Origin of the sequence: Xanthomonas sp. WHRI 6108, from assembly GCF_040202385.2 — a bacterium.
Classification (GTDB): Bacteria; Pseudomonadota; Gammaproteobacteria; order Xanthomonadales; family Xanthomonadaceae; genus Xanthomonas; species Xanthomonas arboricola.
In genome coordinates, this window is the sequence record NZ_CP168198.1 from 2627367 (window position 1) to 2684256 (window position 56890).

48 protein-coding genes and 1 tRNA gene (1 of these 49 running past the window's edge) are annotated in these 56890 nt (G+C 67.5%); 22 read left to right on the plus strand and 27 right to left on the minus strand.

Annotated elements, in window-relative coordinates:
• The first annotated feature begins 429 nt into the window (after positions 1-429).
• Positions 430-1569, plus strand: coding sequence for a putative acyl-CoA thioester hydrolase (locus ABQ039_RS11030; protein WP_184519191.1), 1140 nt, complete (start codon positions 430-432; stop codon positions 1567-1569).
• A 174-nt stretch (positions 1570-1743) separates the two neighbouring features.
• Here ABQ039_RS11030 and ABQ039_RS11035 read toward each other — a convergent pair whose 3' ends face one another.
• The 6 genes from ABQ039_RS11035 to efp all read right to left on the minus strand — a co-directional run bounded on the left by ABQ039_RS11035 (position 1744) and on the right by efp (position 6767).
• Entirely contained in the window at positions 1744-2433 is a 690-nt protein-coding gene (locus tag ABQ039_RS11035; protein WP_104607973.1) for a phytoene/squalene synthase family protein, read from the minus strand.
• A 28-nt stretch (positions 2434-2461) separates the two neighbouring features.
• Positions 2462-3127: a phosphoglycolate phosphatase gene (locus ABQ039_RS11040; RefSeq protein WP_184431270.1), complete on the minus strand. Its 666-nt coding sequence runs from the start codon at positions 3125-3127 to the stop codon at positions 2462-2464.
• Between the two features lie 115 nt (positions 3128-3242).
• Positions 3243-3962 carry a bifunctional 2-polyprenyl-6-hydroxyphenol methylase/3-demethylubiquinol 3-O-methyltransferase UbiG gene (gene ubiG, locus ABQ039_RS11045; protein ID WP_024940414.1) on the minus strand — a complete coding sequence of 240 codons (720 nt, stop codon included), beginning with the start codon at positions 3960-3962 and terminating at the stop codon, positions 3243-3245.
• A gap of 29 nt (positions 3963-3991) precedes the next feature.
• Positions 3992-5329, minus strand: coding sequence for a TRZ/ATZ family hydrolase (locus ABQ039_RS11050; protein WP_024940415.1), 1338 nt, complete (start codon positions 5327-5329; stop codon positions 3992-3994).
• A gap of 18 nt (positions 5330-5347) precedes the next feature.
• Entirely contained in the window at positions 5348-6196 is an 849-nt protein-coding gene (locus ABQ039_RS11055) for a hypothetical protein (RefSeq protein ID WP_184456090.1), read from the minus strand.
• A 4-nt stretch (positions 6197-6200) separates the two neighbouring features.
• Positions 6201-6767, minus strand: a complete 567-nt coding sequence (gene efp / locus ABQ039_RS11060; protein ID WP_007962665.1) for an elongation factor P — start codon at positions 6765-6767, stop codon at positions 6201-6203.
• 103 nt (positions 6768-6870) lie between these two features.
• Between efp and epmB the strand changes: the two genes are divergently transcribed.
• Positions 6871-7899, plus strand: a complete 1029-nt coding sequence (gene epmB, locus ABQ039_RS11065; protein WP_184456092.1) for an EF-P beta-lysylation protein EpmB — start codon at positions 6871-6873, stop codon at positions 7897-7899.
• A gap of 96 nt (positions 7900-7995) precedes the next feature.
• On the opposite strand, the gene ABQ039_RS11070 is transcribed toward epmB, so the two are convergent.
• The 3 genes from ABQ039_RS11070 to ABQ039_RS11080 are packed head-to-tail and all read right to left on the minus strand — an operon-like array spanning position 7996 to position 11858.
• Positions 7996-10113, minus strand: a complete 2118-nt coding sequence (locus tag ABQ039_RS11070; RefSeq protein WP_024940418.1) for a bifunctional diguanylate cyclase/phosphodiesterase — start codon at positions 10111-10113, stop codon at positions 7996-7998.
• On the minus strand, positions 10110-11039 hold the full coding sequence (locus ABQ039_RS11075) for a phosphate/phosphite/phosphonate ABC transporter substrate-binding protein (RefSeq protein ID WP_024940419.1): 930 nt from the start codon (positions 11037-11039) through the stop codon (positions 10110-10112). Before ABQ039_RS11075 ends, ABQ039_RS11070 begins: the two co-directional genes overlap by 4 nt.
• Positions 11040-11090: 51 nt before the next feature.
• Positions 11091-11858, minus strand: a complete 768-nt coding sequence (locus tag ABQ039_RS11080; protein WP_126966073.1) for an RNA methyltransferase — start codon at positions 11856-11858, stop codon at positions 11091-11093.
• A 116-nt stretch (positions 11859-11974) separates the two neighbouring features.
• Between ABQ039_RS11080 and ABQ039_RS11085 the strand changes: the two genes are divergently transcribed.
• Positions 11975-12808, plus strand: coding sequence for an inositol monophosphatase family protein (locus ABQ039_RS11085; protein WP_039521909.1), 834 nt, complete (start codon positions 11975-11977; stop codon positions 12806-12808).
• Between the two features lie 671 nt (positions 12809-13479).
• Here ABQ039_RS11085 and ABQ039_RS11090 read toward each other — a convergent pair.
• On the minus strand, positions 13480-14091 hold the full coding sequence (locus ABQ039_RS11090; RefSeq protein ID WP_016904847.1) for a superoxide dismutase: 612 nt from the start codon (positions 14089-14091) through the stop codon (positions 13480-13482).
• Between the two features lie 257 nt (positions 14092-14348).
• On the opposite strand from ABQ039_RS11090, the gene ABQ039_RS11095 reads away from it, so the two are divergent.
• Both ABQ039_RS11095 and ABQ039_RS11100 read left to right on the plus strand, forming a co-directional pair.
• Positions 14349-14798, plus strand: a complete 450-nt coding sequence (locus ABQ039_RS11095) for a ribonuclease domain-containing protein (RefSeq protein ID WP_016904848.1) — start codon at positions 14349-14351, stop codon at positions 14796-14798.
• Positions 14795-15220 carry a barstar family protein gene (locus ABQ039_RS11100; RefSeq protein WP_024940420.1) on the plus strand — a complete coding sequence of 142 codons (426 nt, stop codon included), beginning with the start codon at positions 14795-14797 and terminating at the stop codon, positions 15218-15220. Before ABQ039_RS11095 ends, ABQ039_RS11100 begins: the two co-directional genes overlap by 4 nt.
• Positions 15221-15428: 208 nt before the next feature.
• Here the strand turns inward: ABQ039_RS11100 and ABQ039_RS11105 are convergent, their stop codons facing one another.
• Positions 15429-17321 (minus strand): ATP-binding cassette domain-containing protein, encoded by a 1893-nt coding sequence (locus ABQ039_RS11105; protein ID WP_349777752.1) that lies wholly within the window; start codon positions 17319-17321, stop codon positions 15429-15431.
• Between the two features lie 109 nt (positions 17322-17430).
• Here ABQ039_RS11105 and dbpA point away from each other — a divergent pair, with 109 nt between their 5' ends.
• Positions 17431-18807, plus strand: a complete 1377-nt coding sequence (gene dbpA, locus ABQ039_RS11110) for an ATP-dependent RNA helicase DbpA (RefSeq protein WP_039516141.1) — start codon at positions 17431-17433, stop codon at positions 18805-18807.
• A 146-nt stretch (positions 18808-18953) separates the two neighbouring features.
• On the opposite strand, the gene ABQ039_RS11115 is transcribed toward dbpA, so the two are convergent.
• Both ABQ039_RS11115 and ABQ039_RS11120 read right to left on the minus strand, forming a co-directional pair.
• A complete protein-coding gene (locus ABQ039_RS11115; RefSeq protein WP_024939306.1) occupies positions 18954-19514 on the minus strand; it encodes an adenine phosphoribosyltransferase in 561 nt (186 codons plus the stop codon).
• Between the two features lie 94 nt (positions 19515-19608).
• Positions 19609-21165 (minus strand): protein adenylyltransferase SelO, encoded by a 1557-nt coding sequence (locus ABQ039_RS11120; protein ID WP_349777751.1) that lies wholly within the window; start codon positions 21163-21165, stop codon positions 19609-19611.
• 169 nt (positions 21166-21334) lie between these two features.
• Here ABQ039_RS11120 and ABQ039_RS11125 point away from each other — a divergent pair, with 169 nt between their 5' ends.
• A complete protein-coding gene (locus ABQ039_RS11125) occupies positions 21335-22210 on the plus strand; it encodes an alpha/beta hydrolase (protein WP_104568351.1) in 876 nt (291 codons plus the stop codon).
• A 97-nt stretch (positions 22211-22307) separates the two neighbouring features.
• Here the strand turns inward: ABQ039_RS11125 and ABQ039_RS11130 are convergent, their stop codons facing one another.
• Both ABQ039_RS11130 and ABQ039_RS11135 read right to left on the minus strand, forming a co-directional pair.
• The gene (locus ABQ039_RS11130) at positions 22308-23006 is read right to left on the minus strand and encodes a glutathione S-transferase (RefSeq protein WP_184378309.1); all 699 of its coding nucleotides are present in this window, start codon (positions 23004-23006) and stop codon (positions 22308-22310) included.
• A 175-nt stretch (positions 23007-23181) separates the two neighbouring features.
• On the minus strand, positions 23182-23391 hold the full coding sequence (locus ABQ039_RS11135; protein WP_006451993.1) for a cold-shock protein: 210 nt from the start codon (positions 23389-23391) through the stop codon (positions 23182-23184).
• Positions 23392-23658: 267 nt separating this feature from the next.
• Between ABQ039_RS11135 and ABQ039_RS11140 the strand changes: the two genes are divergently transcribed.
• From ABQ039_RS11140 to ABQ039_RS11155, 4 genes are all read left to right on the plus strand, one after another.
• On the plus strand, positions 23659-24138 hold the full coding sequence (locus ABQ039_RS11140; protein WP_184551120.1) for a YaiI/YqxD family protein: 480 nt from the start codon (positions 23659-23661) through the stop codon (positions 24136-24138).
• A gap of 62 nt (positions 24139-24200) precedes the next feature.
• Positions 24201-24749 (plus strand): YaeQ family protein, encoded by a 549-nt coding sequence (locus ABQ039_RS11145; protein ID WP_024939301.1) that lies wholly within the window; start codon positions 24201-24203, stop codon positions 24747-24749.
• Entirely contained in the window at positions 24746-25927 is a 1182-nt protein-coding gene (locus ABQ039_RS11150; RefSeq protein ID WP_349777750.1) for an NAD(P)/FAD-dependent oxidoreductase, read from the plus strand. Before ABQ039_RS11145 ends, ABQ039_RS11150 begins: the two co-directional genes overlap by 4 nt.
• A gap of 118 nt (positions 25928-26045) precedes the next feature.
• Entirely contained in the window at positions 26046-28115 is a 2070-nt protein-coding gene (locus tag ABQ039_RS11155) for an EAL domain-containing protein (RefSeq protein WP_349777749.1), read from the plus strand.
• A 105-nt stretch (positions 28116-28220) separates the two neighbouring features.
• On the opposite strand, the gene htpX is transcribed toward ABQ039_RS11155, so the two are convergent.
• The gene (gene htpX, locus ABQ039_RS11160; RefSeq protein ID WP_039516150.1) at positions 28221-29099 is read right to left on the minus strand and encodes a protease HtpX; all 879 of its coding nucleotides are present in this window, start codon (positions 29097-29099) and stop codon (positions 28221-28223) included.
• A 97-nt stretch (positions 29100-29196) separates the two neighbouring features.
• On the opposite strand from htpX, the gene gluQRS reads away from it, so the two are divergent.
• The 3 genes from gluQRS to phaR all read left to right on the plus strand — a co-directional run bounded on the left by gluQRS (position 29197) and on the right by phaR (position 31643).
• Positions 29197-30096, plus strand: a complete 900-nt coding sequence (gene gluQRS / locus ABQ039_RS11165) for a tRNA glutamyl-Q(34) synthetase GluQRS (RefSeq protein WP_104568348.1) — start codon at positions 29197-29199, stop codon at positions 30094-30096.
• 84 nt (positions 30097-30180) lie between these two features.
• Entirely contained in the window at positions 30181-30921 is a 741-nt protein-coding gene (locus tag ABQ039_RS11170) for a beta-ketoacyl-ACP reductase (protein ID WP_024939297.1), read from the plus strand.
• A gap of 158 nt (positions 30922-31079) precedes the next feature.
• On the plus strand, positions 31080-31643 hold the full coding sequence (gene phaR, locus ABQ039_RS11175; protein ID WP_024939296.1) for a polyhydroxyalkanoate synthesis repressor PhaR: 564 nt from the start codon (positions 31080-31082) through the stop codon (positions 31641-31643).
• A 47-nt stretch (positions 31644-31690) separates the two neighbouring features.
• On the opposite strand, the gene ABQ039_RS11180 is transcribed toward phaR, so the two are convergent.
• The 6 genes from ABQ039_RS11180 to ABQ039_RS11205 form a co-directional block, all read right to left on the minus strand.
• Complete coding sequence (locus tag ABQ039_RS11180; RefSeq protein ID WP_349777748.1) at positions 31691-32641, minus strand: TraB/GumN family protein; 951 nt, start codon at positions 32639-32641, stop codon at positions 31691-31693.
• Between the two features lie 28 nt (positions 32642-32669).
• Positions 32670-33608, minus strand: coding sequence for a DUF1684 domain-containing protein (locus ABQ039_RS11185; RefSeq protein WP_349777747.1), 939 nt, complete (start codon positions 33606-33608; stop codon positions 32670-32672).
• Positions 33608-35473 carry a DNA mismatch repair endonuclease MutL gene (mutL, locus tag ABQ039_RS11190; protein ID WP_349777746.1) on the minus strand — a complete coding sequence of 622 codons (1866 nt, stop codon included), beginning with the start codon at positions 35471-35473 and terminating at the stop codon, positions 33608-33610. The genes ABQ039_RS11185 and mutL overlap by 1 nt, the downstream gene beginning before the upstream one ends.
• Before the next feature lie 137 nt (positions 35474-35610).
• Entirely contained in the window at positions 35611-37311 is a 1701-nt protein-coding gene (locus tag ABQ039_RS11195) for an N-acetylmuramoyl-L-alanine amidase (protein ID WP_104593289.1), read from the minus strand.
• A 70-nt stretch (positions 37312-37381) separates the two neighbouring features.
• Positions 37382-37882 (minus strand): tRNA (adenosine(37)-N6)-threonylcarbamoyltransferase complex ATPase subunit type 1 TsaE, encoded by a 501-nt coding sequence (gene tsaE / locus ABQ039_RS11200; RefSeq protein WP_349777745.1) that lies wholly within the window; start codon positions 37880-37882, stop codon positions 37382-37384.
• Entirely contained in the window at positions 37879-39366 is a 1488-nt protein-coding gene (locus ABQ039_RS11205; protein WP_349777744.1) for an NAD(P)H-hydrate dehydratase, read from the minus strand. Before ABQ039_RS11205 ends, tsaE begins: the two co-directional genes overlap by 4 nt.
• A gap of 24 nt (positions 39367-39390) precedes the next feature.
• Here ABQ039_RS11205 and queG point away from each other — a divergent pair, with 24 nt between their 5' ends.
• Together queG and xseA are read left to right on the plus strand one after the other, a co-directional pair.
• On the plus strand, positions 39391-40458 hold the full coding sequence (queG, locus tag ABQ039_RS11210; RefSeq protein ID WP_126966064.1) for a tRNA epoxyqueuosine(34) reductase QueG: 1068 nt from the start codon (positions 39391-39393) through the stop codon (positions 40456-40458).
• Between the two features lie 54 nt (positions 40459-40512).
• Positions 40513-41853, plus strand: a complete 1341-nt coding sequence (xseA, locus tag ABQ039_RS11215) for an exodeoxyribonuclease VII large subunit (protein ID WP_349777743.1) — start codon at positions 40513-40515, stop codon at positions 41851-41853.
• A 234-nt stretch (positions 41854-42087) separates the two neighbouring features.
• Here xseA and ABQ039_RS11220 read toward each other — a convergent pair whose 3' ends face one another.
• Positions 42088-43335 (minus strand): virulence factor, encoded by a 1248-nt coding sequence (locus tag ABQ039_RS11220; protein ID WP_349777742.1) that lies wholly within the window; start codon positions 43333-43335, stop codon positions 42088-42090.
• A 251-nt stretch (positions 43336-43586) separates the two neighbouring features.
• Positions 43587-45452, minus strand: coding sequence for a formylglycine-generating enzyme family protein (locus tag ABQ039_RS11225; protein WP_226427675.1), 1866 nt, complete (start codon positions 45450-45452; stop codon positions 43587-43589).
• Between the two features lie 97 nt (positions 45453-45549).
• Between ABQ039_RS11225 and rnd the strand changes: the two genes are divergently transcribed.
• The 5 genes from rnd to ABQ039_RS11250 all read left to right on the plus strand — a co-directional run bounded on the left by rnd (position 45550) and on the right by ABQ039_RS11250 (position 49312).
• Positions 45550-46644: a ribonuclease D gene (rnd, locus tag ABQ039_RS11230; protein WP_184609340.1), complete on the plus strand. Its 1095-nt coding sequence runs from the start codon at positions 45550-45552 to the stop codon at positions 46642-46644.
• Positions 46645-47114: 470 nt separating this feature from the next.
• A complete protein-coding gene (locus ABQ039_RS11235) occupies positions 47115-47516 on the plus strand; it encodes an H-NS family nucleoid-associated regulatory protein (protein WP_024939285.1) in 402 nt (133 codons plus the stop codon).
• A gap of 88 nt (positions 47517-47604) precedes the next feature.
• A tRNA-Ala gene (locus ABQ039_RS11240) sits at positions 47605-47680 on the plus strand.
• A 172-nt stretch (positions 47681-47852) separates the two neighbouring features.
• The gene (locus ABQ039_RS11245; RefSeq protein ID WP_162839012.1) at positions 47853-48029 is read left to right on the plus strand and encodes a hypothetical protein; all 177 of its coding nucleotides are present in this window, start codon (positions 47853-47855) and stop codon (positions 48027-48029) included.
• 203 nt (positions 48030-48232) lie between these two features.
• The gene (locus tag ABQ039_RS11250; protein ID WP_349777741.1) at positions 48233-49312 is read left to right on the plus strand and encodes a diguanylate cyclase domain-containing protein; all 1080 of its coding nucleotides are present in this window, start codon (positions 48233-48235) and stop codon (positions 49310-49312) included.
• Positions 49313-49534: 222 nt separating this feature from the next.
• Here the strand turns inward: ABQ039_RS11250 and ABQ039_RS11255 are convergent, their stop codons facing one another.
• Both ABQ039_RS11255 and ABQ039_RS11260 read right to left on the minus strand, forming a co-directional pair.
• Complete coding sequence (locus ABQ039_RS11255) at positions 49535-50044, minus strand: chemotaxis protein CheW (RefSeq protein WP_024939283.1); 510 nt, start codon at positions 50042-50044, stop codon at positions 49535-49537.
• Positions 50045-50055: 11 nt separating this feature from the next.
• On the minus strand, positions 50056-51714 hold the full coding sequence (locus ABQ039_RS11260) for a methyl-accepting chemotaxis protein (protein ID WP_184609335.1): 1659 nt from the start codon (positions 51712-51714) through the stop codon (positions 50056-50058).
• A 300-nt stretch (positions 51715-52014) separates the two neighbouring features.
• On the opposite strand from ABQ039_RS11260, the gene ABQ039_RS11265 reads away from it, so the two are divergent.
• On the plus strand, positions 52015-52635 hold the full coding sequence (locus ABQ039_RS11265; RefSeq protein ID WP_184609334.1) for a DNA-3-methyladenine glycosylase: 621 nt from the start codon (positions 52015-52017) through the stop codon (positions 52633-52635).
• Here ABQ039_RS11265 and ABQ039_RS11270 read toward each other — a convergent pair.
• Positions 52575-56890 carry the 3' portion of a DEAD/DEAH box helicase gene (locus ABQ039_RS11270; protein WP_349777740.1) on the minus strand. Its footprint extends 79 nt past the window's final position, so 4316 of the gene's 4395 nt are visible here — the last part of the coding sequence; the start codon falls outside the window, past its right edge — the gene reads right to left on this strand; it ends in the stop codon at positions 52575-52577. The two genes, ABQ039_RS11265 and ABQ039_RS11270, sit on opposite strands and share 61 nt — an antisense overlap.

Genomic DNA, 56890 nt, shown 5'->3' on the forward strand with positions numbered 1-56890 from the left:
GCGGGTGACTCAGTCTGGAAGTCTCCCCGCCCACGGCATGTGACGATGTGCACTCCTGCCTGCACATGGCGGCAACGCGATCGCCTCCGGTGAAATGGTGCACCTGCATAAATCACGCAAGCCAATGGCACCTGTTTGCGACGCAGTCACGTTGCAGAGCGTGATGCCACTAAAGCTCTTGAACATTGCATCTGAACGCCAGACCGCTATAGCGACCACGTCAGTAAGATCGCCCCGCCGATTGCTCCGCCATCCAGGAACACCCGGACGCGGTGACCGGCATCCGCCGATCGCGTGCTGCGCCATGGTTGCGGCACATGCACGCGACGTGCGGCGGCTGAAGCGTATCCATCAATCGCCTGCGTCCCTTCCGAGAGAGCGCCACTCATGTCTGCATCGCCCTTGCGCACGACCTGTACCGCCGCCGTCCTGCTGAGCCTTGTCAGCGCCGATGCCACCGCCTTGACCGGCACGGCCAGCCGCCCACAACTCACCAGTAGCGAGGCGAGCACGTACACCATCTCCAAGGCCCTGGCCAAGGCCGGCCCGATCACCGCCCTGGTCACCGACAACTGGAATCCCACTGCGGGGGTCGCGCTGCTCAGTGCAGACTTCGCCGTGGCCGCCGATGGCTCCACGCGCTATCGCACCGTGCAGTCGGCAATCGATGCCGCTGTCGCTGCCGGCGGCAGCACCCGTCGCTACATCAGCATCAAGGCCGGCACTTACACCGAACTGGTCTGCGTGCCGACCAACGCGCCACCGCTGACCGTGTTCGGCCTGGGCACCAACACCGCCGACACCGTCATCCGCTTCAACAACGCCAACCCCACGCCCAAGCCGGCCGGCACCGCAAGTCACCCCTGTGCCAGCAATGCAGCGGCAACCACGGTGGGCACCTCCAACAGCGCGACACTGACCGTGCGCGCCGCCGGCTTCCAGGCGCGTCACCTGCGCGTGGACAACAACTATGTCGAAGGCACTTACCAGGACAACAACCAGTCGGCAGTCGCGCTGGCGGTGCGTGGCGACCAGGCCAGCTTCGAAGACGTACTGGTGACCGGCAATCAGGACACCTTGCTGATCAGTGCGACCAATGCCGCCAATGTGATCCGCGCCTATTTCAAGAACAGCACGATCGAAGGCGATGTCGACTTCATCTTCGGCTCGGGTGTGGGCGTGTTCGACAACGCCACCATCCGCTCGGCCGGTGCGCGCCTGGGCAGCAGCCGCGGCGGCTACATCTTTGCGCCAAGCACACGTCCGGGCAGTGCCTATGGGTTCCTGGCGATCAATAGCCGCTTCGTCGCCGGCTCCGGATCACCCGACAACCAGACCTACCTGGGGCGCGCCTGGGACGAAGGCATCAGCAGCCTGTCCGCCTACGTCAACGGCACCTCACCCAATGGTCAGGTCACGGTGCGCAATTCCAGCCTGGGCAGCCACATCCGCAAGACCGCACCATGGAATGCCTCCACCGTCAGCCGCCCGTACTGCAGCAGCAACTGCGCCAATTCGGCCAACCGGTTCTACGAATACGGCAATAGCGGTGCCGGCAGCGCGGACTGATGGCTCGCCACGCCAGGTCGCCCTGAAGCACCACGTCGCAACGCGTTGACGTTGCCACCCTCGCCTGTCGGCAAGCCGTGTGATGCGGTACGCCGACAGGCGTTGTCGTTTCCTACGATTGCGGCACCTTCGTCACGTCGTTGGTCGTGCACTGACGGAACCAGATCCGCGCGCTCAGTCCGCGCCGCTGGCAGCACGCCAGCTATGCCACAACTGCTGCACGGGCGGTGGATAGGCTGCCTTGCCGGCAAGCTCGCGCTGCAGGCGCAGGCGTGCCAGCCGCGACCATACCCGGTGCGGGCGCGCCAACGCCGGTTTGCGCGGCCAGGCGCGCAGCAATTGCGTGCGCCATGCGGCCAGCGTCATGTCGCCGGGTGCGGCGCTGTCGCCGGCCACACGCTGGCGTGCATCCAGCCATTGCAGCGCCACCGCGGTGGCATCGCCAGGCTGGGTGCGCGCAAACAGCGCGGCTTCCACGCCGACCACGGCCTCGGCGAAGGCACGCAATCTCGCCAACGCCTGCTGCAACGCTTGCGGCTGCGCACGGGCGTCCTGCATGGCCGGCAAGGTGTCGGCCAACTGCGCCCATGGCGCAGGCACCGGCTCCAGCACGCGCCCCAGCGGATGGCGCGAACGCTGCTGCGACCAGTCGCGCAGCTCCTGCTGCCACCATGCCAGCTTGGCGTCGGCCGGCAACGGGTCGCCGGCGATGTTCATGATGTCTTCCCATTCCTGCAGCAGCGCAAACCAGGCCGCCGTGAGGCGTCGCTGCGGCTCGGGAATGAAGGGCTCGGCAACCGACCATTCCGGCCAGCGCGTGCGCCACTTGTCGAGAAAACTGTCGAGAGCGCTGGATTGGCTCATGGCGGGTCCGGAAGAAAACGAAAGAAGATCAGGTCTGCGGCCACGCGACGGCATCCCACAGCGTCTGCGGCTGCGCGACGAGGACGTCGGCCTGCCAGCGCGACGGCTCGTCGTCATGCAGGCGATAGCCCCACAACACCGCCACCGACGGCATCGCCGCCGCGCGCGCGGCCAGGATGTCGCGCTCGTCGTCGCCGACGTAGACGCAGTGCGCCGGCGCAACGCCGATACGCTCGGCCGCGGTCAGCAAGGGCAGCGGATGCGGCTTGCGCTCGGCCAGCGTATCGCCGCCGATCAGCACCGCGCAGCGCTGCTCCCATCCCAGTTGCGGCAGGATCAGCCGGGCCAGATATTCGGGCTTGTTGGTGACCACGCCCCAGATGCAACCGGCACGCTCCAGCCGCAGCAGCAGTTCTTCGACACCGTCGAACAGCTGCGACTGCGTGCCGATCAAGGCCTCGTAACGACGCAGGAATTCCGGCACGAAGGCATCGCGCTCGACCGCATCGAGGTCGGCAAACGCCACCGCCAGCATCGCGCGCGCGCCCTTGGACACCACCGGACGCAACTGCGCCAAGGCGATTGGCGCACGCCCACGCGCATCCAGCATCGCGTTGACGGTCGCCAGCATGTCCGGCGCGCTATCCAGCAACGTGCCATCCAGATCGAACAACACCGCACGCGGAAACTTCATCGCCGCCCCGCTACTCTGCGCTGGCCCGCGGTTATCGGTAAATTGCGATTCGGCCGACATCAAACACGCACGTGCCGTTGCGAATCCCGAATCTCCACTGCCCAATCCCCGCCCGTCACGGCTTCACCGCATAAGCCAGGTAATTGACCTCGGTCCGCGACGACAGGCGCGCACGATTGCGCCACGGCTCGTACACCATGCCGCTGACGTCTTCCAGCTGCAGTTCGGCACTGCGCAACCACGCCGCAAGCTCTGCCGGCTTGATGAAATCCTTGTAGTGATGCGTGCCCCTGGGCAGCAGCCGCGCGATGTACTCGGCGCCGACCACCGCCAGCGCGAACGCGGCCGGGGTGCGGTTGAGCGTGGACAAAAACAGCTTGCCGCCCGGCTTGAGCAGGCTGGCGCAGGCGCGGATGATCGCGGTGGGGTCCGGCACGTGTTCGAGCATTTCCATGCAGGTCACCGCATCGAAACTGCCCGGCTGTTCGGCGGCCAGGTCTTCCACCGACTGCACGCGGTAATCCACCTGCACGCCCGATTCCAGGCTGTGCAGGCGCGCCACCTTGACCAGCTCCGGCGCCAGGTCGATCGCCGTGACCTGGGCGCCCAGGCGCGCCATCGACTCGCTGAGCAGACCGCCGCCGCAGCCGACATCGAGCACGCGCGCGCCGGCCAGGCCCAGCCGCGCGGAGACATAGTCCAGACGCACCGGATTGAGCGCATGCAGCGGCTTCTGCGGGCCGTCGGCATCCCACCAGCGGTTGGCCAGCGCCGCGAACTTGTCCAGCTCGCTCTGATGGAAGTTGCTGGAATTGGATTGGGGATTCGGATTCATGCGGAGCTCCGTGATGGGGTGACGCGCGCTCAGGCGCGGACGGTGCGGATGCGCTCGCGCCACTGCCGCGCATTGGCGACCAGGGCAGCGGTGTCCATGTCGATGAGCTCACGCTGCACCAGTTTGGGCTTGCCGGCGATCCACACATCGGTGACCTGATGACGGCCGGCAGCGTAGATCAGTTGCGACAGCACATGATGCAGCGGCTGGGTCTCCAGTGCGGACAGATCCACGCAGACCAGATCGGCCTGCTTGCCGATTTCGATCGAGCCGATCCTGTCGCCGAAGCCCAACGCGCGCGCGCCGCCCAGTGTGGCCGCACGCAGCGTGGTGGCCGCGTCCAGTGCGGTGGCATCGTTGGCCACTGCCTTGGCCAGGATCGCCGCCGTGCGGTTCTCGCTGAACATGTCCAGGTCGTTGTTGCTGGCGCAGCCGTCGGTGCCGATCGCCAAGTTGACGCCGGCACGTTGCAGCGCGCAGGCCGGGCAAAAGCCCGAAGCGAGCTTGAGGTTGGACTCCGGGCAATGCACCACGCTGACGCCGCGCTCGGCGCACAGGTGGATTTCCGCCTCGGTGAGCTGGGTCATGTGCACGGCGATCAGGCGGTCGTTGACCAGCCCCAGGCGGTCCAGCCGCGCCAGCGGGCGCTGCCCGTACTGGGCAACCGAATCGGCCACTTCCTGCGCGGTTTCGTGCGTGTGCAGATGCACCGGCAGATCCAGCTGGTCGGCCAGCATGCGCACGCGTTCGAAGTTGGCGTCGTTGACCGTGTACGGCGCATGCGGCGCGAAGGCGGTGCTGATCAGCGGATCGTCGCGCCACTGGTCGTGCAGTTCGCCGGCCCGTGCGAAGTATTCGTCGTCCGACGATGCCCAGGCGGTGGGGAAATCGATGATCACCGCGCCGACCAGCGCACGGAACCCGTGCTGCTTGTACACGGCCGCCTGCACATCGGCGAAGAAGTAGTTCTCGTTGACGCAGGTGGTGCCGCCACGCAGCATTTCGGCGATCGCCAGCGTGGTGCCGTCGGCGACGAATTCCGGCCCGATCACCGCCGCCTCCACCGGCCAGATGTGCTGCTGCAGCCACACCATCAGCGGCAGATCGTCGGCAACGCCACGCAGCAGCGTCATCGGGTTGTGCGTATGCGCATTGACCAGGCCCGGGATCAAGGCCGCCTCCGGGCGCGAGACGGTCTGCGTCGGCGCAAACCGCAGGCGCGCCTCGGCGGTCGGCAGGATGGCCACGATGACGCCGTTGTGCACCGCCACCGCGTGATCGTCGAGCACCACCGCATGCGGCTCGATCGGCACGACGTAGCCGGCTTCGATCAACAGGTCGCAGACTTCGGGAGGGGCATTGGTCATGAGCGGATCCATAAAAGGTTAATTGTCGAACGGCCAGCTGGGATCGCCACCGGCCACAGGCACATAGCGCTGGCCGTCGTAGCGCAGCACCTGGCGCGCGCGACGGGTGTGTTCGGTATCGGTGTCGCTGCCAGCGGCGCTCTCCACGGTAGCCACGTTGGCTGTCAGCACGATGTCCGCATAGCCAGCGTGTACCTGCGGCGCCATGCTCACGCTCAGATTGGCCACTTCGGTGATCACATCGCCCTTGCCGAAACTGCACGGCTCGCCTTTCACACGTTGCCACGCATAGAGATCGCGTTGCAGCACCGGGCGCAGGCTGCGCCCCTCGCGCACCAGCAGTGTCAATGCCTGATTGCTGTAAAAATCCGGGCAGCTGGGCCCGCGCGCGGCACTGCGCACCACCACGCCGATCGCACGCACGCCCTTGGCCAGGTCGTAGCGCGCGGTGTCCAGGCGCAGGCTGTCGGCAGCCAGTTCGAAGGCGGCGTCCTCGCCCATTGCCTGCGCGTAGAACGCCAGCACCTTGCCGCTGGCGGCATCGAGCATGGCCACGCGCAACTCGAGGTCGCGCTCGCCAGGCACGGTTTCCGCATCGCCGGCAAATGCGATTGCCGCCAGCCGGATCGCCGCATCGTTCGGCCACGGCTTGCAGCTCTGGGCCACCAGACGGTCGGCCGGCACCGTGGCAGCAGCGCCGCCCACGACGCCGGAGGTTGCAATGGCCGCAACGGCGGCCACGTCATCGGCATCGCAGGTTGCGGCAGCCGATTGCGCAAACGCCGGGCACGCGAGCAGCGCACCCCACAGCCCCAACACGACACTGGCACCGCGTCCCGCTCGATCAGGCCAGTGTCCCAGACGCATCGTCTTACTTGACGCGCGCCGAGTATTCGCCAGAGCGGGTGTCGACCTTGATGATTTCGTCCTGGTTGACGAACAGCGGCACGCGCACCACCGCGCCGGTTTCCAGCGTCGCCGGCTTGCCGCCGCCGCCGGAGGTATCGCCGCGCACGCCCGGATCGGTCTCGGTGATCTTCAGCTCGACGAAGTTCGGCGGCTGCACCCAGATCGGCGTGCCGTTCCACAGCGTCACGATGCAGTCTTCCTCGCCCTTGAGCCACTTGTCGGCGCCACCCATGCCGGCCTTGTCGGTCTGCACCTGCTCGAAGGTTTCCGGGTCCATGAAGTGCCAGTACTCGCCGTCGCTGTACAGGTAGCGCATGTCGGTATCGACCACGTCGGCCACTTCCACGTCGTCGGTCGCCTTCATGGTCATTTCGACCACGCGGCCGGACTTGATGAAGCGGTACTTCATGCGGGTGAAGGCCTGGCCCTTGCCCGGCTTGACGTATTCGGTCTCGGTGATGACCGCCGGCTCGTTGTTGACCAGGATCTTCATGCCGTTCTTGACGTCGTTCATGCCAACAGTGGCCATGGTGCAGCTCCTCGATAAGACCACGACCTGCCACAGGCCGTGGCAGGTCGGATTAGAATGGGGCGCCCGCCGCAACCGGCGGGCATTGGTTTTGTGACCGCACATGATACCCGCAGCCCCCCTCGCCTTGCAGCCATCTCCGCCGCCCACCCTGCAACCGCCGCGCTGGCAGCAGCAGTGGCGCGACGCCGTGCGCGACCCGCGCGCGCTGCTGGCGCTGCTGGGCCTGGAGGCGCAGGCGGCCGGGATCAGCGACGCGGCCGCCGCGCAGTTCCCGCTGCGGGTGCCGCAGGCATTCGTGGCGCGCATGCGCCGTGGCGACCTGCACGACCCGCTGCTGCGCCAGGTGCTGCCGCTGGACGATGAAATGCGGCCGGTGCCCGGCTTCGGCCTGGATGCGGTCGGCGATGGCGCCGCCAAGACCGCCGAAGGGGTGATCCAGAAATACCGCGGCCGCGCGCTGCTGATCGCCACCGGCAGCTGCGCGGTGCACTGCCGCTACTGCTTCCGCCGCCACTTCCCGTATGCCGAGGAAACCGCCGCGCGCGACGGATGGCGCGACGCGGTCGCCACGATCGCGGCCGACCCCGGCATCGACGAAGTGCTGCTGTCCGGCGGCGACCCACTGTCGCTGGCCACCGGCAAGCTGGCCGAACTCACCGATGCGCTGGCTGCCATCGGCCACATCAAGCGCCTGCGCATCCACAGCCGGCTGCCGATCGTGCTGCCCGAGCGTGTCGACGCGCCGCTGCTGGCCTGGCTGCGCAGCCTGCCGTGGCCGGTGGCCTTCGTGGTGCATGCCAACCATGCCAACGAATTCGATACCGCCGTGGACGATGCCATGCGCGCCCTGCGCGAGGCCGGCGCGCAGTTGCTCAACCAGGCCGTGCTGCTGCGCGGCGTCAACGACAGCGTGGACGCGCTGGCGGCCCTGAGCGAACGCAGCTTCGCCGCCGGCGTGCTGCCGTATTACCTGCATCAGCTCGACCGGGTGGCCGGCGTGGCGCATTTCGAAGTGGACGATGCGCGCGCGCGCGCCCTGCACACCGAGCTGGCCGCGCGCCTGTCCGGCTACCTGGTGCCGCGCCTGGTGCGCGAAATTCCCGGCGACACCGGCAAACGGCCGCTGTAACCACCAGCTCGAACACACCGGATCGTAGGAGCGCACCCGGGCGCGACGAAGCACGACCGGTAACGCCCGTCGCGCCCGGGTGCGCTCCTACGCTGATCAGCCCGCGGCGATCAGCTTGACCATGTCGGCCGGGCTCAGCGGGCGGCTGAACCAGTAGCCCTGGCCCAGGTCGCAGCCACGCTCGCGCAGCAGGTTGAACTGCGCTTCCTGCTCGATCCCCTCGGCCACCACCGTGATGCCCAGCGAATGTGCCATGCCGATGATGGCTGTGGTCAGCGCCAGATCGTCCGGGTCGCGCTGCAGGTCGGCGATGAAACTCTTGTCGATCTTGACCCCGTCCACCGGCACCTGGCGCAGATGGCTCAAGCCGGAGAAACCGGTGCCGAAGTCGTCCAGCCACACCTTCACGCCGGTACGGTGCAATTGATCGAGCAGGCTGGCGGCCATCATTTCGTCGCCGATCACCGCCGTTTCGGTCAGCTCCAGGTGCAAGCGCGCGGCCGGCAGGCCGGACTCGGCCAGGCACTCGGCCACGGTGTCGATCAGGTCGCCACTGCGCAGTTGACGCGGCGAGACGTTGACCGAGATGAACAAGCCCTCGCCCACCACCGGCCATTGCGCCGCTTCCAGGCAGGCCGCGCGCAGCACCTTGGGGCCGATCACCTCGATCAGGCCGCTCTGCTCGGCGATGTCGATAAAGGTGGACGGCGCAATCGTGCCCAGCGCCGGGTGCTGCCAGCGCAACAGCACTTCCACCCCCACCAACACCCGGTCGCTGGTGCGGTAGATCGGCTGATAGACCAGCCGCAGCTCGTCGCGCTCCCAGGCCCCGCGCAGCTCGTGCTCCATGTGCACGCGCCGCTCCACCGCATGATCGGCGGCACGGCTGTAGAAGCGATGGCAGTTCTTGCCGGCGACCTTGGCCTGGTACATCGCGATGTCGCCGTTCTTCAGCAACGCGGTGGCATTGCTGGCATCGTCCGGGAACAGCGTGATGCCGATCGAGGTGCCCAGGAACACCTCCCGGCCCTGCACGTTCAAGGGGCGGCTCAATTCGTGCACCAGCCGGTCCGCCAGCTGGGCGGCAAGCAGGCTGACATCGCCGTTCTGCAGCAGGATCACGAACTCGTCGCCGCCAAAGCGCGCCAGGATCGCGTCGTCGCCGCCCAACGCACCGACCGCGCGGCTGATGCGGCTGGCGAACTGCAGCAGCGCTTCGTCGCCGGCTTCGTGGCCCAGCGTGTCGTTGACGCGCTTGAAGTCGTCGATATCGGCGAACAGCAGCGCCAGCTTGCTGTCGGTGCTGCGGGCGGTGTTGAGCAGATGGTCCAGGCCCTCGCGGAACCCCAGCCGGTTGGTCAGCCCGGTCAGCGCGTCGGTGTAGGCCATGTGGCGCACCTCGCGATCGTGCCGGGCGATGCTCTCGCTCATGCGGCCGAAGGCGGAAATCAACTCGCCGATCTCGTCGTTGCGCGGATGCGGCGGCAGCTGCACCGCATAGTCGCCACGCTCGATCTGGCGCGCGGCCGCCGCCAGCAGCCGCACCGGTGCCACCAGGGTGCGCTGCACGTAGATGGCCAACAGCACCCCCAGCGCCACCAGCGCGGCCAGCAGCACCAGCAGCCAGCCCAGATCGCGTTTGCCGATCGCGTTGAGGTTCTGCACCAGGGTCAGGTTGGCGCCGGATTCGACCCTGCGCACCCGCTCGCGCGACATGCCCACCCGCACCCCGCCGATGCGCTGGTCGCCGATCTTGATCGGCATCGTCACGTCCAGCACTTCCGGCGAGGACTGCGACAGCATGGCGCGCGCGGTCACCGCCCTGGCCGCGAGCGGGTCGGTCATGGGCTGGCCGTAATGCTGCAGATCGGGCGAGCCATCGTGCACCAGCCGGCCGCGTCGATCGAACACCAGCACGTAGCTCACCACCTGCTGCCGCGAGGCGTTGCGCACCAGCGCACCCACTGTGCCTAGGTCGGAGTAGTACAGCGGATTGGCCAGGCCGTTCGCCAGTTCGGTGGCCAGGGTCTCGCCACGCGTGCGCAGGCTGCGATCGAACAGCTCGTGCAGGATCTGCGCGCTGAGCCCGCGCACCTCGCGTTGCATCGCGCTCTGGCGCTGCAGCAGCGACGCCAGGATCGCACCGACCAGCAGCAGCGTCAGCGCCATCACCAATAGGAAGCGTGCCTGCAACCCGAAGCGCACCTGAGTCATTCCACTTGGTCCCTGACACGGTGCAAGCCGGCGCTCAGCGCATCCAGGCGCCGGCGGCTGGCAGCATCCAGCGGGTGGAAGGCGGTGGTGCCGAAGAAGCGTTTCAGGGCCGGCCCGGCCTTGGGGTCGGAGGCCGCCTGCAGCAGCACCACGCGCAGCCGCCGTTCCACCGCCGGATCCATGCCGGTGCGCACCATCTCCACCGCGCGCGGCACCGGCGCACTGCGATGGACGATACGGAAATCACGCTTGAACACCTGCGGCAGGTGGCGTTCGTCATCCCAGTCGGCGTTGCTGAAGGCGCCCGCATCGATCAGGTGCTGATGCACGAAGGCGGAGATATTCAGTTTCGACCCGACCATCAGGTAACCCACCGAGCCCGGTACCTGGCTGTCGTCCGGCGACAGCAGCACATCGCAGGCGATGCCGTTGCGCACCAGCTCCAGCATCGGCAGCAGGTAGCCGCTGGTGGAGGAGGCGTTCTGCAACGCCAGGGTGTGCCCGCGCAACTGCTTGAGCGACTGGATCGGGCTGTCGCGGCGGACGAAGAACACCGTGTGGAACTCGCGCAGGCCGCCGCGCTCGGTCATCACCAGCGGGTGCGCACTGCCGCGCTGTTCCAGCAGCATTGCCGCACCGGTGGTTTCGCTGACCCAGTCGACGCGGCCACGCCGCAGGTAACTGGACATCTGCCGCGCATCCGGCGCCATCAGGATTTCGCCACGGCGGATCCCGACCTCGCGCATGCGCGGCACCACGTAATCCAGCAGGGGCTTGAGTTGCGCGTAATGGGTGGCGGGATCGTCGCTGATCCGTCCAAGCACCAATACCGGGGAAGGCGCCGCTGTCGCCGTCGCGGCCAAGCCTGCCCCGGCCAACAGCCCGCAGGCAATCAGACACCATCGTAGACCGCGCAAAACGGACACTCCCCTAGAGCCGCCGACAGCCTAGCCGAATCTTTCCAGATGTGACAGACGTCAGCTTCCGTTGCGCTTTGCCAGCATGGCCATGCGCTGCGCATCGGACAGAATGCCGCGCAGCAGACGCACTTCCTGCTCGCTCATGTCCGCGCGCAACAGCAGCCGCCGCAGCTTGCGCATCGCCGACTCCGGCGCCCGCCCCTTGTGGAAGTCGATCTCGTCCAGGGTCTGGCCCAACTGGCCGAACATGCCTTCCAGCTGGGCATGGCTGGCCGGGCCCTCGCGCAGCGCGCCGGCCGCCGCGGCGGGCGCAACCTCCGCTTCGCCAGCCGCCAGCTGCGCCAGCCGCACCTCGTACGCCACGACCTGTACCGCCGCCGCCAGGTTGAGCGAGCTGAACGCCGGATCGGAGGGGATATGCAGCGCCGCATGGCAGAGCTGCAGTTCGTCGTTGGTCAGGCCGGTGCGCTCGCGACCGAACACGATCGCCACCTCGGCCGGTTCGCCGGCCTTGGCCCAGGCACGGCGCGCGCCCTCGTCCGGCGGCAGCTCTTCCAGCGCGACCCGGCGCGCACGCGCGGTGCAGCCGATCACCAGGGTGCAATCGGCCACCGCCTCGGCCAGGGTGGCGAAGATCGGCGCCTCGCCGAGCACGTCCTCGGCACCGGCCGAACGCCGATAGGCGTCTTCGTCGAGCGCACGCTCCGGCGCCACCAGCACCAGGCGCGACACGCCCATCGTCTTCATCGCGCGCGCGGCGGCGCCGATGTTGCCTGGATGCTGGGTGCCGACAAGAACGAAACGGATGCGCTGGCTGACGGACATGAACGGAGATTGGGGAGCGATTCGGTCGTAGATGGTAAACTGCGCGGCCGGCTTTGGTGCCGGACCGCTCTTTTACCTTCGCCATTTTCGATTCTGCCTTCACGGGAGCTTTAACCATGCAGAAACCCGCCGTCACCGTCATGGTCAAAGCCGCCCGCCTCGCCGGCAATGTGCTGTTGCGCGGTATCAACAAGCTCGATGCGCTCAACGTGGTGCAGAAAGGCCGCATGGACTACGCCAGCGAAGTCGATGCCGATGCCGAGAAGGTCATCATCAAGGAACTCAAGCGCGGCTACCCCGAGTACGCCGTGTTCGGCGAAGAAGGCGGCGTGCAAGGTGGCAAGAGTGGCCGCTACACCTGGGTCATCGACCCGCTGGACGGCACCAGCAACTATCTGCGCGGCTTCCCGCATTACTGCGTGTCGATCGCGCTGGTGGAAAACGGCGAGCCCACCGACGCGGTGATCTTCGACCCGCTGCGCAACGAGCTGTTCACCGCCAGCCGCGGCGCCGGCGCGGTGCTCAACGACCGCCGCATCCGCATCGCCGAACGCAAGGACCTGGAAGGCGCGATGGTCCACACCGGCTTCCCGCCGCGCGAGCGCGCACGCACCAGTGCGCAGCTGAAGTGCGTCGATGCGTTGCTGGTGCAGGCAGAGGATGTGCGTCGTACCGGTTCTGCCGCGCTGGACCTGGCCTACGTGGCCTGCGGCCGCGCCGATGCGTATTTCGAGGCCGGCGTCAAAGCGTGGGACATCGCGGCCGGCGTGCTGCTGGTGCGCGAAGCCGGTGGTCGCGTCTGCGACTACAAGGGTGCCACCCCGCCGCGCATGGACAACATGGGACCGGAAACGCAGCAAATCGTGGCCGGCAACATCAAGATCAGCGACGCGCTGCAGAAGGTCATCGTCAACACCGGCTACGCCCGCGAGTTCGACGCCAAGTTCTGATCGCTGCCCGAGCGCAAGTTCTGACCGACGCCCGCACACCGTAGGAGCGCGCCCGAGCGCGACGGGGCTTTCCCAGCAAAGCCCTCGCGACCAGGGTCGCTCCTACAACAGCGCTCAGCAAAACACACAAGGCCGGGATCGCTCCCGGCCTTGTGCGTTTCAGCGCGACGCCAAGCCATTCGGCGCCACACATCGTAGGAGCGCGCCAGAGCGCGACGGAGCTTTCCCAGCAAAGCCCTCGCGACCAGGGTCGCTCCTACGACAGCGCGCAGCAAAACGCACAAGGCCGGGATCGCTCCCGGCCTTGTGCGTTCCAGCTCGATGCAAAACCCATCGGCGCCGCACAACGTAGGAGCGCGCCCGAGCGCAACGGGGCTTTCCCGGCAAAGCCCTCGCGACCAGGGTCGCTCCTACGACAGCGCGCAGCAAAACACACAAGGCCGGGATCGCTCCCGGCCTTGTGCGTTTCAGCTCGACGCCAAGCCCATAGGCGCCGCACACCGTAGGAGCGCGCCAGAGCGCGACGGGGCTTTCCCACCAAAGCCCCTCGCGACCAGGGTCGCTCCTACAACAGCGCGCAACAAAACGCACAAGGCCGGGATCGCTCCCGGCCCTGTGTGTTGGGTGCCGCTGTCGCAGCGCTACTTGGAACCTAGCGCTGATGCACGACTTCAGGCGATCGCAGCGTGGTAGCGGCGCTCGACTTCTTCCCAGTTCACCGCGTTGTAGAACGCGCCGATGTATTCCGGACGACGGTTCTGGTACTTCAGGTAGTACGCGTGTTCCCACACGTCCAGACCCAGGATCGGGGTGTTGCCTTCGAACAGCGGGCTGTCCTGGTTGGCGGTGCTTTCCACCACCAGCTTCTTGTCCGGGGTCACGCTCAACCAGGCCCAGCCCGAGCCGAAACGGCTGACGGCGGCCTTGGTGAAGGCTTCCTTGAACTTCTCGAAACCACCGATGTCCTTGTCGATCGCCTTGGCGACCTCGCCCTTGGGCTCACCGCCGCCATTGGGCGACAGCACGGTCCAGAACAGCGAATGGTTGGCGTGGCCACCACCGTTGTTGCGCACCGGGCCCTGCAGGTTTTCCGGCAGGCTCTTCAGCTTGGACACCAGCTCTTCCACCGGCAGGTCGGCGTACTCGGTCCCTTCCAGCGCCGCGTTGACGTTGTTGATATAGGTCTGGTGATGCTTGGTGTGATGGATTTCCATCGTCTGCGCATCGATGTTGGGTTCCAGCGCGTCGTAGGCGTAGGGCAACTGCGGGAGGGTGTAAGCCATGCGTGTCTCCTGGACTTGCCGCCCGGCGAAGACCGGGCGTTGCGGGGTAGATGGTAAGGACGGCGGCGGCGCTTACCAAGGGTATTGGCAGGGAAACTTCATCCCATCGCATGCCGCGTCGTGTTCGCTGCATACCTTGCACCATGCCCCGGTTACTCGGGCGTGAACCGTCCCGCCGCCCGGCGCGTTCAAAGTCGACACAGTCGCGCAGCGGCATACTTGCTCTGCCGTCCCAACACCCTGTTTCCGGAACCGTCATGCGCAAGCCCGCTTTGCTGATCGTCGCCATCGTGCTGCTCGTCGCCGGGTTATGGGGCATGCGTGCGATGCAGACACCCAAGCCGCACTTCGCGCCGCAACTCAGCGCGCCGATCGCCGCCGCAGCACCGGTCGAACGCTCACCGCAGCAGCAAGCGTTGCCGGGGTTTCTGCCGACCGAGGCCATGGCCACGATCGTGCTGATCCAGCGCGGCGGGCCATTCCCGCATCCGCAGGACGGCAGCGTGTTCGGCAATCGTGAGCAGCGCCTGCCCGAGCGTCCGCGCGGCTACTACCACGAATACACCGTGGAAACCCCAGGCAGTCCCGATCGCGGTGCGCGCCGCATCGTCACCGGCGGTACGCCACCGCAGGCGTGGTATTACAGCGACGATCATTACCAGAGTTTCAGATCGTTCCAGGGCCCGGCTCCGGAGCAGGCGCCATGAGCGCAGGCGACTTCGCACTGGACCTGTCCGACCCGCAGCAATCGGGCGTCTACCAAGCCGAGACCGACGATCTGGACACCATGGCCGCGCTTGCCCGCGATGCCGGCCTGCACATCCTGCGCGTGGACCTGGCCAGCTGCAGCGACAAGCACAGGCTGCTGATGCGTCTGGCCACCCAACTGGACTTCCCTGCCGGCTTCGGCCGCAACTGGGACGCGCTCTCCGATGCCTTGCGCGATCTGGCATGGCTGCCGGCGTCGCATGGCTATGCGCTGCTGATCGACGGCGCCGATGCGCTGGCCCGCACTGCGCCGAACGACCGCGACACCTTGCTGGACATCCTCGACGAAGCGGCTACCGCCTGGGCCGCGCGCGGGCTCACGTTTGCGGCATTCGTGGCGCCTGCGAGCGCCTGCGACTAGGCGCTGCCTGCAAGACGCATCCCGCACTCGCCGGACACAGCACGATCAACACGGCGTGGTGGTGGTCGGTGATCACCGGTGCGTGTCCAGCGCGTGTTTCACGCAACGCGCTGCCCCACGGCTGCCACCCCTGTAGTGGGAGGCGTGGTGCCAGTTATCGCTCCACACATCCACAAGGCCGGCACGCAGTCGGGCACCGGCCCGACCATCAACTATCCAGTTCGCTCCAGCGCGCGAACGCCGCATCCAGCCGAGCCTGCGCATCGCCCAATGCGGCCGTATGCGCGGTCATCGCCGCACTGTCGCGCTGGTAGAAGGCCGGGTCGTTCATCGCCTCGGTCAATGCCGCGACCTGTTGCTCCAGGGTTTCGATCAAGGCCGGCAATTGCTCCAGCTCACGCGCGTCCTTGTAGCTGAGCTTGCGCCTGGGCGCGGCATCGGCCGGCAGCGCAGCCGCCACCGGCGTGGTTGCCGCCGCCGTCGCCGATGCCTTGGCAACCGCCATCGCATTGGGCGCCGGGGTGCGACGCTGACGCAGCGAATCGCTGTACCCGCCGACGTAATCGCCGATCAGGCCCTCGCCCTCCATCACCAGGGTGGAGGTCACCACGTTGTCGAGGAAGTCGCGGTCATGGCTGACCAGCAACAAGGTGCCGGTGTACTCGCCCAGCAGCTCTTCCAGCAGCTCCAGCGTTTCCACGTCCAGATCGTTGGTCGGTTCGTCCATCACCAGCAGGTTGGACGGCTGCGCGAACAGGCGGGCCAGCAGCAGCCGATTGCGCTCGCCGCCGGACAGCCGGGTGATCGGCGCACGTGCGCGCTCGGGGGTGAACAAAAAGTCCTGCAGATACGCATGCACATGCTTGCGCTTGCCGTTGATCTCGATGAAGTCACGGCCTTCGGCCACGTTCTCGATCGCGCTCCAGTCCTCGCGCAGCGTGGAACGGTACTGATCGAAGTAGGCGATCTGCAGATTGGTGCCAATGCGGATCTCGCCCTGCTGCGCCTGCAGATCGCCCAGCAGCAACTTCAGCAAGGTGGTCTTGCCGCTGCCGTTGGGGCCGATCAGCCCGATGCGGTCGCCGCGCTGGATGATGGTCGAAAAATCCTTGACCATCGTGCGCGCGCCGAATGAGAAACCGACTTCCTTGGCCTCGATCACCTTCTTGCCGGAGGACTCGCCCTGCGAGACTTCCATGCGCACGTTGCCGGTCAGGTCGCGGCGCTGCACGCGTTCGTTGCGCATCGATTCCAGACGCCGTACGCGGCCTTCGTCGCGGGTACGCCGCGCCTTGATGCCCTGACGGATCCAGATTTCTTCCTGCGCCAGCATCTTGTCGAAGCGCGCGTTTTCCTGCGCCTGCGCATTGAGCCGCTCTTCGCGGCGACGCTCGTAATTGGCCCAGTCGCCCGGCCAGCTGGTGACCTGACCACGATCGATCTCGACGATGCGAGTGGCCAACGCACGCAGGAAGCGCCGGTCATGGGTGACGAACAACACGCTGCCGTTCCAGTTCTTCAGGAACGACTCCAGCCAGTCGATGGCTTCGATGTCCAGGTGGTTGGTTGGCTCGTCCAGCAGCAGCACATCCGGCGAGGACACCAGCGAGCGCGCCAGCAGCACGCGCCGCTTCATGCCGCCGGACAACCGCGCAAACTCCGCATCGCCGTCCAGTTCCAGCTTGGTCAGCGTCTCGCTGACGCGCTGATCCAGCGCCCAGCCGTCGGCCGCGTCGATCTTGGCCTGCACCTTGCCGAACGCGTCGGCATCGAACACCTCGGCATGGCTGAGTTGATGGAACTCGGCCAGCCAATGACCCAGCTCGCCCAGGCCGTCGGCCACTACATCGAACACGCTGCCGCCGGTACCCTGCGGCACTTCCTGCTCCAGCCGCGCGATGCGCACGCCCTGTTGCACGCGCACTTCGCCGTCGTCGGGCTTGAGCTCGCCGGCAATCAGTTTCATCAAGGTCGATTTGCCGGCGCCGTTGCGGCCGATCAGGGCGATACGCTCGCCCGGCTCGATCGTGAGGTCGGTTTTTTCCAGCAACAAGGGGCCGCCGACGCTGTAGTCGACGCTTTGCAGAGTGATTAAAGGCATGGCGTAATTGTACGGGATTGGGGATTGGGGATTCGGGATTGGCACAAGCGCACGCTGTCGCGGTGACGAATCCCGAATCCCTACTCCCCAATCCCGGCTAAAATGCGCCATGAACGAATTCTCCGCGCTGCCGCTGTCGCCGGCCCTGGCCCCCGGCATCGACGCCCTTGGCTACACCGTCCTCACTCCCATCCAGGCACAGAGCCTGCCGCCGATCCTGCAGGGGCTGGACGTCATCGCCCAGGCGCCGACCGGCAGCGGCAAGACCGCCGCCTTCGGGCTGGGCCTGCTACAGAAGCTCGACCCGGCGCTGACCCGCGCGCAGGCGCTGGTGCTGTGCCCCACCCGCGAACTGGCCGACCAGGTCGGCAAGCAGTTGCGCAAGCTGGCTACCGGCATCCCCAACATGAAGCTGGTGGTGCTCACCGGCGGCATGCCGCTCGGCCCGCAACTGGCCTCGCTGGAAGCGCATGACCCGCAAGTGGTGGTCGGCACGCCCGGCCGCATCCAGGAACTGGCCCGCAAGCGCGCCCTGCATCTGGGCGGGGTGCGCACGCTGGTGCTGGACGAGGCCGACCGCATGCTCGACATGGGCTTCGAAGAACCCATCCGCGAGATCGCCAGCCGCTGCGACAAGCACCGCCAGAGCCTGCTGTTCTCGGCCACCTTCCCGGACATCATCCGCACGCTGGCGCGCGAGATCCTCAAGGACCCGGTCGAAATCACCGTCGAGGGCGCCGACAACGCGCCGGAAATCGACCAGCAATTCTTCGAGGTCGACCCGACCTACCGGCAGAAGGCCGTCGCCGGCCTGCTGCTGCGCTTCAATCCCGAATCCAGCGTGGTGTTCTGCAATACCCGCAAGGAAGTGGACGAGGTGGCCGGTTCGCTGCAGGAGTTCGGCTTCTCCGCGCTCGCCCTGCACGGCGACATGGAACAGCGCGACCGCGACGAAGTGCTGGTGCGCTTCGTCAACCGCAGCTGCAACGTGCTGGTGGCCAGCGATGTGGCCGCACGCGGGCTGGACGTGGAAGACCTGTCGGCAGTGGTCAATTACGAGCTGCCTACCGATACCGAAACCTACCGCCACCGCATCGGCCGCACCGCGCGCGCCGGCAAGCGTGGATTGGCGCTCAGCCTGGTGGCCTCGCGCGAGAGCGGCCGCGCGCAGGCGCTGGAAGCCGAACAGGGCCAGCCGCTGAAGTGGTCGCGCGCGCCCCTGGCCACGGCCCGCCCGGCGCAGCTGCCGCAGGCGGCCATGACCACGCTACGCATCGACGGCGGCAAGACCGACAAGCTGCGTGCCGGCGACATCCTCGGCGCGCTGACCGGCGAAGCCGGACTGTCGGGCGCGGCGATCGGCAAGATCGCGATCTACCCCACCCGCTCCTATGTCGCCATCGCCCGCGCGCAGGTCGCCAAGGCGCTGGCGCATCTGCACGCGGGCAAGATCAAGGGACGCCGGTTCCGGGTCAGCAAGCTGTAATCAACGCGCGGCAGCGACCCTGCCGACCAACCGATCGAGCGGCTGCGATAGCGCCTGCCGCACGATCCAAAGGGATGCGCACGCTTGCGCATTCCTGTTTTCAGAAGACCTGATCGGCGAGCTGCTCGATCGGCAAGATGCCTGGATCAATAGCTCAAGGTAGCCAGCAACGGCACGTCATTGGCCCACTTCTCACGGCCCTGCAGCGCCAGCAGCTCGACCAGCACCGCCGCGCCGACCACTTCTAGCTCCAGCTGTGCGGCCAGACTCAGAGCCGCGCGCAGCGTACCGCCGGTGGCAAGCACGTCGTCGACGATCAACACACGCGCACCGCGTGGCAACGCGTCCTCGTGCATTTCGATGCGGTCGGTACCGTATTCCAGCGCATATTCCTGGACCAGCGTACGCCCGGGCAGTTTGCCGGGCTTGCGCACCGGCACAAAGCCGGTGCGCAGCTCGCGCGCCAGCGCCGACCCCAGGATGAAACCGCGCGCCTCGATGCCCAGCACCGCATCCAGCGGTGTGGTGCGCCAGGGCTGCGCCATCTCGTCCAACGCCGAGGCGAAGTCCGGGCCATCGGACAGCAGCGGTGTGATGTCCTTGAAGACGATGCCCGGCTTGGGAAAATCGGCGATGTCGCGGATTCGCTCGGACCATTGATTGGGTCCGGAAGAATTGGTGCCGGCGCAGCGGGTGCAGTCAGTCATGGTGGTGGTGGCGTCTAGGCCGGTGGGGACCACCCTATTCTAGGCTGCGCGGACTTGCGGTGCCGCGTTTACGACATACCTGCATCTGAGCGCGTCAGGAACTGCAGGACAGCATCGAGCAGCCGGCGCGGTCGCGCGCCCAGTCCGGTCGCCGTGCGGCAAACGCCTCGCGGCCCGGCTGCTCGTCGTATGGGTGACGCATGACCTCCAGCAACTCCTGCACGCCGGATGGATCGCCCTGCTCGGCCAGATCGATCGCCTGCTGCGCCAGATAATTGCGCAGCACGTAACGCGGGTTGGCCAGGCGCATGCGTTCGCGCCGCGCATCCGGCGACAGCGTGTCCTGCTGCAGCCGCTCAGCGTAGCGCTGCAGCCATTCCTGCAGCTGCGCGGCATGCGCGAGGCGCTTGTCCTGGTCGTAGAACGCCTCACGCAACAGTTCAGGATCCGGATGCTCCGGCGCAAATGCGATCAGGCTGCGGAAGGTCAGCGTCATGTCCATTTCCGCGTTGTGCATCAGCGCGCGCAGCGCATCGATCAGTTGCAGATCCTCGTCGCGGCAGTCAGCCAGACCCAACTTGGCGGCGGTGTCGTGGCGGTCGCAGGCCAGGTAGGTATCGCGGAAGCGGTCCAGTCCCTGCTGCAGCTGCGCCTGGTCGGCGAACAGCGGCGCCAGCGCCTGTGCCAGGCGCCCGAGGTTCCAATACGCGACCTGGGGCTGGGTGCCGAAGCGGTAGCGACGGCCCTGCGCATCGGTGGTGTTCGGCGTCCAATCCGGGTCGTAGTCGTCGACCCAGCCGTAGGGGCCGTAGTCGATGGTCAGGCCCAGGATCGACATGTTGTCGGTGTTCATCACCCCATGCACGAAGCCCACCCGCATCCAGTGCGCCACCATCACCGCGGTGCGCTCGCAGACCTGTGCGAACCAGGCTGCGTACAGCGCCTCGCCAGCACCTTCCAGCTGCGGGAAGTCGCGCGCGATGGTGAAGTCCACCCATTGCCGCAGCAGCGCCAGATCGCCGCGCGCACCGGGCAGCTCGAAGTTGCCGAAGCGGATGAACGACGGCGCCACCCGGCACACGATCGCGCCCGGCTCGCGCTGCGGCCGGCCGTCGTAGAACATGTCGCGCACCACCGCATCGCCGGTGGTGACCAGGCTCAGCGCGCGCGTGGTCGGCACGCCCAGGTGATGCATCGCTTCGCTGCACAGGAATTCGCGGATCGACGAGCGCAATACCGCCCGGCCATCGGCACCGCGCGAATAAGGTGTCGGGCCGGCGCCCTTGAGCTGCAACTCGTAGCGACCGCCATCGACCCCGATTGCCTCGCCGAGCGAGATCGCCCGGCCATCACCCAACTGGCCGGCCCAATGTCCGAACTGGTGCCCGCCATAATTGACCGCCCACGGCTGCATGCCCGGGTACAGCGCATTGCCGGCGAATACCTCGGCAAACTGCGCGCTGCCGATCTCGGCCTCATCCAGCCCCAGCCGTTGGGCGACATCGGTCGAATACGCCAGCAGACGCGGCGCGGCTACCGGCGTCGGCATCACCGTCGACCATGCCGCGCGTACCTCGCGGCGGCGTGGACCTTGTTCGGAATCACCGGGCAGCTGCTGGCGCAGGCGGTTGTCAAACTGCAGAGTCGTCATGCGTGCCAGCGTAGGCCAACGACAGTGAACTTCGCATGGGCAACCACGCATCCGGCGTTGCGCACGTACCGTATCTTCGAGCAGCTGGCCGCCGGCGAACGGGCTCGTCCTGCACACGTTGGCGACAGCCTTAGCGTTATTCCTCCCCGCCCCTCACATGACATCGCCCATGCCCTCGCGCACTTCCCGCTGGTTTCGCCCCGCCCTGCTGCTGCTCGGCTCACTGACACTGACCGCCTGCAGCAGCGTGTTCTTTGGTGGCATCAATGCCGCCTCCAGCCGCGACGGCATTGTCGAGCACCGCGACCAGGTGTTCGATCCGGCACATGGTCTGGCCCTGGACGTCTACCAGCCGCGCGGCGCGGTGGATGCACCGGTGGTGGTGTTCTTCTATGGCGGCACCTGGAAGCACGGAACGCGCGCCAATTATCGTTGGGTCGGACGCGCGCTCGCGCGCCAGGGCGTGGTGGCAATGGTGGCCGACTACCGCAAGTATCCGCAGGTCGGCCTGCAGGGCTTCATGTCCGACGCTGCCGGCGCCACCGCCTGGAGCTATCGGCATGCGCACGACTATGGTGGCGACCCGACGCGCCTGGCGGTGATGGGCCACTCTGCAGGCGCGCATATGGCCGCGCTGCTGGGTACCGACGCACGCTGGCTGCAGGTGCAAGGCCTGCAACCCCGGCAACTGTGCGGGGTGGTGGGTCTGGCCGGGCCCTACGACTTCCTGCCGCTGACCGACCCGGAGCTGATCGAGATCTTCGGCAAGGCACCGGCCGCACAGCAACAATCGCAGCCGGTGCACTACGTCGGCGGCGACGAACCGCCAATGCTGCTGCTGCACGGCGATGCCGATCGCGTGGTCGAGCTGCAGAACAGCACCTCGTTGCAGCACGCCCTGCAACGCAAGGGCGGCACGGCCGAGTTGAAGGTCTACCCGGGCATGGGCCATCTCGGCATCGTGCTGGCGCTGCGCAAACCGCCTGAGCGCTCGCCCGTGCTGCGCGACACGCTGCAGTTCCTGCGGCAATGTCGGGCGCCTTGATGGGTCTGCGCGGTACGGGATTGGGGATTCGCCAAACCCTGGCAGGACACCGTCAAGGCACGGTGACCTGCGGCTTCCCTGCGCGCATACCGCAACGTCACTCGGCGGGCTTGCGTCCCATCAGCTCGAACGGGCCGCCCTTCTTCAGCGCGGCCTGGTACGCCGGGCGCGCTTCGATGCGCGCAAGAAACGCGCGCAGACGCGGATAGCTGTCCAGCCCGCCGCCACGTGCAGCAGCCGCCTGTACCGGGAAGCTCATCTGGATGTCGGCTGCAGTGAAGCGCTCACCGGCGAACCATTCGCTTGCCTGCAGCGACTGCTCCATCCAGTCCAGATGCAGCTTGAGCTGCGGACCGACGAAGCCGGACATGGCCTTGTCCACGATCGCACGTGCGATCGGCTTGGCGAAGAACGGCATCGGCGCACTGCGAATCCGCCCGAAGATCAGTGTCATCAGCAGCGGCGGCATTGCCGAGCCTTCGGCGTAATGCATCCAGTACCGGAACTTCAGGCGCTCCGGCGACTCCAGCGGACGCGGCGGCGGCGACAGCGCGCATTCGGTGTCGTAGCGTTCGGTCAGAAACTCCAGGATCGCGCCGGACTCGGCCACGGTCAGCTCGCCGTCGACAACCACCGGCGACTTGCCGAGCGGATGGATGGCACGCAATGCCGCCGGCGCCAGCATGGTCTTGGGATCGCGCTCGTGCCGCACGATCTGGTATGGCAGCGCCAGTTCCTCCAGCAGCCACAGCACGCGCTGGGAACGGGAATTGTTGAGATGGTGGACAGTGATCATGGAAGAGGCTGCACGCGGAAAGCGCACATGCTACCGATTGGCGTGTCGTCGCTGCGCTCACCTGAGCGGGCCGAACCGCCCGCACTCTCTATTGCACTGATCAAACCGCGCCCAATAAAAAACGCCGGTCGCTTGCGCGACCGGCGTTTTTGGCAACCTTACGGTTGCAGACGGATTAGACCGCCTGCACCTGGTCAGCCTGCATGCCCTTCTGGCCCTGCACGGCGACGAAGGTCACTTTCTGGCCTTCCTGCAGCGACTTGAAGCCGGTGCCCTGGATGGCACGGAAGTGCACGAACAGGTCCGGGCCGCTTTCCGGGGTGATGAAGCCGAAGCCCTTGGCATCGTTGAACCACTTCACGGTACCGCTCTGACGATCTGACATTTACAAACTCCTGAACTATAGATGGATAAATCGCAGCGTCCGAAAAGCCGGAGCTGAGACTGAGTTGCAGGCGTTGGTAAAGCGGAACGATGAAGCGAGATCTGTAACGATCCGGCTGCATCAGGCCACGATTCACGGTGACCCTTGCAAACACAGTGCGTGCACAGTACTCGCGTTCCCAGCAAAAAGCGACACCTTGCGTCAAATTTTTTACTGTCAGGCCGAATCCGACCACCTGTCAGGCCCCTTCCCTGTCGATTTCAGCACATGAATACGCCTCCCCTGCCGTCCCGCCCGCATATCTGGGTCGATGCCGATGCCTGCCCCGCAGTCATCCGCGACATCCTTTTCCGCGCCGCCGCACGTACCGGCACGGCGGTAACGCTGGTCGCCAATCATTTCCTGGCCACCCCTCGCCTGGCCCACGTGCGAGCGCTGCAGGTGCCTGGAGGCGCGGACGCGGCCGACGATGCCATTGCCGCACGGGTGGCCGCAGGCGACCTGGTCGTCACCCAGGACATTCCGCTGGCCGCTCGCGTACTGGAGGCGGGAGCGGCCGCCGTCAGCCCCCGTGGCGAACCGTTTACCCGCGACAGCATCAACGAGCGCCTGTCGGTCCGCGGCTTTCTGGAAGAACTGCGCGGTGCCGGCGTGGTCACCGGTGGACCGGCGGCCCTGCACCCGCGCGACCGCCAGGCATTTGCCGCCCAGCTGGACCGCTGGCTGGCCGAGATGGCGCGGCGCTGACCGCAACACGCCGGCATTGCAACGGGGGCGTATCATAAGTGCCCTTTGCAACCGGCATCCTGATGGCCCTTACCGCCACCGTCCGCAGGGCGGAACTCCAGATCAGCGACATGGACCGTGGCTACTACGCCAACCATTCGTTGACCCTGGCCCAGCACCCCTCCGAAACCGACGAGCGCCTCATGGTGCGGCTGCTGGCGTTCGCGCTGTTCGCCGACGACCGCCTGGAATTCGGTCGCGGCCTCAGCAACGAGGACGAACCCGACCTGTGGCGGCGCGACTACACCGGCGACCCGGACCTGTGGATCGACCTTGGCCAGCCGGACGAAAGCCGGGTGCGCAAGGCCTGCAATCGGTCGCGCGAGGCGGTGGTGATCGGCTATGGCGGCCAGGCCACCGAAACCTGGTGGAAGAAGCAGGCCAACGCGCTTAGCCGCCAGCGCAACCTGCGCGTGATCGAGCTGGACTCGCAGGCCACCGAGGCGCTGGGCGCGCTGATCCAGCGCGGCATGCGCTTCGACGTGATCATCCAGGACGGCGAGGTGCAGATGCTGGCCGACCACGGCAGCGTCACCCTGACCCCGATGGTGCGGCAAGCCCCGGCCGAATGAGCATGCGTTGCGACGTGCTGGTCATCGGTGCCGGCGCGGCCGGACTGATGAGCGCCTTCACCGCAGGCCGGCGCGGCCGCCAGGTGCTGGTGATCGACCATGCCAACAAGGTCGGCAAGAAGATCCTGATGTCCGGTGGCGGCCGCTGCAACTTCACCAATACCGGCACCACGCCGGGCAACTTCCTCTCGGCCAACCGCCACTTCTGCAAGTCCGCCCTCGCCCGCTACAGCCCGCTGGATTTCGTGGAGATGGTCGAGCGCCACGGCATTGCCTATCACGAGAAAGAGCTGGGCCAGCTGTTCTGCGACATCTCGTCCAAGCAGATCGTGCGCATGCTGCTGGACGAGTGCGAGGCGGCGGGCGTGCAGGTGCGTACCGACTGCAAGGTGCAATCGGTGCAGCGCGGCAGCGACGGCTTCAGCGTGGAGACCAGCCAGGGACGCGTGCAGGCGCAGTCGCTGATCGTGGCAACCGGCGGGCTGTCGATTCCGAGCATGGGCGCCAGCGGCTTCGGCTATGCCCTGGCCCAGCAGTTCGGCCACACGCTGTTGCCGACGCGTGCCGGGCTGGTGCCGCTGACCCTGAGCGGCAAGCACCAGGAACGGCTGCAGGACCTGTCCGGGCTGGCGCTACCGGTCCAGGCGCAGTGCAACGGGGTCAGCTTCCGCAACTTCATGCTGGTCACCCACCGCGGCGTCAGCGGCCCGGCCATCCTGCAGATCTCCTCGTATTGGCAGCCCGGCGACGACCTGCGCCTGGACCTGCTGCCCGGCCAGGATGCGGCGGCGTGGCTGCGCGACCAGAAAAATCAGCGCGGCGCCACCGAACTGCGCAACGTGCTGGCCGACGTGCTGCCGCGGCGGTTCGCCCAGCGCCTGTGCGAAGTGTGGTTGCCGGACAAGCCGGTCCGCCAGCTCGACCCACCGCAGTTGCAGGCCGCAGCGGACCTGCTGGCCGGCTTCCCGCTGATCGCCAGTGGAACCGAAGGCTATCGCACCGCTGAAGTAACGCTGGGAGGTGTCGATACCAACCAGGTCTCCAGTGCGAGCATGGAGTCGCGCCTGGTGGCCGGCCTGTACTTCGTCGGCGAGGTGCTGGACGTGACCGGCTGGCTGGGTGGCTACAACTTTCAATGGGCGTGGGCGTCCGGCCATGCCGCCGGAAGCGTCGCCTGAGGTCGGCTTCGACATATGGAAACGTGGCCTGAGTCTCACCCCGGATGCGGCCGTGTCCACAGACATGGACGCAGCCGAGTTCCTTCGTGTATTAAAACCCGTCGTTAGGGAAACGCGCATGCAAAAAGGCAAAGATCTCACCCTCCGCCTGATGATCGTCGACGACAGTGTCGAAAGCGCGGAGGCGATCGTGACCGCGCTGCGCAACGGCGGCATCGCAGTGCGTCCGTCGCGTCCGCAGACACCGGAAGAGCTCGCCAGCATGCTGTCGGGACAGATCGACCTGGCCCTGCACGGGCAGGCGCTGCAGATCCCGATGAGCGCGTTGCGGCAGCAGATCGCCGGCAGCGGCAAGGATATTCCGATCATCCTGCTGGCCGAGCGGATCGAGGAAAACGCGCTGGTCGAGGCGGCAGCGCATGGCATTCGCGCCATCGCGCTGCGTCATCGCCCCGAACACCTGCTGTCGCTGGTGCGCTCGGAATGGGCCGACCTGCAGGCACGCCGTGGCCTGCGCCGCATCGAGGCACAGATGCGCGAGACCGAGCGGCGCTGCGACGCCCTGATCGCCTCCTCGCGCGACCCGATCGCCTACGTGCACGAAGGCATGCACATCCGCGCCAACGAGGCGTATCTGGACATGTTCGGCTTCGAGTCGTTCGACGATGTCGAGGGCGTGTCGCTGCTGGACATGATCGCCGCCCAGTACGTCGACGATTTCAAGCAGCTGCTCAAGGCCATGTCCAAGGGTGAGCCGCCGCCGGCGCAGTACAAGGTCGACGCGCGCCGGCTCGAAGGCGACACCTTCCCGGCGACGATGGAGTTCGCCACCGCGACCTACGAAGGCGAGCCGTGCATCCAGGTGGTGTTCCGCCGTCGCGAGGAATTCGACCCGGAGCTGGCGCGCGAGGTCGAGGACCTGCGCCAGCGCGACCAGGTCACCGGCCTGCTCAACCGCCCCACCTTCATGGTGGCGCTGGAACAGGCGGTGGCGCGCGCCGGCCGCAGCGAAGGCCAGTCCGGCTTCCTGTTGATCGAGCCCGACCACTACGCGCGCCTGCTGCCCGAGATCGGCCTGGATTCGGCCGATGCGCTGATCGCCGCGCTGGCTGCGCACGTGGCCAGCGTGAGCGATGACAGCGTGGTCGCCGCACGTTTCGGCGAGCACAGCTTTGCGTTGTTGATGGACGGCAATTACGCGCGCACGCATGCACTGGCGGAGATGGTACGCGACGCCTTTGCGCAGCACGTCTTCAGCGTCGGCGCGCGTTCGGCCACGGTAACGGTGAGCATCGGCGGCGTGCAGATCGGCGAGAAGATCGCCAGCATCGGCCAGGTGCTCAACCGCGGCACCGAGGCAGTGCGCACCACCGCCGAGCTCGGCGGCAATGCGGTCAGCATCTACGACCCGGCAGCAGCCGACCGGGCTGAAGAGGAACGCATCGAGCGCTGGGTGCAGCAACTGCGCGAGGCGCTGGTCGGCGACGGCTTCCTGCTGCATTACCAGCCGGTGCTCAACCTGCAGGGCGAGCCGCTGGAGCTGTACCAGGCCTTCCTGCGGCTGGAGCGCAACGGCGAGATGATGTCGCCGAACGCCTTCATGGCGATCGCCGAAGAACATGATCTGATCACCGAGATCGACCGTTGGGTGGTGGCACGCGCGATCCGCCAGCTCGGCGAGCGGCAACGCGCGGGACACAGGACGCACCTGCTGGTACGCATCGGGCCCAACTCGTTCTCCGATCCGCAGATGATCGACATCATCCGCGAGCAGCTGGCCGTGTACGGCGTGCCGGGCGAACGGCTGTGGCTGCAGACGCCGGAATCGAAGGTGTTCACCCATCTGCGCAATGCCCAGCAGTTCCTGGCGGCGGTGTCGGCGATGGGCTGCAAGGTCGGGTTGGAACAGTTCGGCTCGGGCCTGGACTCGTTCCAGCTGCTGGCACACTTCCAGCCGGCCTTCCTCAAGCTCGATCGCGGCATCACCGGCGAGGTGGCCTCGGCGCGCGAAAGCCAGGAGAAGATCCGCGAGATCACCTCGCGCGCGCAGCCGGCCGGCATCCTCACCGTGGCCGAGTTCGTGGCCGATGCGCAGTCGATGAGCACCTTCTTCAGCGCCGGGGTGGACTATGTGCAAGGCGATTTCGTCGCCCCGACCGGGCCGTTGATGAACTACGAGTTCGGCTGAGACCTGCAGCCGTAGCGCATCACTGCCGCCGCGCTCCAGCCAACAAAAAACCCGCAGGACGCGGGTCTTTTGTTGGACGGCACCGCATCGGTGGGCGCTACCGTCTTACATCGCCGCACCATTTGCGGCGCGCAGCGCGGCGATACGCTCGGACAGCGGCGGGTGGCTCAGAAACAGCCGGCGCAACCCATCGCCACCGCCGCCGGAAATGCCGAACGCCTGCACCTGCGAAGGCAGGCTGTTCTGGCCATGGTTGAGCGACAGGCGTTCCAATGCGGCGATCATCTTGCCGCGGCCCGCCAGTTGCGCGCCACCGGCATCGGCACGGAATTCGCGGCGCCGCGAGAACCACATCGCGATCATCGTCGCGAACAGGCCAAACACCATCTCCAGCACGAACACGATGATGTAGTAGGCAAAGCCGCGGCCACCGTCGCGGTTGCCCGACATGGCGCTGTCGATGACGCCGCCGACCACGCGCGCCAGCACGATCACGAAGGTATTGAGCACGCCCTGCAGCAAGGCCATGGTGACCATGTCGCCATTGGCGACATGCGCAATTTCATGGCCCAGCACCGCCTCGGCCTCGTCCTGGCTCATGTTCTGCAGCAGCCCGGTGGACACCGCCACCAGCGCGTTGTTGCGGTTGGCGCCGGTGGCGAAGGCATTGATCTCCGGGCCGTCGTAGACCGCCACTTCCGGCATGCCGATGCCGGCCGCCTCGGCCTGGCGCCGCACCGTCGCCAGCAGCCAGCGCTCGGTCGGCGTGCGCGGCTCGCTGATCACCTGCGCGCCGGTGCTGCGCTTGGCCATGAACTTGGACAGCAGCAACGAGATGAACGAGCCGCCGAACCCGAACACGGCCGCCATCACCAGCAGGCCGCTCATCTGCGCGGGATTGACGCCCAGCACCGACATCACGATGCCGGCCAGCATCAGCACCGCAAAATTGGTCAGCAGGAACAGGAAAATGCGGTTGAACATGGTGCGACGACTCCACGCGAGCAGGATGGACTGCAGCGGATCTGCGGTCGTCAGCGCTTGAAATCAAGCGATCACCTGACCGACGATTCAGCCGATCATGCCAGCTCTCCCCTACCGCGGCCGCTTCGCACCCTCCCCGACCGGCCCGCTGCACTTCGGCTCCCTGCTGGCGGCATTCGGCAGCTGGCTGCTGGCGCGGCATGCCGGCGGTCAGTGGTGTGTGCGCATCGAAGACATCGATCCACCGCGTGCCGAACCCGGCGCCTCCGCACGCCAACTGCGCACGCTGGCCGCCTTCGGCCTGCACTCGGACTTGCCGGTGCTGTATCAATCCGGGCGCCACGCACAGTACGACGCCGCCGTCACCACCTTGCTGGAGGCGGGACTGGCGTTCGAATGCAGCTGCAGCCGGGCCGACCTTGCCGGCATGGGCGGCATCCACCACGCCTGCGTGGCGCCGCTGGGCGCCCGCCGCGCGGTGCGCCTGCGGGTGCCGCCACAGCCGCCGGTCGGTTTCGACGACGCGCTGCAGGGCCATGTGGTGCAGGACGTGCATGCCGAGGTCGGCGACGTGGTGCTGCGCCGCGCCGATGGCTACTGGGCGTACCAGCTGGCGGTGGTGGTCGACGATGCCGCGCAGGCCATCACCGATGTCGTGCGCGGCGCCGACCTGCTGGACTCCACCCCGCGCCAGTTGTTGCTGCAGCGCGCACTGGGCCTGCCGCAACCGCGCTACCTGCACCTGCCGCTGATCCTGGATCACACCGGCCGCAAGCTGTCCAAGTCGCACGCTGCGCCCGCGCTGGACGATGCCGATCCGCAACCGGCCCTGCACGCCGCCTGGGCCGTGCTGGGACAGCAGCCGGCAGCCTTGCCGCGCCGGGCGGCGCTGGACACCTTGCTGCAGCATGCGGTGCAGCATTTTTCGCCACAGCGGTTGCCCCGGCACCTGCATCTGGACGCGGACGGACGCGCATCGCAGCCCCGGCGTGACTAGAATTGCGCCCCGGCACCGGCGTCGGGCCAGGCAGCGCGCCTGTGCCCCGCCCGCCCCCAGTCTTACCTGTCCATTGGAGTCGTCATGACATCTCGCGTCGTATTGGTCACCGGCGGCACCGGCGGTATCGGCACCGCCATCTGCAAGCGCCTGGCCGACCAGGGCCACCGGGTGGCCAGCAACTTCCGCAATGCCGAAAAAGCCCAGGCGTGGCAGCAGCGCATGCAGACCCAGGGCTACGACATCGCCCTGTTCCGCGGCGATGTGGCGTCCTCCGAACATGCGCGCAGCCTGGTCGAAGACGTCCAGGCAGCGCTGGGGCCGATCGAAATACTGGTCAACAACGCCGGCATCACCCGCGACACCACCTTCCATCGCATGACTGCCGAGCAATGGCATGACGTCATCAACACCAATCTCAACTCGGTGTTCAACGTCACCCGCCCGGTGATCGAAGGCATGCGCCAGCGCGGCTGGGGACGGGTGATCCAGATCAGTTCGATCAATGGCCTGAAGGGCCAGTACGGGCAGGCCAATTACGCGGCCGCCAAGGCTGGCATGCATGGCTTCACCATTTCGCTGGCACGCGAAAATGCCGCGTTCGGAGTGACAGTCAATACCGTGTCGCCGGGGTATGTGGCCACCGACATGGTGATGGCGGTCCCGGAAGAGGTGCGCGCCAAGATCGTTGCCGACATCCCCACCGGCCGCCTGGGCCGGCCGGAAGAAATCGCCTATGCGGTGGCATTCCTGGTCGCGGAAGAGGCCGCCTGGATCACCGGCTCCAACCTGGATATCAACGGCGGCCACCACATGGGCTGGTGAGCTTTGCTGCAACTTTGCGATGCAGCATAAAAACCCTTGAAAATCATGCTGCGCAACATTTTTTATGTGTCTACTTAAGAAAATAAGGCCTTGTGGCGGTTGCAAGGGCTGCTGCGGTGCGCCATCCTGCGCGCACTATCGTTGTGAGTGAACGTTCCATGGCCGGACTTCGCATCATCAAGAAGTATCCCAATCGCCGTCTCTACGACACGGAAATTTCCAGCTACATCACCATCGAGGATGTGCGTCAGCTCATCATCGACGGCGAAGAATTCGAGGTACGCGACGCCAAGAGCGGCGAAGACCTCAGCCGCGCGGTCTTGCTGCAGATCATTGCCGACCGTGAACAGGACGGCGAGCCGATGCTGTCGACCCAGTTGCTGAGTCAGATCATCCGTTTCTACGGCGACTCGCTGCAGGGCTTCATGGGCAACTACCTGGAGCGCAGCATGCAGGTGTTCCTGGATCAGCAGCAGCAGTTCCGCCAACAGATGGGCAACCTGCTCGGGCAGACCCCGTGGGCGATGATGAACCAGCTGACCGAGCGCAACCTGGAGTTGTGGCAGGAGTTCCAGCGCAACTTTGGCGCCGGCTTCGGCCGTCCGGGCGGCCCCGGCACGCCGCCGACCCCGCCGGGTGCCAGCGGCATGGGCAGCGGCCCGATGGGCACCGGCACGCACGGCACTGCCGGCAGCGCCGGCAAGGCCCGCAACCGCGGGTAACCCACGCGCGGCGCCGGGAGCCGTGACACGCTCCGCGGCGCCACCGATCAGCGGCTTGCCTGCCCCGCGCAGGCCGAGCAGATCCGCTCCACGTGATAGCCCCGTGCGCGCAGACGCTCCACCACGCCATTGCTTCCCAGCAGGTGCAGCGCACCGACCACCACTAGCGTGGTCCCGCTGCCTTTGCCGAGCCGCTGCTCCAGCCGCGGCACCCAGCGCGCATTGCGCTCGACATTGATGTCCTGGTACAGCGCCGGGTAGTGCTGCCGCATTTCTTCGGCCATCTGCGTGGACAGGGTACGCACATCGCCACTGCGCCAGGCCGCGTGCAGCTCACGTAGCTGATCGTTGGCGCCGGCATCGTCCAGCGATTCCTCCAGCAGCTGATGCTGTTCGGTGGGCGACATGCCATCGAGCAAGGCAATCTGCTCTTCGGCACGCTCCAGCCCATCGGCCGGTTTGCCACCGGCCTGTGCCTGCGCCATCAGGTAATGGTCCAGACCGGCGTTCGGATCCATTCCTTGCCGGCTCATCTCCGCCAGACTGATCGTCAGCGCCACGAACCAGGGTTCCAGGGTCTGCAGGCTGTCCACCGGCATCCCGTGTTTGCGGGCGTAGGTGGTCAGCGCCTGCCAGGTCTTCGGATCCAGTGCGTCCTGGAGGCGACGCCCGTCGCTGCGCCGCGCCGCCTGCAGCATGCGGCCGGCCAGTTCGGGCGATTGCGCATCGGAGGGCGGCAGTTCGAACACCAGCCGGTCGGCCTTGGCAAAGGCCTGCATCACATCCGGCGACAACGGGTAATCGCTGGGCTTGAGCACATGAAACGAACCCAGCAGATACAGCGTGCCGCCCTTGCCATCCACCTTCCACAACAGCGGCACCGGCGGACCGGCCGGCGCATCGCTGCCGGCGCGCGCCCAGGTCGGCGCGACCGCTCCGCTCCATAACGCCAGAGCGATGACCGCACTGCTGGACCAGGCTATCAACCGGGCGCGCATGCTTGCCTTCACCACGTTGGTCTCCACGTCAGTGCGGCACCTTGTAGGTCTTCTCGCCGGCCGACACCGCCAGGTCGATGCGGTTTTCCGGCGGCGGCAGCGGACAGGTCGCAAACGGGGTGAACGCGCACGGCGGGTTGTAGGCACGGTTGAAATCGACGACCACATGCCCGGAGGCGTCGGGCACGTCCAGGTCGAGAAAGCGCCCGGCCGGATAGCTGCCGTGCCCACTGGTGCGGTCGGCGAACACCACGAACATCGGCCGCCCGGGTTCGCCGATGGTCTCCAGCCGGTACGCCTTGCCATCGCGCTCGAAGGTGATTGCCCCGGCGTTGGGTTGTTCGCTGCTGATGCCGACGATGTCCACGATCGGAATGGTCTTGCCGACATCGTTGGGCACATAGCGCGCGCTAATGCGCCAGGACGGATTGACCGGCCAGTAGTCCAGACCGGCGAAGTGGCTGCGCGATGGCGCGTCGGCATGCTTGACCCGCAGCGCGTTGCGGTCGCCGCGATGGATCAGGCTCAACACGCCCTTGCCGTCATCGAAATGGATGAAGGTCGGCTGCGGGTCGCGATCGGACTGGAAGCGGATCCTGCCGGTCAGCGGCTTGCCATCGACGGTCAATGCTGCGCCGCGCTCGGGCACGAACCAGACCGTATCGGCCTCGGTCGCGACCATGCCCATCTTGGGTGGCCCGACCGCCAGCCTGATGCCGCTGTCGGCACTGCTGCCGATGTAATGCGCCTTCAGCGACAGCCAGTGCAGGCCGACCAGGCTGGTCCAGCCATCGGGCGCGCGCAACTCGGTCAGTCGCGCTTCGCGCCAGGCCGCGTTGTCGGCCAGGAAGGCCTTGTCGAGTGCGGCCGGTGCTGCCGGTGGCGGTGCATCCTTGCCGCAGCCGGCCAGCGCCGCACACACCAGCATGCCGAGCAGCCAGCGGTTCCCCATGTGCAATACAGCCATCAGCGCCCCCTCAGGAACCAGCGATCGATTTCGCCCAGCGTAAACCGTGCCCAGGTCGGTCGGCCATGGTTGCATTGGCCCGAGCGCTCGGTGACTTCCATATCGCGCAGCAATGCGTTCATTTCCGGCACGGTCAGGCGCCGGTTCGCGCGCACCGCGCCGTGGCACGCCATCGTGGAGAGCAGTTCGTCGCGCGCACCGGCAATGCGCCGGCTCTGGCCATGCTCGCGCAGATCGCCGAGCACATCGCGCAACAACGCCTCCGGATCGGCATTGGCAAGCAGCGCGGGAATGCTGCGCACATGCAGCGACTGCGGGCCGGCGCGGGTGATCTCGAAGCCCAGGCTGGCCAGCGTGTCGGCCTCGCGCTCGGCGGTGTCGGCCTCGCGCTCGCCCACCGCCAGCGTCATCGGCACCAGCAGCGGTTGTGCGTGCAGGCCGATACTGTCGTGCGCGTTCTTGAGCCGCTCGTAGCCGATACGTTCGTGCGCGGCATGCATGTCCACCACGATCAGGCCTTCGGCGTTCTCGGCCAGGATGTAGATGCCGTGCAACTGCGCGACGGCATACCCCAGCGGCGGCACGCCACTGTCCGCGGCAGTCGCCGGCAGGCCCATCCCGCTGCCCTCCGGCAAGGCGGCAGACTGCTGCTGCGCGCCACTGGACGGCGGCGCATACAGCGCGCTGTAGGCCGCACGCGCCTCGTCCACGCGCAGGCCCAGTGGAGTCTGCGATGGCGTCCACTGACCATAGCCGGCACCGCCGCCTCCGCCTCCGCCTCCGCCACCGTAGTTTGGTCGGTCGAGCATGCCGCCCGGCGCCGCAACCGTGTCGCTGGCGCCCTCGGTGCCGAGGCTGTTGGGCATCGCACCGGCACGCGTATGCGCCAGCGCGTCCTGCAAGGTGCGGTAGACGAAGTCGTGGATCAGCCGCGCCTCACGGAAACGCACCTCGTGCTTGGCCGGATGCACGTTGACGTCCACGCGCGCCGGATCCAGTTCCAGGAACAGTACGTAGGCCGGCTGGCGCCCATGGAACAGCACATCGCCATAGGCCATCTTGACCGCGTGCGCGACGCTGCGATCGCGCACCGAGCGGCCATTGACGTAGAGATACTGCTGGTCGGTACTGGCGCGCGAGTAATGCGGCTGCGCGACCCAGCCATGCAGCCGCAGGCCGGCGCCACTGTGATCGACGCGCAAGGCCTGCCGCGCGAAATCCTCGCCCAGGGTTTCGCCCAGCCGCGCATCCGAATACAGATCGCCCGGCTTGTAGCGACGCGACGGTTTGCCGTTGTGCGAGACCCGCAATTCCACGTCCGGGCGCGCCAACGCCAACGAGCGCAGCCATTCTTCGATATGCCCCAGCTCGGTGCGCTCGGCACGCAGGAACTTGCGCCGCGCCGGCACGTTGAAGAACAGCTCGCGCACTTCGACCGTGGTGCCGGGCGCATGCGCGCGTGGCATCACCTCGCTCAGGCGCCCGCCATCGATCTCCAGTGCGGAGCCATGTTCGGCATCGTGGCGCCGCGAGATCAGCGTGAAACGGCTGACCGAGGCGATCGACGGCAGGGCTTCGCCGCGGAATCCGAGCGTGGCCACGGTCTCCAGATCGTCCAGCGATGCGATCTTGCTGGTGGCATGCCGCGACACCGCCAGCGGCAGTTCGTCGGGGGCAATGCCGCCACCGTTGTCGCGGATACGGATCAGCCGCACGCCGCCCTCTTCCAGCTCGATATCCACGCGGGTGGCGCCAGCATCGAGTGCGTTTTCGACCAGTTCCTTGACCACCGACGCAGGCCGCTCGACGACTTCGCCGGCAGCAATCTGGTTGATCAGGATCTCGGGGAGCTGACGGATCGCCATCAGCACAGGCGCTCGCACTGGACGCAGACTGCAGAGCGCATCGGGGGTGTCACAGGCAAGACAGAGGTCGGCACGGCAATCCGGCGGCGCGCAGGCGCCGTCATCAAGGAATCAGTGCGGAATGATAGCCGAGCGGCTCAGCGGCTGCCGCCGGCCACGGTGCCAGCGCTGGCATCGGCTTCGGCTTGTGCGCGCGCGGCAAACAGGGTGCCCGGCGGCGGCTGGCGGGTGAAGAAGGTATCGATGCCATCCAGCACGGCCGAGGCGATCTTGCGCTGGTAGGCCGGGTCGATCAGCCGGCGCTCTTCGTCCGGATTGGAAATGAAGGCGGTTTCCACCAGCATCGCCGGCATGTCGGAGGTACGCAGCACCGCAAAGTTGGCGCGCTCCAGCTGCGGCTTGTGATTGTTGCCGATCCGCTTGAGGCCGCCGAGCACGTGCCCTGCCGCATCTTCGGAGGCCTTCATGTGGCCACTCTGCGCCAGGTCCAGCAACACGTTGGCCAGCGTGCTTTCGGTCTGCTGCAGACGCACGCCGCCGACCAGGTCGGCGGCATTTTCCTTGTCGGCCAGCCAGCGCGCGCGCTGCGAGGAGGCGCCCTTGGTCGACAGTACATAGACCGACGAGCCGGTCGCACTGCGGTTTTCGGCAGCGTCGGCGTGTATGGAGATGAAGATGTCGGCCTTGGCGGCGCGTGCCTTCTGCGCGCGCATCGGCAGCGGAATGAACACGTCGGTATCGCGCGTCAGGTAGGCCTTCATGCCGGGCGTGGCATTGATCTGGCGCGCCAGTTCGCGGCCGACTGCCAGGGTGACGTCTTTTTCGCGCTTGCCGGTGGGGCCCATGGCGCCAGGATCCTGGCCGCCGTGTCCCGGATCGATGGCCACGATCAGCGGCCGCATGCCCGGTGCCATCTTGATCCGCGAGGCCTCGCTGGGCAGCACCGGACGCGGCGGCAGGTCATCGCTGTCCGCCGAGGCCATACTGCCGGCAGCCGCATTCGGCATGGCAGCCATGGCATTGGCGGATGCAGCACCCAGCGGCGCGCTGCCGCCATTCAAGATCGCAGCCGGCGATGCGGCGTTGCCTGGCAGTGCCGAGCCGGGCGCGGCACCGGCGGTGGAGACGGTGACGCGGTTCGGGGTGCCGGCGGTGCTTGCGGGCGTGGCCGTGCTGGTCGTCACCGCGGTCGTGGCGGTGCCTGGACGCGGTGTCGGCACGCCGGTGGCGACCGTGGTCGGTACCGGTGCCGGAGTCACGCTGGGCATGGCCGAGGCAGGCACGTACGGTGCGGGCGCCGGAGCAGGCGGCACCACCGACGCACGCTGCGCGGACGCCGCCAACGCAGCGGTTGCGCGGGCGGCTTCCGATTGTGCATTGGCCGGGCGCGGCGGCGGCGCGGCAGGCGCGGCGGTGGTGGCCACCGTGCCGGCAGCCGGCGGATCGCCCGGCCACTCGATCACCAGGGTGGATGCACTACCCAGCGTCTGCATCTGCGGCTTCAACGGCGTCACCGGCGTTGCCAGCTCGAATACCACCCGAAAGGTGCCCGGCACCGGTTGACCGGTACGCACCGACGTCACCAGGCCGGCAGCCGGCGGCAGCTTGAGGCCACGCACACCCGAGGAATCAGGAAAGTCCACCACCAGCCGATTGGGGTTGGCCAGCGACAGCGTCTTGAATCCGCCGCTACCGGCGAGCTGGATCTCCGCGCGCGTGCCGGTGGCACCGGTGCTGACGCCTACGCCCTTGATTTCGCCGGCCCACGCAGCAAAAACCGCCAGGCTGAGGCTGGCGGTCACGGTGGAAACACAGAACTGGCGGAACCCCGGTGTCATGGCGCTGGATTCAATCACCCAAACGTGGGAATTGCAAGGTGATTTCCCTTAATAATCCACAACCTGGCGTTCATTCTTCCTGTGAGCTGGCACAAAGGGACTGCAACTGAGGCAAGTCCGACAGCCGCCTCAGCCAGTCGCGGCCGGTTTCGCTGCGGCCCAGCAACATCACGCTGCGCCCCTCGCCGTCGACTGCCAGTTCCACGTCCAGATCCACCGGCGGCAATGCACCAGCGCCGCGTTCCGGCCATTCGACCAGCCACAGGCTGGCGCTGCCTTCGTCGAGCCCGAGAAAATCCAGTTCCCCGGCCTGCCCGATGCGGTACAGATCCAGGTGCCAGGCCTCGTCGCCAGTGCCGAGCGGATAGCGCTCGACCAGCGTGTAGGTGGGGCTGCGAATCGGCCCGGTGACGCCGAGTGCGCGCAGCAGGGCGCGCGCCAGCGTGGACTTGCCGGCGCCGAGATCGCCGTGCAGTTGCACCATCGCGCGGGTGGGCCGCACCGCGGCCAGGGCATGCCCCAGGGTTTCGGTGGCCTGCGCATCGACCAGGTGTGCGCTGAGTTGGCTCATGCAATGGCTCCGGCATTGGCGAGGCGGCGCAGTTCGGGCAGCAGATCGGTCGGCAGCAGGCCGCGCTCGCCCGCGCGCGCAGCTGCATCGCCGGCACAGGCATGCAACAAGGCGCCCAAGCTGGCGGCATCGAAGGGCGACCAGCCCTGGGCCAGCAAGGCCGCGATCACGCCAGTCAGCAGGTCGCCCATGCCGCCGACCGCCATGCCCGGATTGCCGGCATCGATGATGCGCGGCACTGCGTGCGGCGCGGCGATCACGCTGCCGGCGCCCTTGAGCACCACCACTGCATCGAAACGTTTGGCCAAGGCGTCTGCGGCAGCCAGTCGATCCTGCTGAACCTGCCTGGTCGACATCCCCAGCAGACGTCCAGCCTCGCCGGGATGCGGGGTCATCACGCGCGGGCCGCGCGCCGGCATCGGGTTGGCAGCCAGCAGATTCAGGCCATCTGCATCGATGACGAGAGCGCTGTCCAAGGCCAGCACCGCGCGCCACAACTGCTGCGCCCAGGCGTCCTGCCCCAGGCCCGGACCCAGCGCGACGACGTCGGCGGCGTCAGCCAACGCGGCGATGTCCTCGTCAGCCGGCACCGCACGCACCATCGCTTCCGGGCAACGCGCCAGCAGCGGCGCGACGTGCTCGGCGCGGGTGGCGACCTGCACCAGCCCTGCCCCGCTGCGCAGGGCCGCTTCGGCGGTGAGCATGATCGCGCCGCCGCTGCCGAGGTTGCCGCCGACGCATAGCACGCGACCGGACTCGCCCTTGTGCGTATTGCGTCGCCGCGGGCGCAACTGCGCGGCCAGGGCGTCGATGTCCCAGCTGTGCGCGGCCGGCGCCAGGCCGTCGAATGCGGCATCCGGCACGTCCAGCGACGCGGTTGCGCGCGTGCCGGCATGCTCCAGCGCATCGCCGGTATAGAGCCCCAGGTGCGGCACGATGAACTGCAAAGTAGCCTCTGCGCGCACCGCGGCACCGAAGGACACGCCATGATCGGCATCGATGCCGCTGGGCACATCCAGTGCGAGCACCGGCACACCGGCGGCGTTGATGGCGTCGATCAAGGCGGTGGTCTCGGCGTCGGGCGCGCGGTTGAGGCCGATGCCGAACAGCGCATCGACGATCACATCGGCCTGCGCCAGCGGCGAGGGAAACAGCTCGATCGCGCCGCCCACGCCCAGATAGTCGGTACAGGCGCGCTGCGCCAGCGGCGATGCCGGGCCGTGCTCGGCAAGATGCACCACCTGCACCTGGCGCCCGGCCCGCTGCGCCAGGCGTGCCAGCACATAGCCATCGCCGCCGTTGTTGCCGGTGCCGCAGACCACCACGATGCGGCGCGCCTGCGGCCAGCGTTCCAGCAGATGCTGCCAGGCGGCCTGCCCGGCGCGCTGCATCAAGATGTAGCCGTCGCCGCCGAGCAGCGTGGTGGCCTGCGTGTCCAGCCTGCGCGCGGCAGCGGTGTCGTAAAGATCGAGCGGTGCGTACATGCCGGGAATTCTATACTTGTCGCCATGTCTGCCGTCCTTGCCCGCCCCGACCCCAACGACGCTGCCGCGCGCATCCGTGCGCTCGCGCGCGAGGCGGGCTTCCAACGCTGTGGCATCACCGGCATCGAGCTCGGCGAAGACGAGGCGCATCTGCGCAGCTGGCTGGAAGAAGGCCTGTACGGAACGATGCACTGGATGGCCCAGCACGGCGACAAGCGTTCGCGCCCGCAGGAGCTGGTGCCGGGCACCTTGCGCGTGCTGTCGGTGGGCATGGACTACGGCCGCAAGGACGACACTGAGGCCTGGAACACCTTGCACGACGGCCGCCGCGCCTACGTGGCACGCTATGCGCTGGGGCGCGATTACCACAAGCTGATGCGCAACCGGCTGCAGAAACTGGCCGAGCGTATCCAGGGCGAAGTCGGCGCGTTCGGCTATCGGGTCTTCGTGGATTCGGCACCGGTGCTGGAGCGCGCACTGGCGCGCAATGCCGGGCTGGGCTGGATCGGCAAACACACCTGCCTGATCGATCGCAATGGCGGCTCATGGTTCTTCCTGGGCGAGATCTACCTCGATCTGCCCTTGCCCATCGACACCCCGGCCACTGCGCATTGCGGCACCTGCACGCGCTGCATCGACGTCTGCCCGACCCAGGCCATCATCGCCCCGTACCGGCTGGATGCGCGCCGCTGCATCGCCTATCTCACCATCGAACACGACGGCGCGATTCCCGAGCAGATGCGCAAGCCGATCGGCAACCGCATCTTCGGTTGCGACGACTGCCAGCTGGTCTGCCCGTGGAACAAGTTCGCCCAGCGCACCGACGAAGCCGATTTCCGCGCCCGCAACGAGCTGGATGTGGCGACGCTGCCGCAGCTGTTCGCCTGGGACGAAGACGAGTTCCTGCGCCGCACCGAAGGCAGCCCGATCCGTCGCAGTGGCCATCAGCGGTGGCTGCGCAACATCGCGGTCGGCCTGGGCAATGCGCCCGGTACGCCGGAGGTGTTGGCGGCGCTGCAAGCGCGCCGCCACGACGCCTCGGAGCTGGTGCGCGAACACGTGGGTTGGGCGCTGGCGCAACACGGCTTGTGAGGTCCCGCCCGATGCGCTCACGCATGCGCATCGCCGCTGCGGGATAATGCGGCGATGGCCGACCGCAACGAACAGATCCTCACCCCCAGCCAGCTCAATACGCTGGCACGCGACCTGCTGGAAGGCAGCTTTCCGCTGGTCTGGGTGGAGGCAGAGCTGAGCAGCGTCACGCGCCCGTCCTCGGGCCATCTGTACTTCACGCTCAAGGACGCGCGCGCGCAGATCCGTTGCGCGATGTTCAAGCCCAAGAGCACCTGGCTGAAGTTCCAGCCGCGCGAAGGGCTGCGCGTGCTCGCGCGCGGACGTCTCACGCTGTACGAAGCGCGCGGCGACTACCAGCTGGTACTCGACCACATGGAAGAGGCTGGCGAAGGCGCCCTGCGCCGGGCCTTCGACGAACTGCGTGCGCGCCTGGCCGCCGAAGGTCTGTTCGACGCCGAGCGCAAGCAGCCGTTGCCGGCGCATGTGCGGCGGCTGGCAGTGATCACCTCGCCCAGCGGTGCGGCGGTGCGCGACGTGCTCAGCGTCCTGGCGCGCCGCTTTCCGTTGCTGGAAGTGGACCTGCTGCCCTCGCTGGTGCAGGGCGACAGCGCCGCGGCGCAGATCACCTCGTTGCTGCAGCGCGCCGATGCCTCCGGGCGCTACGACGTCATTCTGATCACCCGCGGCGGCGGCTCGCTGGAAGACCTGTGGGCCTTCAACGACGAATGCCTGGCCCGCGCGATTGCCGCCGCGCACACGCCGGTGGTGTCGGCGGTCGGGCACGAGACCGACTTCAGCCTCAGCGATTTCGTGGCCGATGCGCGCGCGCCCACGCCCTCGGTGGCGGCAGAACTACTGGTGCCCGATCAGCGCGAGCTGGTCGCGCGCGTGCGGCGTGCGCATGCCCGCATGGCCCAGCTGCAGCAGCACGCGCTGGGCAATGCAATGCAGCGCGCCGACCGGCTCGCCCTGCGCCTGCGTGCGCACAGCCCGCAGGCGCGGCTGCAATTGCTGCAACGCCGGCAGCAGGACGCCGGCCGCCAGCTGCGCGCGCGCATGACCCAGGTGCTGGAGCGTCTGCAGGCACGCCTGCAACGGACGCAGGCGCGCCTGCACGCGCATAACCCGCAACGTGATCTGGCCAGGCTGCAGCAACGACTGCGCGCACTGCATCCGCAGGCAGCGATGCAGCGGCGCCTGCAGCATGACCAACTGCGGCTGCGCAGCCTGGCACGCTCGCTGGAAGCGGTCAGCCCGCTCGCTACCGTCGCGCGTGGCTATGCCATCGTGACCCGCCCCGCCGATGGCAGCGTGGTGCGCAGCGCCGCCGAGGTCAGCGCCGGCGAGCGCCTGCGTGCGCAGCTGACCGATGGCAGCATCGAAGTGCGGGTCGAACCAGGCAACGACGACTGACGGCGGTAACCACGCGTGCTGCCTAGTTGACGCGGGCGATCAGCAAGCGCACACGCATCGCTTTGTCGCGATAACGATGAGCTGCAGGGCGGTCGCCCGAGCAGCGCCGTGGATTTGCACAGAGGGCGCGCCGATGCGGCGCCACCCGCGTCACCCAGGCGAACCAAGTCTGGATCAACCCTTCAACCCGCCGCAGACCGTTCCGCGTGCAGATCAGAGGGCATTACCGGCTCTCTAACCATGACTGGGCGTCTGCGCGGCCTGCTGCCAGCCCTGCAGCAGCAGCCCGGCCAGCACCACCGGATCGTGGTCGAAGTGATGCCCGCCCGGACGCGCCACCACCTGCACGCCACGCGCGCGCAACTCCGGGCACAGCGTGTCCTTTTCCTGATCGCCATAGATGCATTGCAGGCGATGCGCGTCCAGCGACTGGATCGCCGGCTCCACATCGCGCTCGGCATCGTTGTGCCAGCCCAGCCAGCCACCGACACGCACCTTGAAATCGGCTTGATGGGCAAGGCCGAGCAGGCTGACAAACTGCACCGATGCGCGCTGCTGCGGCGACAGCTCGGGATAGGCAAACGGCAGCACATCGGCGCCGAACGAGTAGCCCACCAGCGCGACGTGGTGGATATGCCAACGCTGTTGATAGGTCGCGATCACCCGATCCAGGTCCGCCCCGACCTGCTGCGGCGTGCGGCTGGCCCAGAAGTAGCGCAGGCTGTTCCAGCCCACCACCGACACGCCCTGCTGCTGCAGTTGCGCGGCAATGCCCTTATCCAGTTCGCGCCAGCCGCCGTCGCCGGACAGCATGACCACCATGCGGTCGCTGCCGGGCGCATGCAGTTCGACCAGCGGCAGATCGCCCACGCCCTGCGCCTGGGCCGTCAGGAAATGGCCCCGGGTGGCGGCAGCGATCTGCAGGGGGCTGGCAGCGTCGACCAGGTCGTCGAGGAAGCCTTGATTGGCATCGGGCACGTCGCGCGAGCAGGCCAGGCCGCCATCGCTGGCGTCGCCATCGGCCACAACCGCGCCGCCCAGCACGTCGGGCGCGGCCGAGGCCAGCGCCTGCCGCGCCAGCACCGCGCCATCGCCCTGCCCCACCAGCACCGGCGGCAGGAACGCGTCGACATGCTCGGCGCGCAGCAACTTCTTGCCCAATCGCTCGGCATCGTCGGCCAGGGAACTGCAGGCTGCGTGATGTGAGCGCACCCGTTCGCGATAGCTGGCGGTATCGACCACCGCGACCAGCGCGCCGTCGTTGCTCAGCATCTCGGCAAGCCGCTGGCCGTCCTGCGCATGGCCGCTATCGGGCAACAGCACCACCATGGCCTTCGGCGTGCCTTCCGGACGCAGCACCTCCACCGAGCGGTAATGCCCGGCAGTATTTCCGTCCTGCAGATGACGCGCCACGGCGTAGCCACTGCCGCCGATCAGCAGTGCCGCGATGACCCAACGAAACACCTTGATTCCCCAGTCCATCACCGCAATCCTCGCAAGCGCTGGCGCTTGGACCGCGGCCGAGGCGGCCGGTTCCATGACGATTGCGGGCAGCGTTCGCTGCGGTTAAGCCTGCGTGCCCGGTCTTGCGACGGGACCAGGCTTGGAACTGCCTGGACCGTCGCGACCGATGAGCACTTCGACACGAGCATGGCATCCGGACAACATGGCGATCGGCGATCAATCACCGTGCAGCCGCAAACCACGCATGCGCACTGACTTACAGCTGCGCCCTAGATCCCGCGCGCCACGCGGAAGCCGATCCGTGCGCTGGTGCTGTCCGAGTCCTGCGACTGCCGCCAGGCCGCACGCGTCTGCTGCGGCGAGTTGGCCCAGCTGCCGCCGCGGATCATGCGCTGCCGGCAGCCGGGATTGAACCAGGCGGCACCGTCGGCCGGCGCGCGTCGATAACTGGCATGCCAGCAGTCGGCCACCCACTCGCTCAGGTTGCCGCCCATGTCGTGCAGCCCCCAGGCATTGGCGCGAAAGCTGCCGACCGGCGCCGGGCCCCAGAAACCGTCGCCGTAGCCGACAAAGCCGTTGTTCCAGTGCCGGCCGCTGCGCGAGACATCGTTGCCGCCGGTGAAGTTGCCCGCATCCAGCGGCGGCGAGCCGGCATTGCCCCAGGGATAGCGCCCGCTGGTGCCGGCGCGCACCGCGTATTCGAACTCGGCCTCGCTGGGCACGTGGTAGTGGCGGCCGGTCTGTTCCGACAGCCAGCTCGCATAGGCTTCGGCGTCGCGGATGCTGACGTGCATCACCGGGCTGTTGGGCGCGGCCTGAGCGCCGTTGTAGTCGGACTGCCAATCCACCCCGCTGCGGCGGATGAAGTTGCCGCTGCGCTCGTCGTACACCACCGAGTGCCCGCGCCGGGTGGCACGCGGACGCGCGCCGGTCGCCTCGACGAACTGGCGGAATTCGGCAACCGTCACTTCGGTGATCGACAACGCAAAGCCGCGCGCGAAACGCACATAATGCGCCGGGCGCTCGTTATCGGAGGCGCCGGGCTCGGCATCGCCGGCGCCCATCTGGAACGCGCCATGCGGCACCACGATCATCTGCGGACCGCGCCCGCCGACCTTGAGCCCGTCGGTGAATACCTGCCCGGGGCGGAAGCTGCCGTAATGGGTGGCCAGCTCCAGCCGCCGGCGCAGATCGCCGGCCACCGCATCGCCCGGGTCGGCGATGCGCAGCACCTCGGCCAGTGTTTCGCCAGCCGCCTTGAGGCCGCGGGGCGAGGTGAGATCGTGCAGGCCGGCGTCGTGCAGGGCGGCGATCTGGGCACGACGCATGCGCTCGATGCGCGCACGTGCATCGGCAATGGTCGGTGCGCGCTCACGCACCTGCCCGGCCATCTGCAACCAGTAGCGTGCGCCGATGAAGTCGCTCGCCTCGGCCGCCTGCTCGGCGCGTGCCAGCAGGCCGCTTTCCACCGCAGCCAGCCCCTGGCGCGTGCGCGGGTTGTCCGGATCCAGCTGCGCCGCATCGCGAAAGTTCACCAGCGCCCCGTTGCCGTCCTCGCCCAGGCGGCCGCCACGCAGATCCTCCTCACCGGCACGGTTGAAGCTCAGCACCCGCTGTGCGGTTTCCACTGCGCGCTGCAGTGCGCGCACCTTCGGGTCCTGCGGAGCGAGCGCCAGCGCCACGATGGCCAGCTCACGCGCCTGTTCCAGCGCGCTGTCCTGACGGTCGGTCTGCGCGATCAGCGCCTGGCCGCGCTCGATCAACCGGCGCTGCGCCTGCTCCAGTCCGCGCCGGCTGGCCGCGTCCTTGCCGTCGGCGCGTTGCTGGATTGCCAGATACAGCGGAATCGCATCGTCGGCGTCGCGATAGAGCCGATCGTCCTTCAATGCCTGGTCGGCGCGCTTGCGCACCTGCGCCAGCGGCTCATCGCCCAGGTCCACTGGCGGCGGCTGCCATTGCGTCACGGTTTCGGCGGATTCTTCGCCACCGATGGACACATTCGGCTTGCTCGGCACCGCGGCGGCGGCAGCGGGTTGCGGCGCAGCGGCAGGCGCTGGCGTCGGTGTCCGCGAACAGGCGCACACGCTCAGCGCAACCAATGCCCACGCTGCGATCCGGTTACCGCACTCACCCACCACCTGCTCCTTCCAGTGCTCTGCCGCACGACAGGCGATCGCGACGTTAGGCTATTCTGCGCGTTCTGCGCAAACCCTTGCTGTCGACGGAAATCACGTGCCCCATTGGATCACCCACCCCTCCGAGCTGAGCGAACGCCTGCAGGCATCGCGTCCGTCCCGCATTGGCCTGGATACCGAATTCATTCGCGAACGCACCTACTGGCCGCAACTGGCGCTGGTGCAGATGGCCATCGGCGAGGAGATCCTGCTGATCGACCCGCTGATCCCGGGCATGAACGAGGCGCTCAGGGAATGGTTGACCGCCACCGACATCGTCAAGGTGATGCATAGCGCCAGCGAGGATCTGGTCACCTTCAAATGTGCGTGCGGGGTATTGCCGCGGCCATTGTTCGATACCCAGATCGCCGCCGCGCTGGCAGGTGTGGGGGGGGGCATGGGCTACCAGAAACTGGTGCAGGAAGTGACCGGCACCTTGCTGACCAAGGGCGAGACCCGCTCGGACTGGATGCGTCGCCCGCTGTCGCCGGCGCAGCTGGAATACGCCGCCGACGATGTGCGTTACCTGTTCGCCATCCACGACGAACTCACCCGCCGCCTGACCGAGCAGGATCGCCTGGGCTGGCTGGCCGAAGACGCCGAGCGCCTGCTCGCCACGGTGGAGCATGACGATGGCGAGCGCTGGCCGCATGTGAGCCTGCGCACCGCGCAATTCCTGGAGCCTGCGGCGCAGCGCCGCCTGCTGCGCCTGCTGCGCTGGCGCGACCTGCAGGCGCGCCAGAGCGATCGCCCGCGCAGCTGGATCCTGGACAACGAACTGGCCAGCCAGCTGGCGCGCTTTCCGCCCGCCGATCTGGATGCCTTGCTGCGCCAGTTCGACAAGTTTCCCAAGGCGCCGCGCAAGCTCGCCGCCGCAGTGTGGGAAGCGCTCAGCACGCCGTTGCCCGACGAGGACCATGCACCGCTTGCGCAAGCCGCCACCGACGGCAACAAGGCCGTGCTCAAGCGCCTGCAGGATGCGGTGGCCCAGCGCAGCCGCGAGCTGGGATTGCCCGACGGCATCCTGGCCTCGCGCCGGCATCTGGAAACCCTGATCGAACAGCGCAGCTGGCCCGCACCGCTGGGGCAATGGCGCCGCGAAGCGCTGGAAGCGCAGCTGACGCCGCTGCTGGAAGACGGCACGGCGCAGTGACCTGATGCAGCAGTCGCCAGGCCAGACACCCACGCGGTCGTGGCGACGCGGGCAGACCACTCAGGGCCATTCGCCCGCTGCCCCGCACATCGCCGGCCGTGACAGGACGCCACGATCGGGCAGCATCCTCGTCGATCGCTGCATCCGCCCTTGCATGGCGCGCCTTCGAAACTGGCGCAGTCCATCGGGACACGGTTGGCCATGCTGCAGTCACTATCTGGCCAGCGCTGCACGCAGGTGTCATCCCGTCTGGCCTGCTGCTGTATCGTTATGGTCGGGGTCGCAGCCGGCGCAAGCAGGCTCGCCGGCCTCGCCAGTACCCTGCAAACGCGTGACCAGACGCTGTGAAACGCCTGGCCACGCCGCGTGCAGGCACGCGCACGCGCAACGGCCGCCCCCGGGCCACATGCCATAATGACGCGCGCCCATTGGGCAACGTCTCCACCCCCTTATTCCGAGGCCATACCTCTGTGAGCAATACCACCTCCAAACTGGATTCCATCGCGCAAGCCAAAGCCAAGCTGCTGGACGAGCTGCAGAAGCTGGAAGAACAGGAAAAGACCGAGCGCGCGAGCGAGGCATCCTCTGCGCATGCCACCATCGTCTCGCTGCTTGAGCAGTTTGCCGGCCATTTCAACACCAAGCAGCGCAACGATATTGCCGCTTACCTGGGTACCACCCCTGCACGCAAGGAAGTGGTCAAGAGCGGCCGCAGCGAAGTCAAGCCGAAGTACGAACTGCCGCACACCGGCGAGACCTGGTCCGGCCGCGGCCGCACGCCCAAGGCCTTCGCCGCCTGGGAAGGCTCGGTGTCGTACAAGGAATGGAAGGCCAAGAACCCGGACCTCAAGTTCCCGCTGGTCCGCGAGTGATTGCCGCAGGATCGCGCCTGCGGGCGGCGATCCAGGCCGCCGGCCTGCTTGGCGAATCGCGCGACATGTGGTTAGAATCCAGGCACGTGGGGCGGTAGCTCAGCTGGGAGAGCGTCGCGTTCGCATCGCGAAGGTCGAGGGTTCGATCCCCTTCCGCTCCACCATTGCTTCAATCGTAAAGGCCTCGGAAACGTCATATTTCCGGGGCTTTTCCGTTCTGGGCCCCTGCACCGGCAGCGCGTCGGCCTGGTGCATGCCAGGCCCCGTTACGGCCATGTCGCCAGGATCACATCGGGCGCGCTAACGTCCGTTTCATCACCATCCCGGACGCAAGCCATGAGCAACAAGCAGAGCCAGCCCGACAAGGCCGCCGACAATCAGCACGGTGTTTCGGAGAGCCAGCAGGATCGCAAACAGGATGAGGCCGCCAAGCAGCGTCCTGGGCAGAAGGACATGCAGATCCACGACGAACAGACCCGCCGCCCCAAGGGCAACGACGGCCAGGGCGAATGAGACGCCCGGCAAGGCGGCTCTGCAGCGCGCCAGCGTAACGTCGCTGCCCCGCCCTGTCCTGCCCGATGTGGCAAGATCGGCGACAGGGCTCATCCGCTGGGCTGGATGAGGTCTGCGCCAACCAACGCGTGCGACGATCCAAGACACGGTATCGCCATGCGCACATCCATCGCCTGACGGCGCCTTGTTCCGGTGGTCTATCCATGCAGATTCCTGACGCGTCCGCGTTGCACCTCTTCCACGCGACGCTGCTGCCGGGCGGCACCGCCGTTGCAGCGCAGCTGCCGGCGAACGAAGACGAACGTCTGGCCGCATTGCAGGACTACCAGCTGCTGGACACTGCACCGGAGCCGGTCTACGACGCCTTCACCTCGAGCGCGGCCGAGGTCTGCGGGACGCCGATGGCCCTGATTTCGCTGATCGACACGCAGCGCCAGTGGTTCAAGTCGAAACTGGGCATGGCGCCACGCGAAACCCCGCGCGAACTGTCGTTCTGCGCGCACGCGATCCTCGAACCCGACCAGGTGATGGAGGTTGGCGACACCCACCAGGATGCGCGCTTCGTGGGCAATGCGCTGGTCACCGGCGAGCCGCAGATCCGCTTCTATGCCGGCGCCCCGCTGCTGACCTCCGATGGGATCGCGCTGGGCACGCTGTGCGTGCTGGATCGCACACCCCGGCGCCTGTCGGCGGCCGAGCGCGACGCACTGCAGGCGCTGGCACGGCAGGTCGTCGACACCATCGAGCTGCGCCGTGCGGCCAAGCTGGTCGAGCTGGACGCGCTGCGCGACGAACTCACCGGCATGTGGAACCGCGCCGGTCTGGAACATGCGCTGCAGACACACGCACAGAGCTCGCCCACTGCCGCCACGTCATCGCTCGCCCTGGCGCTGATCGAGCTGGATGGCTTCAAACGGCTGAGATTGCAGGCGGGCGCGGCGGCGGCGGATGCAACGCTGATCCAGGCTGCCAGGGTGATCGAAGCGCAGTTGCCGGATGCCGCCACGGTGGCACGATTGAGCCGGGATCAACTCTGTATTGCCTTGCCGGAAACAGCGGCAACCAAGGCAATGGAGCTGATCGAAGCTGTCCGCAAGGCGATCGAAGCGGCCAGCTGGCCAGCCGGCGCATTGACGATCAGCGCAGGGCTGGTCGAGGTGGCAGCCGGTGCCTCGCTCGACAGCAATGCCTTTCTGGCGCGCGCGCGGCACGCCCTGCAGGGCGCGATCAGCAATGGACGCAACCGCGTGCAGCGCTTCAATGGCTGGCATCGGCAGGACTGAGCGGCAGACCGCGCGTGGGCTCGGCGAGGTAGGCCAGCAGGGCGCTGATCGACACGACTGCGCAACTTTGAATCGCTAGATCGATGCCTGTGTACGGCTGCAGTCTTTCCACTTACGACCGCAGTGCACACACACCCGCCAGCGCGCCTGTCTTGCGTGGCTAACGCGTGTAGCGATCAGCTGCCAGGCGGCAGCCGTATCGCCAGCGGCGCTTGGCCAGGCTCAGGCTGCCAGGGCATCGGTGTTGCCGGCGATTTCGTCCACCTGCAGCACCTGCTCCATCTCCAGCAGCACCACGAAGCGCTCGCCCACCTTGCCCATGCCGCGCAGCAGGTCGCGGCGGATATGCGTGCCGAACGATGGCGCCGCTTCGATGTCCTGATCGGCCAGTTCGATCACCGCGTTGACCGCATCGACCAGCACCCCGATCACCTGCGTTCCCTGCGCCTGCTCGGTGGCCAGGATCACGATGCAGCTGCGCTTGCCGATCGCGCTGTCGGCACGCCCCAGCCGCGACTGCAGATCCACCACCGGCACCACCGCACCGCGCAGGTTGATCACCCCGCGCACGCAGGCCGGCATCGACGGCACCGGCGTGGGTGCGCGGTACTGGATGATTTCGCGAATGCCAAGAATGCTGATGGCGAAGGTTTCGCCATCCAGTTGGAAGGTCAGGTACTGGGCCGCCGCATCGGCGTCGCCAGGCATCACATCGGGGGTCTGTGCAGTCATCGATCGGTCTCTCAGAAGCGGGCGAACTGGCCTTCGTCCGGGCCCTCGGACATCGCATAGGCCGGTGCTGCGTCACTGCGCCAGCCGCGCGCACCGGGCGCACGTGCCGGGCGTGCGGCCGCCACCTTGCCGCGCTTGGGCGGCGTGCTCGCCGGCCCCTGCCCGCCCAGGCGGAAGAACGCCATGCTCTGCTGCAACTGCTCGGCCTGCGCGCTCATTTCCTCGGCAGTGGCGGCCAGTTCTTCGGATGCGCTGGCGTTCTGCTGGGTGGTCTGGCTCAGCTGCACCACCGCCGAATTGATCTGGCTGACACCGGAGGATTGCTCTTCGGAAGCCGCGGAAATCTCCTGCACCAGGTCCGAGGTGCGCTTGATGCTGGGCACGATGGTGTCGAGCAGACGGCCGGCGCGATCGGCCAGTTCGACGCTGGAACTGGCCACCTCGCCGATCTCCTGCGCGGCCACCTGGCTGCGTTCGGCCAGCTTGCGCACCTCGGCGGCCACCACGGCAAAGCCCTTGCCGTGTTCACCGGCGCGCGCCGCTTCGATCGCTGCATTGAGCGCGAGCAGATTGGTCTGATATGCGATGTCGTCGATGATGCCGATCTTCTGCGCGATCTGCTTCATCGCCTGGGTGGTGGCGACCACCGCTTCGCCGCCTTCGATGGTCTCCTTCGCGGCCTGCGTGGCCATGCCATCGGTGATGCGGGCGTTTTCGGTGTTCTGGCTGATCGATGCGGTCATCTGCTCCAGCGAAGCGCTGGTTTCCTCCACACCGGCGGCCTGTTCGCTGGCGGCCTGCGACAACGACTGCGCGGTGGCGCTGACTTCCTCCGACGCGCTGGCCAGGGTTTCGGCACTGGTGTTGACCTCGCCGACCACCTGCGACAGCTTCTGCACCATCGTGCGCATCGCTTCGAGCAGCTGCGCGGTTTCGTCGCGGCCATGCACGTCGATGCGCATGGTCAGATCGCCTTCGGACAGCCCGTTGGCCACCGTTACCGCGCGGCGGATCGGGCCGGTGACGCTGCGGCTGATCACCACGCCGAGAAACGCGCCGAGCAGCACACCGCCGCAGATGATGGCCATCAGCAGCTTGGAGCTGCGCGCGTGGATGCTGCCGGCCTCAGCATTGGCCGAGGCAGCGCTGCGCTCGCGCAGGCCGCTCAGATCGGTCATCAAGGTATCGACTTCATCCGAGCTGGCACGCACCGCACGCGAGAGTTCGGCCAGTTCCGGATTGGCGTCGCGCAAGGCTTCGCGGTTGGCGGCGTCGATGAAGCGGCCGCGCTCTTCCAGGTATTTCTGCCAGGCGCGGTCGAACTGCGCCAGCTTGTTCCTGCCTTCCTCGGTCTGGAAGCTGGAACGCGCGCGCGTCATGTAATCGACCACCTTGGCGGTGTACTTGTCGATGTTCTGCACATGCGACTGGCGCTCTTCGGCGCTGCTGGCCAGCAACAGATTGGCACGTGCGCGGCCGGCGTAGATCAGATTGATATTGGCCTCCTTGACGTTCGACAAGCCGAGCAGCTCGCGCTCGTAAAGCGAGGTCGACAGGTCGCTGATCCGACCGGAGTTGGAATAACCCACCCACCCGATGCATGCGCCGATCGCCGAGACGATCAGGAACGCCACGATCAGCCTGGTTCCGATTCTGAAGTTGCCTAACATTGGGGAGTTCTCTTGAAGGTAGTGCATGCGCGACCTGCGTCGCAGGGTCGCCCGGTGGCCTGGTGCGGGTGCCGCTCACTGTGTGCGGCTTGTCTAACCAATCGCTAATGGCTATCGGCGAGGCCAAAACGCGCTTGAGACGCAAACGGCACTTAACCGCGTATTCACACCATCGGATATGCGCTTTTGTGACCGGTCACGCGCTCGTACCGACCGCGTTCGGAAAATTCCTACCCCTGGTTCCTGCCGTGTCCGGAACAGTCCGCTGGGACATCACGACTGCGCGGTTAGGCTTGGCGCATGTCGTCACAAGCACTTCCACGCAGCTTCTATGCGCACGATGCCCGCCAGGTCGCGCCGCGCTTGCTCAACAAGGTATTGGTCAGCGCGGACGGACGCCGCGGCCGCATCACCGAGGTCGAGGCGTATTGCGGCAGCGAAGATCCGGCCGCGCATTCGTTTCGCGGCATGACCCCGCGCACGCAGGTGATGTTCGGCGCACCGGGGCATCTGTATGTGTATTTCATCTACGGCATGCACTGGGCGATCAACGCGGTGTGCGGCGGTGCGCCCGGGCATGCGGTGCTGATCCGCGCGCTCGAACCGCTGGCCGGGATCGCCACCATGCAGGCCGCGCGCAACGCCGCTCCACTCAAGACCTTGACCACCGGTCCCGGTCGCCTGGCCCAGGCATTCGCGGTGAGCGCGACGGACAACGGGCTGGATCTGACCGACGCAGCCGCACGCCTGTGGATCGAGGACGATGGCCTGCCGCCGCCATCCGCAGCGCTGGCGACACCGCGCATCGGCATCCGCAAGGCGGTGGATGCGCCGTGGCGCTGGGTGGTCCCGGACAACCCCTATCTGTCGCGTCCGCTGCCGCGTGCGACCGGCCCATGCGCGGTGCTGCCGGGCGACTGAGCCAGCCATTGCTCCATCGGCGTCTGCTCGGCGGCGCCCGGCCCACGCTGCAGCAGGCGCAGGGCCTGCTCGGCCTGTTCGTCGCTCAGGTCCTGCAGCGGCTGGAAGCGATCTGCCACCCACACCGCCATCGGCAGGCCATCGAGATACGCCACACGGTTGCCCGGCACGCGCGCCACGCGCTCGCCCGGCAGGACGCTGCCCAACAGATTGCTCGGGTCGCTCGCACTGACGCATACCCACTGCTGCGGTAGGGCCTGTGCACGCACGCGGCGCAGCGCCGCAATCGCATCCGGCAACGCGAACTGCTCGCCGGACAGCCCGGCGATGAAACGCCCGCCACGGATCTCGCCACGCGCTTCCAGCCGTTGATACATGCGCAGCAACTCGCGCCACGGCGGCAACCACGCCGCCTCGCGCTCCAGCAGCCGCCAGCAGACCACGCCGTAGCGCCGCAACAAGGTATGCGCCACATGTTCGAGCATGTCCTGGTGGCGCTCGCCGGCTTCGGCCAACGGCAGCTCCGGCAGCGCGCGTACCGGCGCCCAGCGGCCGGCATCGCGAATGCCCAGCGCGCTGGCGCGGCGCCGGTGGCGCGACAGCGCCGAGGGACGCTTGGAGGCCGGCACCAGCAGCGCGCGCAGCCCGGCATAGCTGTCGCAATGCGCACGCCCGCGCATCACCAGTTCGCTCAGGGCATCTTCCAGCTCGGTGCTCATCAGGCGGGCCGCATCGGCAATCTCGTCGAAGAACAAGGCGCCCTGCTGCTGCAGCACCTCGGCAACCCGTTGCGCGCGCGAGCCCAGCGGCGCGTCGTCGGCATCGCGTGCCAGGCCGCTCCAGCGCTGCGCCTCGCGACGCGGCAGCAACACGATCGGCGTGCTGCGCAGCGCGGCACCGCTGCGGCCACCACCGGGCCGCAGTCGCGCCCACACGGTGCGCCCGGCGGTGCACAGCTCGTCCAGCCAGGCCGGTTGATAGTCGCGCACGCGTGCCGGCAGCAGCTCGCTCTCCCACAGCACTGCAGGTGCCTCGAAACCTTCCAGCTGCCCGACCACGCCGGCCAGTGCGTCCGGCCCCGCCACCCGGCTGGCGCTATCGAGGTGCTGCCACTCGAACAGGAAACGCGCGTAGTCGCGTTGCGCCACCGGCTCGATCTCGCGGCGCAAGCGTCCCAGGGTATAGCGATGGATGCGCGCCAGCAGATGACGTTCGCACCATTCTTCCGCCTGCGCCTGCGCGCTGAAGTGGCCGGCCATGACATAGCCCTCGCGCTGCAGGGCGGCCAGGGCAAGCACGATCTCGGACTCGGGCAAACGCAAGGCGCCGGCCAGGGCCGACACCTGCGCCGGGCCGACCGCAGACAGACGACCGCGCAGCAGCTCGCGCACGGCCCAGTCGCGCTGCCAGTCGGCAACGCGGCAATCTGCCGGCGCCTGTAGCGGCGGCTGTGCGGATGCATGCGCATACAGTGGCGCAAACCAGTCGATGCGCTCGGCACTGATCCACAGCGCGGGCACACCGTCGAACGCAAGGCAGCTGGCACGCCCATCGCCTGCAAGTGCAGCCAACCAGGCCTGCCAGTGCGCATCCCCCGCTTCATCGACCGGAAGCACGCCCAGCCCGACCAACGCTTCGTGCATTTCTTCGCCATCGCGCGGCTGCGGCCAGGCCTGTTCGCGCACCGAGGCGATCGCCTCGGGATCGAGCTGCCCCAGGTCGTCGCTGCTCTGCGGGGTGTAGCGACGGCTTTGTACGGCCTGGGTGCGGCGTTCTTCCAGCGGTGCATCGTCCAGGAATGCGTACGGACGCGCATTCAAGGCTTCTGCCGCCAGCGGCGACGGTGCCGCCAGATCGCGCGCGACCAACGTGATCGCCCCCGACTCCAGCCCGCGCAGCACCTGCAACCAGCCCTCGCTGTCCATGGACTGATGCAGGCAGTCTTCCAGTGTCTGCGCCACCAACGGATGATCCGGCACCTCGCGCTCGCCGACCAGATTCTCCGCGCAGGCGACCTGATCGGGGAACACCGTCGCCAGCAGATCTTCCGACTTCATCCGTTGCAGTTGCGGCGCGACCTTGTTGCCACCGGCAAAGCGCGGCAGCGCCATCGCATTGGTCGCATTCCAGCGCCAGCGCACGCCGAACAGCGGCGCATCCAGCAAGGCCTGGATCAACACATGCTCTGCCGATGACGAGTGCAGGTAGCGCGCCACCTCCTCCAGGGCAAAACTATGACTGGTGGACAGCGACAACACGATCGCATCCTCGGTCGCGGCGGCCTGCAGTTCGAAGTTGAAGGTGCGGCAGAAGCGCTTGCGCAACGCCAGCCCCCAGGCACGGTTGATGCGGCTGCCGTACGGCGAGTGGATCACCAGCTGGGTGCCGCCGCTGGCATCGAAGAAGCGCTCCATCACCAGGCACTGCTGGGTGGGCATCGCGCCCAGCGCGGTGCAGGCATGGGCGAGATAGTCGACCAGCTGGCGTGCCGCTTCCACCGAGAGATCCAGCACGGTGTGCAACCAGTCGCAGGCGGCCTGATGTGGCGGGCTATCCAGCCGCAGCGCAATCTCGCCACGCAGACGTGACACCGCCGCCGACAATTCGTCGCTGCGGCCGGGCGCCTCGCCCAGCCAGAACGGGATGTTCGGTGGCGCGCCCTTGGCGTCCTCCACCCGGACGCGCCCGGCATCCACGCGTAGGATGCGGTAGCTGGCATTGCCGAGCTGGAACACGTCGCCGGTAAGACTTTCGACCGCAAAATCCTCGTTCACCGTGCCGATCTTTTCGGCCTGCGGTTCCAGCACCACGCTGTAGTCGCCGGTTTCTGGGATGGTGCCGCCGGAGGTCAGCGCAGTCATGCGTGCGCCGCGGCGCGCATGCAGGCGTCGATGCACCGCATCGCGATGCAGATAGCCTGCACGCGGCCCGAGCCGTGTGCTGAAGCCGTCGCACAGCATGCGCACCACGTCATCGAAGCTCGCGCGGCTCAACTGCGCGAACGGCCAGGCGCGGCGCACCAAGGCGAACAGCGCATCTTCGTCCCAGTCCTCGCACGCGGCCTCGGCCACGATCTGTTGTGCAAGCACATCGATCGGCGCCAGCGGAATGCGCAAGGCGTCCAGCTCACCGCGGCGCACGCTGTCCAGCAGCGCGGCGCATTCCACCAGTTCGTCGCGGGTCTGCGGAAACAGGCGCGCCTTCGGCGTGCCGCCAACCGCATGCCCGGAGCGTCCGGCACGCTGCAGGAAGGTGGCGATCGAGCGCGGCGAACCCAGCTGGCAGACCAGGTCCACATCGCCGATATCCAGGCCGAGTTCCAGCGATGCAGTGGCCACCAGCACGGTGAGGTCGCCGGCCTTGAGTCGCTGCTCCGCCAGCAGACGCGTTTCGCGCGACAGGCTGCCATGGTGCGCGGCGACGCGCTGCTTGCCGAGCAGATCGCCAAGATGGCGCGCAGCGCGCTCGGCCATGCGCCGCGTGTTGACGAACACCAGCGTGGTGCGATGCTGCTGCGCGAGCGTGGCGACATCGGCATACACCTGCAGCCACTGATCGTTGGACATCACCACGCTCAGCGGCGTCGGCGGCAAGGCCAGGGCCAGGTCGCGCCTGCGGGTGTAGCCGATATCGACGATCTCGCACTGCGGCGGCCGGCCGGCATCGCCCGCCCCGACCAGGAACTGCGCCACCGTCTCGATCGGCTTCTGCGTGGCCGACAGCCCGACGCGGGTGATCGGGCGTTCGGCCAGCCGCTGCAATCGCTCCAGGGTCAGCGCCAGATGACTGCCGCGCTTGTCCGCCGCCACCGCATGGATCTCATCGACGATGACGGTGCGCACATGCCGCAACGCAGTGCGCCCGGAGGCCGAGCCCAACAGCACATACAGCGACTCCGGCGTGGTCACCAGGATATGCGGCGGCGTGCGGCGCGCCTGTGCGCGCTCGCGTTGCGGGGTGTCGCCGGTACGCACCGCCGTGCGCACCGCGATATCCGGCAGACCGCTCGCGACCAGCGCCGTGCGGATGCCTTGTAACGGCGCATCCAGATTGAGGTGGATGTCGTTGGACAAGGCCTTCAGCGGTGAGACGTAGACTACCCGGGTTTCGTCCGGCAGCGCGCCGCCATTGGCCAGGCCATCGCGGATCAACGCGTCGATGGCCGCGAAGAACGCGGTCAGCGTCTTGCCCGAGCCGGTCGGCGCGGCCACCAGCGTGTGGCGTCCGGCCTGGATCGCCGGCCACGCGGCAATCT

Bases quoted from the DNA above. Each gene is read 5' to 3' on its own strand.
- ABQ039_RS11035 (WP_104607973.1), bottom strand. From the start codon at position 2,433: ATGAGCCAATCCAGCGCTCTCGACAGTTTTCTCGACAAGTGGCGCACG.
- ABQ039_RS11040 (WP_184431270.1), bottom strand. From the start codon at position 3,127: ATGAAGTTTCCGCGTGCGGTGTTGTTCGATCTGGATGGCACGTTGCTG.
- ubiG (WP_024940414.1), bottom strand. From the start codon at position 3,962: ATGAATCCGAATCCCCAATCCAATTCCAGCAACTTCCATCAGAGCGAG.
- ABQ039_RS11050 (WP_024940415.1), bottom strand. From the start codon at position 5,329: ATGACCAATGCCCCTCCCGAAGTCTGCGACCTGTTGATCGAAGCCGGC.
- ABQ039_RS11055 (WP_184456090.1), bottom strand. From the start codon at position 6,196: ATGCGTCTGGGACACTGGCCTGATCGAGCGGGACGCGGTGCCAGTGTC.
- efp (WP_007962665.1), bottom strand. From the start codon at position 6,767: ATGGCCACTGTTGGCATGAACGACGTCAAGAACGGCATGAAGATCCTG.
- epmB (WP_184456092.1), top strand. From the start codon at position 6,871: ATGATACCCGCAGCCCCCCTCGCCTTGCAGCCATCTCCGCCGCCCACC.
- ABQ039_RS11070 (WP_024940418.1), bottom strand. From the start codon at position 10,113: ATGACTCAGGTGCGCTTCGGGTTGCAGGCACGCTTCCTATTGGTGATG.
- ABQ039_RS11080 (WP_126966073.1), bottom strand. From the start codon at position 11,858: ATGTCCGTCAGCCAGCGCATCCGTTTCGTTCTTGTCGGCACCCAGCAT.
- ABQ039_RS11085 (WP_039521909.1), top strand. From the start codon at position 11,975: ATGCAGAAACCCGCCGTCACCGTCATGGTCAAAGCCGCCCGCCTCGCC.
- ABQ039_RS11090 (WP_016904847.1), bottom strand. From the start codon at position 14,091: ATGGCTTACACCCTCCCGCAGTTGCCCTACGCCTACGACGCGCTGGAA.
- ABQ039_RS11095 (WP_016904848.1), top strand. From the start codon at position 14,349: ATGCGCAAGCCCGCTTTGCTGATCGTCGCCATCGTGCTGCTCGTCGCC.
- ABQ039_RS11100 (WP_024940420.1), top strand. From the start codon at position 14,795: ATGAGCGCAGGCGACTTCGCACTGGACCTGTCCGACCCGCAGCAATCG.
- ABQ039_RS11105 (WP_349777752.1), bottom strand. From the start codon at position 17,321: ATGCCTTTAATCACTCTGCAAAGCGTCGACTACAGCGTCGGCGGCCCC.
- dbpA (WP_039516141.1), top strand. From the start codon at position 17,431: ATGAACGAATTCTCCGCGCTGCCGCTGTCGCCGGCCCTGGCCCCCGGC.
- ABQ039_RS11115 (WP_024939306.1), bottom strand. From the start codon at position 19,514: ATGACTGACTGCACCCGCTGCGCCGGCACCAATTCTTCCGGACCCAAT.
- ABQ039_RS11120 (WP_349777751.1), bottom strand. From the start codon at position 21,165: ATGACGACTCTGCAGTTTGACAACCGCCTGCGCCAGCAGCTGCCCGGT.
- ABQ039_RS11125 (WP_104568351.1), top strand. From the start codon at position 21,335: ATGCCCTCGCGCACTTCCCGCTGGTTTCGCCCCGCCCTGCTGCTGCTC.
- ABQ039_RS11130 (WP_184378309.1), bottom strand. From the start codon at position 23,006: ATGATCACTGTCCACCATCTCAACAATTCCCGTTCCCAGCGCGTGCTG.
- ABQ039_RS11135 (WP_006451993.1), bottom strand. From the start codon at position 23,391: ATGTCAGATCGTCAGAGCGGTACCGTGAAGTGGTTCAACGATGCCAAG.
- ABQ039_RS11140 (WP_184551120.1), top strand. From the start codon at position 23,659: ATGAATACGCCTCCCCTGCCGTCCCGCCCGCATATCTGGGTCGATGCC.
- ABQ039_RS11145 (WP_024939301.1), top strand. From the start codon at position 24,201: ATGGCCCTTACCGCCACCGTCCGCAGGGCGGAACTCCAGATCAGCGAC.
- ABQ039_RS11150 (WP_349777750.1), top strand. From the start codon at position 24,746: ATGAGCATGCGTTGCGACGTGCTGGTCATCGGTGCCGGCGCGGCCGGA.
- ABQ039_RS11155 (WP_349777749.1), top strand. From the start codon at position 26,046: ATGCAAAAAGGCAAAGATCTCACCCTCCGCCTGATGATCGTCGACGAC.
- htpX (WP_039516150.1), bottom strand. From the start codon at position 29,099: ATGTTCAACCGCATTTTCCTGTTCCTGCTGACCAATTTTGCGGTGCTG.
- gluQRS (WP_104568348.1), top strand. From the start codon at position 29,197: ATGCCAGCTCTCCCCTACCGCGGCCGCTTCGCACCCTCCCCGACCGGC.
- ABQ039_RS11170 (WP_024939297.1), top strand. From the start codon at position 30,181: ATGACATCTCGCGTCGTATTGGTCACCGGCGGCACCGGCGGTATCGGC.
- phaR (WP_024939296.1), top strand. From the start codon at position 31,080: ATGGCCGGACTTCGCATCATCAAGAAGTATCCCAATCGCCGTCTCTAC.
- ABQ039_RS11180 (WP_349777748.1), bottom strand. From the start codon at position 32,641: ATGCGCGCCCGGTTGATAGCCTGGTCCAGCAGTGCGGTCATCGCTCTG.
- ABQ039_RS11185 (WP_349777747.1), bottom strand. From the start codon at position 33,608: ATGGCTGTATTGCACATGGGGAACCGCTGGCTGCTCGGCATGCTGGTG.
- mutL (WP_349777746.1), bottom strand. From the start codon at position 35,473: ATGGCGATCCGTCAGCTCCCCGAGATCCTGATCAACCAGATTGCTGCC.
- ABQ039_RS11195 (WP_104593289.1), bottom strand. From the start codon at position 37,311: ATGACACCGGGGTTCCGCCAGTTCTGTGTTTCCACCGTGACCGCCAGC.
- tsaE (WP_349777745.1), bottom strand. From the start codon at position 37,882: ATGAGCCAACTCAGCGCACACCTGGTCGATGCGCAGGCCACCGAAACC.
- ABQ039_RS11205 (WP_349777744.1), bottom strand. From the start codon at position 39,366: ATGTACGCACCGCTCGATCTTTACGACACCGCTGCCGCGCGCAGGCTG.
- queG (WP_126966064.1), top strand. From the start codon at position 39,391: ATGTCTGCCGTCCTTGCCCGCCCCGACCCCAACGACGCTGCCGCGCGC.
- xseA (WP_349777743.1), top strand. From the start codon at position 40,513: ATGGCCGACCGCAACGAACAGATCCTCACCCCCAGCCAGCTCAATACG.
- ABQ039_RS11220 (WP_349777742.1), bottom strand. From the start codon at position 43,335: ATGGACTGGGGAATCAAGGTGTTTCGTTGGGTCATCGCGGCACTGCTG.
- ABQ039_RS11245 (WP_162839012.1), top strand. From the start codon at position 47,853: ATGAGCAACAAGCAGAGCCAGCCCGACAAGGCCGCCGACAATCAGCAC.
- ABQ039_RS11250 (WP_349777741.1), top strand. From the start codon at position 48,233: ATGCAGATTCCTGACGCGTCCGCGTTGCACCTCTTCCACGCGACGCTG.
- ABQ039_RS11255 (WP_024939283.1), bottom strand. From the start codon at position 50,044: ATGACTGCACAGACCCCCGATGTGATGCCTGGCGACGCCGATGCGGCG.
- ABQ039_RS11260 (WP_184609335.1), bottom strand. From the start codon at position 51,714: ATGTTAGGCAACTTCAGAATCGGAACCAGGCTGATCGTGGCGTTCCTG.
- ABQ039_RS11265 (WP_184609334.1), top strand. From the start codon at position 52,015: ATGTCGTCACAAGCACTTCCACGCAGCTTCTATGCGCACGATGCCCGC.